This is a genomic window from Paraburkholderia lacunae (assembly GCF_003353175.1).
Lineage (GTDB): Bacteria > Pseudomonadota > Gammaproteobacteria > Burkholderiales > Burkholderiaceae > Paraburkholderia > Paraburkholderia lacunae.
The window spans coordinates 166,820-224,490 of sequence record NZ_QHKS01000009.1; the positions used below are offsets into that span (position 1 = coordinate 166,820).

At 62.2% G+C, this 57,671-nt stretch carries 44 protein-coding genes, 1 tRNA gene and 2 riboswitches (1 of these 47 cut by a window edge); of the genes, 22 read left to right on the forward strand and 23 right to left on the reverse strand.

The features are described 5' to 3' along the window. Positions 1–169: 169 nt before the first annotated feature. The 6 genes from DLM46_RS15880 to DLM46_RS15905 all read left to right on the forward strand — a co-directional run bounded on the left by DLM46_RS15880 (position 170) and on the right by DLM46_RS15905 (position 7,912). Positions 170–2,524, forward strand: coding sequence for a tetratricopeptide repeat protein (locus DLM46_RS15880; RefSeq protein WP_165847985.1), 2,355 nt, complete (start codon positions 170–172; stop codon positions 2,522–2,524). A gap of 323 nt (positions 2,525–2,847) precedes the next feature. Then, complete coding sequence (locus DLM46_RS15885; RefSeq protein ID WP_115101699.1) at positions 2,848–3,990, forward strand: DegT/DnrJ/EryC1/StrS family aminotransferase; 1,143 nt, start codon at positions 2,848–2,850, stop codon at positions 3,988–3,990. Positions 3,991–4,020: 30 nt separating this feature from the next. After that, positions 4,021–4,713, forward strand: coding sequence for a class I SAM-dependent methyltransferase (locus DLM46_RS15890; RefSeq protein WP_165847986.1), 693 nt, complete (start codon positions 4,021–4,023; stop codon positions 4,711–4,713). Between the two features lie 22 nt (positions 4,714–4,735). Further along, positions 4,736–5,932 carry an aminotransferase class I/II-fold pyridoxal phosphate-dependent enzyme gene (locus tag DLM46_RS15895; protein WP_115101701.1) on the forward strand — a complete coding sequence of 399 codons (1,197 nt, stop codon included), beginning with the start codon at positions 4,736–4,738 and terminating at the stop codon, positions 5,930–5,932. After that, a complete protein-coding gene (locus DLM46_RS15900; protein ID WP_115101702.1) occupies positions 5,929–7,164 on the forward strand; it encodes an aminotransferase class I/II-fold pyridoxal phosphate-dependent enzyme in 1,236 nt (411 codons plus the stop codon). The genes DLM46_RS15895 and DLM46_RS15900 overlap by 4 nt, the downstream gene beginning before the upstream one ends. Position 7,165: 1 nt before the next feature. Beyond that, positions 7,166–7,912, forward strand: coding sequence for a WbqC family protein (locus tag DLM46_RS15905; protein WP_208866284.1), 747 nt, complete (start codon positions 7,166–7,168; stop codon positions 7,910–7,912). Positions 7,913–7,914: 2 nt separating this feature from the next. On the opposite strand, the gene DLM46_RS15910 is transcribed toward DLM46_RS15905, so the two are convergent. Next, entirely contained in the window at positions 7,915–8,901 is a 987-nt protein-coding gene (locus DLM46_RS15910) for an aspartate aminotransferase family protein (protein WP_244306231.1), read from the reverse strand. Positions 8,902–9,362: 461 nt separating this feature from the next. Between DLM46_RS15910 and DLM46_RS15915 the strand changes: the two genes are divergently transcribed. Next, the gene (locus DLM46_RS15915) at positions 9,363–10,421 is read left to right on the forward strand and encodes an HAD family hydrolase (RefSeq protein WP_115101703.1); all 1,059 of its coding nucleotides are present in this window, start codon (positions 9,363–9,365) and stop codon (positions 10,419–10,421) included. A 73-nt stretch (positions 10,422–10,494) separates the two neighbouring features. Here DLM46_RS15915 and tssJ read toward each other — a convergent pair whose 3' ends face one another. From tssJ to tssB, 17 genes are all read right to left on the reverse strand, one after another. Then, on the reverse strand, positions 10,495–11,037 hold the full coding sequence (gene tssJ, locus DLM46_RS15920) for a type VI secretion system lipoprotein TssJ (protein WP_115101704.1): 543 nt from the start codon (positions 11,035–11,037) through the stop codon (positions 10,495–10,497). 13 nt (positions 11,038–11,050) lie between these two features. Further along, positions 11,051–12,316 carry a type VI secretion system baseplate subunit TssG gene (gene tssG / locus DLM46_RS15925; protein WP_115101705.1) on the reverse strand — a complete coding sequence of 422 codons (1,266 nt, stop codon included), beginning with the start codon at positions 12,314–12,316 and terminating at the stop codon, positions 11,051–11,053. After that, positions 12,280–14,103, reverse strand: a complete 1,824-nt coding sequence (gene tssF / locus DLM46_RS15930; RefSeq protein WP_115101706.1) for a type VI secretion system baseplate subunit TssF — start codon at positions 14,101–14,103, stop codon at positions 12,280–12,282. Before tssF ends, tssG begins: the two co-directional genes overlap by 37 nt. Positions 14,104–14,115: 12 nt before the next feature. After that, the gene (tssA, locus tag DLM46_RS15935; protein ID WP_115101811.1) at positions 14,116–15,714 is read right to left on the reverse strand and encodes a type VI secretion system protein TssA; all 1,599 of its coding nucleotides are present in this window, start codon (positions 15,712–15,714) and stop codon (positions 14,116–14,118) included. A gap of 2 nt (positions 15,715–15,716) precedes the next feature. Continuing rightward, positions 15,717–19,370: an ImcF-related family protein gene (locus tag DLM46_RS15940; RefSeq protein ID WP_115101707.1), complete on the reverse strand. Its 3,654-nt coding sequence runs from the start codon at positions 19,368–19,370 to the stop codon at positions 15,717–15,719. Further along, the gene (locus DLM46_RS15945) at positions 19,367–20,611 is read right to left on the reverse strand and encodes a hypothetical protein (protein WP_115101708.1); all 1,245 of its coding nucleotides are present in this window, start codon (positions 20,609–20,611) and stop codon (positions 19,367–19,369) included. The genes DLM46_RS15940 and DLM46_RS15945 overlap by 4 nt, the downstream gene beginning before the upstream one ends. Further along, complete coding sequence (locus DLM46_RS15950) at positions 20,612–20,869, reverse strand: PAAR domain-containing protein (protein ID WP_115101709.1); 258 nt, start codon at positions 20,867–20,869, stop codon at positions 20,612–20,614. It lies immediately after the preceding gene. Positions 20,870–20,913: 44 nt separating this feature from the next. After that, the gene (locus DLM46_RS15955) at positions 20,914–21,465 is read right to left on the reverse strand and encodes a hypothetical protein (protein WP_115101710.1); all 552 of its coding nucleotides are present in this window, start codon (positions 21,463–21,465) and stop codon (positions 20,914–20,916) included. Positions 21,466–21,615: 150 nt separating this feature from the next. Continuing rightward, positions 21,616–22,500, reverse strand: a complete 885-nt coding sequence (locus DLM46_RS40325) for a PAAR domain-containing protein (protein WP_244306233.1) — start codon at positions 22,498–22,500, stop codon at positions 21,616–21,618. Next, entirely contained in the window at positions 22,485–23,030 is a 546-nt protein-coding gene (locus DLM46_RS15965; RefSeq protein ID WP_115101711.1) for a hypothetical protein, read from the reverse strand. The genes DLM46_RS40325 and DLM46_RS15965 overlap by 16 nt, the downstream gene beginning before the upstream one ends. A 27-nt stretch (positions 23,031–23,057) precedes the next feature. Continuing rightward, complete coding sequence (locus DLM46_RS15970) at positions 23,058–23,471, reverse strand: hypothetical protein (RefSeq protein WP_133300346.1); 414 nt, start codon at positions 23,469–23,471, stop codon at positions 23,058–23,060. A 74-nt stretch (positions 23,472–23,545) separates the two neighbouring features. Then, positions 23,546–24,190, reverse strand: a complete 645-nt coding sequence (locus DLM46_RS39070) for a hypothetical protein (protein WP_133300347.1) — start codon at positions 24,188–24,190, stop codon at positions 23,546–23,548. Positions 24,191–24,277: 87 nt separating this feature from the next. Beyond that, positions 24,278–24,778: a hypothetical protein gene (locus tag DLM46_RS39075; protein ID WP_133300348.1), complete on the reverse strand. Its 501-nt coding sequence runs from the start codon at positions 24,776–24,778 to the stop codon at positions 24,278–24,280. Beyond that, positions 24,775–27,291, reverse strand: a complete 2,517-nt coding sequence (locus DLM46_RS15980) for a glycoside hydrolase family 19 protein (protein WP_115101714.1) — start codon at positions 27,289–27,291, stop codon at positions 24,775–24,777. The genes DLM46_RS39075 and DLM46_RS15980 overlap by 4 nt, the downstream gene beginning before the upstream one ends. A gap of 8 nt (positions 27,292–27,299) precedes the next feature. Beyond that, positions 27,300–29,642, reverse strand: coding sequence for a type VI secretion system Vgr family protein (locus DLM46_RS15985; RefSeq protein ID WP_244306235.1), 2,343 nt, complete (start codon positions 29,640–29,642; stop codon positions 27,300–27,302). Between the two features lie 109 nt (positions 29,643–29,751). Next, the gene (gene tssC / locus DLM46_RS15990; protein WP_115101715.1) at positions 29,752–31,287 is read right to left on the reverse strand and encodes a type VI secretion system contractile sheath large subunit; all 1,536 of its coding nucleotides are present in this window, start codon (positions 31,285–31,287) and stop codon (positions 29,752–29,754) included. A 73-nt stretch (positions 31,288–31,360) separates the two neighbouring features. Further along, on the reverse strand, positions 31,361–31,873 hold the full coding sequence (tssB, locus tag DLM46_RS15995; protein ID WP_115101716.1) for a type VI secretion system contractile sheath small subunit: 513 nt from the start codon (positions 31,871–31,873) through the stop codon (positions 31,361–31,363). Positions 31,874–32,443: 570 nt separating this feature from the next. On the opposite strand from tssB, the gene tssK reads away from it, so the two are divergent. The 6 genes from tssK to tssE all read left to right on the forward strand — a co-directional run bounded on the left by tssK (position 32,444) and on the right by tssE (position 40,233). Then, entirely contained in the window at positions 32,444–33,793 is a 1,350-nt protein-coding gene (gene tssK / locus DLM46_RS16000) for a type VI secretion system baseplate subunit TssK (RefSeq protein WP_115101717.1), read from the forward strand. Next, positions 33,790–34,509, forward strand: a complete 720-nt coding sequence (locus tag DLM46_RS16005; RefSeq protein WP_115101718.1) for a DotU family type IV/VI secretion system protein — start codon at positions 33,790–33,792, stop codon at positions 34,507–34,509. Before tssK ends, DLM46_RS16005 begins: the two co-directional genes overlap by 4 nt. Then, entirely contained in the window at positions 34,509–36,290 is a 1,782-nt protein-coding gene (locus DLM46_RS16010) for an OmpA family protein (protein WP_244306236.1), read from the forward strand. Before DLM46_RS16005 ends, DLM46_RS16010 begins: the two co-directional genes overlap by 1 nt. A 78-nt stretch (positions 36,291–36,368) precedes the next feature. Continuing rightward, positions 36,369–36,854, forward strand: a complete 486-nt coding sequence (locus tag DLM46_RS16015; protein WP_115101814.1) for an Hcp family type VI secretion system effector — start codon at positions 36,369–36,371, stop codon at positions 36,852–36,854. Between the two features lie 149 nt (positions 36,855–37,003). Then, a complete protein-coding gene (gene tssH, locus DLM46_RS16020; RefSeq protein WP_115101719.1) occupies positions 37,004–39,790 on the forward strand; it encodes a type VI secretion system ATPase TssH in 2,787 nt (928 codons plus the stop codon). An 8-nt stretch (positions 39,791–39,798) separates the two neighbouring features. Next, positions 39,799–40,233, forward strand: coding sequence for a type VI secretion system baseplate subunit TssE (tssE, locus tag DLM46_RS16025; protein ID WP_115101720.1), 435 nt, complete (start codon positions 39,799–39,801; stop codon positions 40,231–40,233). A gap of 170 nt (positions 40,234–40,403) precedes the next feature. On the opposite strand, the gene DLM46_RS16030 is transcribed toward tssE, so the two are convergent. Then, positions 40,404–40,718: a hypothetical protein gene (locus tag DLM46_RS16030; RefSeq protein ID WP_244306238.1), complete on the reverse strand. Its 315-nt coding sequence runs from the start codon at positions 40,716–40,718 to the stop codon at positions 40,404–40,406. 336 nt (positions 40,719–41,054) lie between these two features. Then, positions 41,055–41,130: transfer RNA gene (locus DLM46_RS16035), tRNA-Arg, on the reverse strand. 296 nt (positions 41,131–41,426) lie between these two features. Here DLM46_RS16035 and DLM46_RS16040 point away from each other — a divergent pair. Continuing rightward, entirely contained in the window at positions 41,427–42,329 is a 903-nt protein-coding gene (locus DLM46_RS16040; RefSeq protein WP_115101721.1) for a c-type cytochrome, read from the forward strand. 83 nt (positions 42,330–42,412) lie between these two features. Here DLM46_RS16040 and DLM46_RS16045 read toward each other — a convergent pair whose 3' ends face one another. Together DLM46_RS16045 and DLM46_RS16050 are read right to left on the reverse strand one after the other, a co-directional pair. Further along, positions 42,413–43,018, reverse strand: a complete 606-nt coding sequence (locus tag DLM46_RS16045; RefSeq protein ID WP_115101722.1) for a hypothetical protein — start codon at positions 43,016–43,018, stop codon at positions 42,413–42,415. 120 nt (positions 43,019–43,138) lie between these two features. Continuing rightward, on the reverse strand, positions 43,139–45,229 hold the full coding sequence (locus DLM46_RS16050) for a UvrD-helicase domain-containing protein (RefSeq protein WP_115101723.1): 2,091 nt from the start codon (positions 45,227–45,229) through the stop codon (positions 43,139–43,141). A gap of 346 nt (positions 45,230–45,575) precedes the next feature. Here DLM46_RS16050 and DLM46_RS16055 point away from each other — a divergent pair, with 346 nt between their 5' ends. From DLM46_RS16055 to DLM46_RS16090, 8 genes are all read left to right on the forward strand, one after another. Then, positions 45,576–46,625, forward strand: a complete 1,050-nt coding sequence (locus DLM46_RS16055; protein ID WP_115101724.1) for an oxidoreductase — start codon at positions 45,576–45,578, stop codon at positions 46,623–46,625. A gap of 172 nt (positions 46,626–46,797) precedes the next feature. Then, positions 46,798–47,148, forward strand: coding sequence for a hypothetical protein (locus tag DLM46_RS16060; RefSeq protein ID WP_115101725.1), 351 nt, complete (start codon positions 46,798–46,800; stop codon positions 47,146–47,148). Between the two features lie 151 nt (positions 47,149–47,299). Then, positions 47,300–47,401, forward strand: a riboswitch (glycine riboswitch). Between the two features lie 22 nt (positions 47,402–47,423). Continuing rightward, a riboswitch (glycine riboswitch) is annotated at positions 47,424–47,581 on the forward strand. 80 nt (positions 47,582–47,661) lie between these two features. Further along, positions 47,662–48,780 (forward strand): glycine cleavage system aminomethyltransferase GcvT, encoded by a 1,119-nt coding sequence (gcvT, locus tag DLM46_RS16065; protein WP_115101726.1) that lies wholly within the window; start codon positions 47,662–47,664, stop codon positions 48,778–48,780. Positions 48,781–48,921: 141 nt separating this feature from the next. Continuing rightward, positions 48,922–49,302: a glycine cleavage system protein GcvH gene (gcvH, locus tag DLM46_RS16070; RefSeq protein WP_115101727.1), complete on the forward strand. Its 381-nt coding sequence runs from the start codon at positions 48,922–48,924 to the stop codon at positions 49,300–49,302. 70 nt (positions 49,303–49,372) lie between these two features. Beyond that, the gene (gcvP, locus tag DLM46_RS16075) at positions 49,373–52,303 is read left to right on the forward strand and encodes an aminomethyl-transferring glycine dehydrogenase (protein ID WP_115101728.1); all 2,931 of its coding nucleotides are present in this window, start codon (positions 49,373–49,375) and stop codon (positions 52,301–52,303) included. Positions 52,304–52,425: 122 nt separating this feature from the next. Further along, the gene (locus DLM46_RS16080) at positions 52,426–53,556 is read left to right on the forward strand and encodes an alginate lyase family protein (RefSeq protein WP_115101729.1); all 1,131 of its coding nucleotides are present in this window, start codon (positions 52,426–52,428) and stop codon (positions 53,554–53,556) included. Between the two features lie 27 nt (positions 53,557–53,583). Continuing rightward, positions 53,584–54,972, forward strand: a complete 1,389-nt coding sequence (locus DLM46_RS16085) for an L-serine ammonia-lyase (RefSeq protein ID WP_115101730.1) — start codon at positions 53,584–53,586, stop codon at positions 54,970–54,972. A 214-nt stretch (positions 54,973–55,186) separates the two neighbouring features. Next, positions 55,187–56,908: a thiamine pyrophosphate-binding protein gene (locus tag DLM46_RS16090; protein WP_115101731.1), complete on the forward strand. Its 1,722-nt coding sequence runs from the start codon at positions 55,187–55,189 to the stop codon at positions 56,906–56,908. Positions 56,909–57,038: 130 nt separating this feature from the next. Here the strand turns inward: DLM46_RS16090 and DLM46_RS16095 are convergent, their stop codons facing one another. After that, positions 57,039–57,671, reverse strand: partial view of a branched-chain amino acid ABC transporter substrate-binding protein gene (locus tag DLM46_RS16095; RefSeq protein ID WP_115101732.1) — the 3' portion only. Its footprint extends 516 nt past the window's final position; only the last 633 of its 1,149 coding nucleotides appear in the window; its start codon lies beyond the right edge, outside the window; it ends in the stop codon at positions 57,039–57,041.

Below are 57,671 nucleotides of genomic sequence, written 5' to 3' on the forward strand. Positions count from 1 at the left end.
CTGGCCGGCACGCTCGCCCGCGCTACGCGGAGGCGCGCTGGGTCGCGCCGATTCTGCAAACTGGCATGGCTTTACGGCTCATCTCCCCGCTTCAGGCGCGCGTGGCGCCGCGCATAATTCGGCTCAGATCGCCAATCCTGATTCGACGCCCATGACGCCTCCGCCAGTAATGCCTGTAGACACCGCCTCCCCCGATGAGCTCCAGCTCGAACAGGACCTGCAGACGGTCATGCAGGCCGCGATCGCGGAGCATCACAATGGCGCGCTCGAGAACGCGGAAACGCTCTATCGAGCCATTCTGGAGGCTCGCCCGCACCATGGCGACGCCAACTACAACCTTGGGTTGCTCTCGATGCAACGGGGGCAATTCGAGGCGGCGATACCGCATCTGGAAGCGGCGGTAGGCGTGAATCCGGATCAGGGGCAATACTGGGCAAGCTATATCGACGCGTTGCGGCGAGCAGGACAAACCAGTGCCGCATGGTTGATGCTGGAGATGGCTCAACAGCGCGGCTTGAAGGGGCCGGCGGTGGATACGCTGATCTACCTCATGGCGCAGTCAGCGGCGGAAGCGCCGGCTTCCGCTTCCGTCATGGGAGAGGCGCAGCCGAAGGACGCCCGTCTCGGGCCTCAGGCTGAAGCGGAAGCGGGATCTTCCAAACGATCGGCAAAACAGAAAACCGCCCTCAGAACGGCGCACAGCGCCCCAAGTCCAAAGCAGATAAAAGAGCTGGTAGACCTGTATAACAGCGGACGCGTTGCCGAGGCGATCCCCATCGCCCAATCGCTCACCAAGCGCTTCCCCGACCATCCGATGGGTTGGCGGTCGCTGGGCATCGCCATGCACTCGCAGGGGCGCTATGACGACGCAGTCGCGCCGCTGCGAAGAGCGGTGGAACTTGGCCCCGACGACATCATCGCAGGAGCCATGCTCGCCGATATCCTGAGAATGAAAGGGTTACTTCAGGAAGCCGAAGCAAGATGCAAGCGCGCGCTCGAAACCAATCCGAACTACGCTGAAGCGCATCGCGTGCTCGGCATGACCCTGCTCGCCGGCGCCCGCCTCGCGCAAGCCGAAGCCAGTTGCCGCCGTGCCGTGGAGCTGAGTCCGAACATCGGCGAGATGCACAACACCTTGGGGGTCGTGTATCTCGAGCGGGGACGCACGCTCGATGCGGAGGCCTGTTACCGGCGCGCGCTGGAACTCCAGCCGGACAATGCGTTCGCGCATCACAACATGTTGTTCTGTCTCACCCACAACCCCGAGATCGACGGGCAAACGCTGTTTGCACAGCATTGCCGCTTCGGGCAGCAGTGCGAAGCGCCGCTGCGCCCGCGCTGGCCACGACACAGCAACTCGCGCGATCCGCAACGGCGCTTGCAGGTCGGGTTTGTCTCGGCCGACTTGTTCCATCACGCGGTGGCGACGCTATTCGAACCCGTGCTGGCCCATCTCGCCCGCGATGAAAATCTGTCGCTCCATGTGTACTACAACTTCACGACGGAAGATCTCGTCACGCAACGGTTGCGCGGATATGTGCCGCATTGGAATGCCGTATGGGGGATGAGCGACGACGCGCTGGCGGAAAAAATTCGTGCGGACGGCATCGATATTCTGATCGACCTGTCGGGACACACTGCACGCAACCGCCTCCTGACGTTTGCCCGCAAGCCCGCACCGGTGCAGGCGAGCTGGATCGGTTATCCGGGCACGACGGGATTGAGCGCCGTCGACTACTACATGACGGACCGTTGCATTCTGCCGCCCGAATTCGACAGCCAGTTCGTCGAAAAAATCGTCCGGTTGCCCGCCTCCGCTCCGTTCTTGCCGACCCATGCGGCGCCGCCGGTCAACGCGCTGCCCGCTCTGCATAACGGCTATGTGACCTTCGGCAGTTTTAACCGGCTGAACAAGATCGACCCAGGCGTTATCGGGCTGTGGTCGAAGCTGCTGCGAGCCTTGCCCGATGCACGGATGCTGGTCGGGGCGATGCCCGGCGACGACGAAAGCGCCCAAACGGTGATCGACTGGTTTGCCGCGGAGGGCATAGGCCGGGAGCGACTCGACCTCCGTCCGCGAGCCGGCGTCTCCGTGTATATGCAGCAGCATCATCATGTGGACATCTGTCTCGATACCTTCCCTTATGCCGGGGGGACCACGACCCGCCACGCGTTGTGGATGGGCGTACCGACGCTGACGCTGCCCGGCGACAAAATGCCGAGTCGAGCCGGCGCCTCAGCGCTCACCCACGTTGGAATCGACGGGTTCATCGCACACAGCCAAGCGGATTTCGTCGAGAAAGGTTTGTCCTGGGCTCGCGACCTGCCCGCGCTCGCCGAACTCCGGGCCGGGATGCGCGAGCGCTGCAGGCAATCGCCGATGTTCCGCCCCGAGATCATTGCCGCAGCCGCAGGTCGTGCGCTGCGCCTTATGTGGGAGCAGTGGTGCGCCGGGAAACCTGCGGCGTCCTTTGAAGTTGCCCGGCATGCCGATCAACCCTGCGAAACAGAAGACGCTCGATGACGCATGCGGCGCGTGCGGCGCGGTCACGGTCGCACACGCCTTCTGTGGAATTGACATGCATTCGCCCGCTTGTTTGACAGATCGGAGCCCGGTGTCCAGTGACACACTTGGGACAAGCGGGCGTCACCTTCGCTGCCGCCGGAAGCGAGCCTCCTCGTGGTCCGTGCAGTGCACCTCGAAGGCAGACGCGCACTTCACGACAGAAGCTCTTTTGACTGACGGCGGTCCTTGCGCCCGGCGCGTGCCGGCGCCAGTCGACTACCGAAGCCGGCGCAGCACGTTAATGGCAGTTCATTCGACCTGACCGATTGCAGGCTCTCCCAATGATCGACTCCAAGCCCACCTTCACCCCCGTCACGCAGCCGTTCCTGCCGCCGCTGGACGAATTTCGCCCGTACCTCGAGGAAATCTGGAGACGCAAGTGGGTGACCAACAACGGCATGTTCCATCGCCAGCTCGAAGAGCAGCTCTGTGAATACCTCGGTGTGGAGCATCTGTCGCTATTCGCGAACGGCACCTTGGCGCTGATCACGGCGCTGCAGGCCATGAAGATCACCGGCGAAGTCATTACGACGCCGTTCAGCTTCGTCGCCACCACCCACGCGCTGCACTGGAACGGCATCAAGCCGGTGTTTGCCGACATCGATCGGGTCAGCATGAATCTCGACCCGGAGAAGATCGAAGCGGCGATCACGCCGCAAACCACTGCGATCCTGCCGGTGCACGTCTATGCCAATCCGTGCGACGTCGATCGCATCGAGACGATTGCCGACACCTACGGACTGCGGGTGATCTACGACGCCGCCCACGCGTTCGGCGTGCGCATTCGCGGCCGTTCGATTCTCGAATACGGCGACATGTCGGTGCTGAGTTTTCACGGCACCAAGGTCTTCAATACCTTCGAAGGTGGCGCGATCATCTGCCGCGACGCCAAGACCAAGCGCCGCATCGACAACCTGAAGAACTTCGGTTTCGTCGATGAAACCACCGTCGTCGCGCCCGGCATCAACGGCAAGATGAATGAAGTGCAGGCGGCATTCGGACTGCTGCAGTTGAAGCACATGGATCACGTGAACACCGAGCGGGCCCGCATCGACGAGCGCTACCGCAAGGCGTTCCGCAACGTGCGCGGCCTCGCACTGCACGAGGTGCCGGAGCACTGCACGCGCAACTACGCGTACTTTCCGCTCCTCGTCACGCCGGAGTTCCCGGTAAGCCGCGACGATCTGTATGAGGAACTGCGTGCGCATCAGATCGCCGCGCGCCGCTATTTCTACCCGCTGATCAGCGAGTTTCCGATGTATCGCGGCCTGCCGTCTTCCGGCGAACACAATCTGCCGGTCGCCACCGCGCTGTCACGACAAGTACTGTGTCTGCCGATTTTCCCGGACCTCGAAGAAAGCGCCCAGGAGCAGATCATCGAGATCGTCCTGTCGTGCGCCTGGCGCAACCGCTGCGCCAGTTGATCCGACGCAGGCTCAACGATGAACGATCGCATGGAATATCCTAAATCCGATTACAAAGAGTATCCGAAGACGCTGCCCCCGGACGACCTCTGGGGCCAGGTCCGGCGCACGATATACGGCAAACCCGTGCCGGACGAGCAGATCCAGATGATCGTCGACTCGATGCGCGACGGCCTGTTGCTAAGCGGCGATGACCGGCTGCTGGAACTGGGTTGTGGCAACGGTGCGCTGTCCCGCTATCTGTTCGACGGCTGCGTCGAATTCGTCGGCGTGGATTTTTCCGATTATCTGATCTCGGTGGCGCAGCGCAATTTCGAGGCGCCGGGCCGCCGCTTCGTCGCCGACGACGCGATTCACTTCCTGCGCAGCGAAACTCATCCGGAGCGTTTCAGCAAGGCGCTGTGCTACGCGATGCTGTCCTACCTGAGCGATGCGCAGGCGGGCGCCGTGTTGAGCGAACTCGCCACGCGCTTCACCGGTATCGCAACCCTCTTTCTCGGCAATCTGCCCGACCGGGAGCGCGCGCACCGCTTCTTTCCGGAAGGCAAGGATTTCAGCGCCGAACTTGACGACCCCGCTTCGCAGATCGGCCAATGGCGCTCGCCGGAACAACTCGAAGCGCTGGCTGCGCAAGCCGGTTGGCACACCCGCATCGAACGCATGCCCGACTCTTTCTATCAGGCGCATTACCGCTACAACGCCGTGCTCGAACGCGCACGTTAATCGATTCGGGAGCGAAGAATTCATGTTCAGCAAAACTCAGCCCGCCGATCTCGCCGTATTCGGCGGCGCACCGTTGTTCGACACGATACGGTCGATCTCGAATCTGGTCCAGCCGGATGTCGAACAGTTCCTGTCTTATTCCAGGACATTCTTCGACGCGCGCCAGTACACCGATTACGGTCCGGTCGAACAGCAACTCGAAAAGCGGCTGGCCGAATTTCACCACGTCGAGCATTGCGTGTCGTTCGCGGGCGGCTTCTGGGGTCTGGTGCTTGCGATGAAATGCCTCGCGCTACCGGGTAAGACCGAAGTCGTGATGCCTTCGCTGACGTACCGCCGGCTGGCCGACATCGTCGCCTGGGCCGGTCTCGTGCCGCATTTCTGCGAAGTCGATCCGCTCAAGCTGGCGATCACTGCCGAAACCGCCGCACCGTGCATCAACGAAAACACCGCGCTGATTCTCGGCGTGCATCCGATCGTCAATTGCTGCGACGTGGAAGGACTCGAAGCGCTGTCTGCGCAGACTGGCATTCCGCTGTTGTTCGACGCGGTCGAATCGGTCTATGAAACGTATCGCGGGCGCAAGGTCGGCTCGGCCGGCAAAGCCGAATGTTTCTCGATGCAATCGAGCAAGCTGTTCAATGCATTCGAAGGCGGCTACGTCACCACCCACGACGCCGCGCTTGCCGCTCGCCTGCGTGTCATGCGCGACTTCGGCCTGCGCGAGGACGGCACGCTGGATCCGATCGGTATCGACGCGAAGCAGAACGAGATGCACGCGGCGATGGCGCTCGCCGCGATCGACGACGTCGAAGACCAGGTGCTGCGCAATCGCGACCGTTACCGCGCCTATCAGCGTCTGGTCCCGACCGTGCCCGACATGCGCCTCTTGACGTTCGACGAAACTGAACGCTGCGGCTACAAGAATATCGTCGTCGAATTGCTCGACGGCTGGCCGGTGAAGCGTGCGCATGTGCTGTCGATTCTGCACGCCGAGCATATGCTGTCGCGCCCGTATTATTCGCCGGCGCTGCACCAGAAACGCGTCGACTATCCAACCGTTGCCGGCGATCTGAGCGCCACCGAGGTATTGGCCGAACGCTTCCTGATGCTGCCGTGCGGCCACTTCGTCGACGAATCCGACATCGAGGCGATCATCGCGCTGCTCGGCTTCATCCACGCGCACGCCGCCGAAATCAACCAACGGTTCTCGTCATGATCACGCGCACACTGAACTCCGCCGACCTCGCGATCTTTGGCGCGCCCCCGCTATCAGCGCGCCGCCTGCCGCTCGGCCAGCACAACTTTCCGGACTGGGAGCGCTACGAAGCGCGTTTTCGCGATATCTTCGCGCGCCAGTACTACACCAATCACGGCCCGCTCGCGCAGGCGCTCGAAGCGCGCCTCGCGGAAAAGCTGCAGGTCAGGCACGCGATGTGCGTCACGACCGCGAGTATCGCGCTCGCGTTGTCGGCGCAGGCGTTGGGGCTGAAAGGCAAAGTGCTCGTGCCGGGCTTCAGCTTTGTCGGTACCGCTCAATCGCTCGCCTGGGCCGATGCCGAGGTCGAGTTCTGCGACGTGTCCCGCGAAACCGGGCATCTGACGGTCGAAACCGTCGAGCCGCATCTGCGCGATGGCGTCAGCGGCATTCTGGGTGTCAATCTCTGGGGCGGCGCGGCGGATCTCGATGGGCTGTCGCAATTGGCGGCGCAACGTCAGGTGGCGCTGTATTTCGACTCCGCTCATGCGTTCGGCTGCGAAGTCAGCAGCAAAATCAGCGGCGAAGTAAGCAGCAAAATAAGCAGCGAAGCGGGCCGCGAAGCACGCAACCGGCCAATCGGCGGCTTCGGCCGTCTCGAAGTCATTTCGTTTCATAGCGCCAATATTCTCAGCGCGACCGAAGGCGCCGTCATTTGCACCAACGACGACGATCTGGCCGCGCACGTGCGCAACATCCGCAGCAACTACGGGATGGGCCGCCCGGTTCCCGTGGGCAAGACAGGCAATGGCCGGCTGTCGGAGGCGCAGGCCGCCATTGCGCTCATGAACCTGGACGACTTTCCGGCGCTCGTCGAACGCAACCGGCGCCTGTACGACACCTATTCGAACCTGCTGGACGACGTGCCGGGGCTGCGTCTGTGCGCGCCGCAGGGTGTGAGCGTCAGCAATTATCAGAATGTCGTCTGCGAGATCGATGCGCGCGGCTTCGGCCTCTCGCGCGACGCGCTGCTCGCCGTGCTCGATGCTGAAAACGTCACGGCAGAAGGCGCCCGCGGATTTGGCTCGCAATGCCGCCGTGCCGACTTGCCGAACACCGCGCACTGGTGCGAATCCATTCTGCAATTGCCCATCGGTGCGCAGGTCGACACCGCGCTCATCGAGCGCATCGCAGCGGTGATCCGCGCTGCACAACGGCACGCCTCGCAAATCGCCGGGAAGCTTGGAGTGTGATGTGAAGCTGGGAATCATGCAGCCGTATTTTTTCCCGTACCTCGGCCACTTTGCGCTGATCGCCCACACGGATGCGTGGGTAGTCTTCGACGTCACGCAATACACGCCGAAGACGTGGATGAACCGCAATCGGATTCTGCACCCCAAGGAGGGTTGGAACTACCTGAGCGTGCCGCTCGCCAACTCCTCCATTTCGATCAAGACGTGCGAAGCCCAGGTCTTGAATGGCGCCGACACTCGCCGCAGCGTGCTCGGCAAACTGAGCCACTACAGGAATAAAGCGCCGTATTACCGTGCGGTTGAAGCCCTGGTGCAAGACGCCATGGCCGACAGTGCCGACGCATCGCTCGTGCAGCTGAACGTGCGCGGCTTGCAAGCCGTATGCCGCTACCTGGGCCTCGCTTTCAATTATCGAATCTGCTCCGAACTCGAGCTCGATCTGCCGGAAAAGCTGCCACCGGGCGGTTGGGCGCCCGCCATCTGTTCGCAGCTGGGCGCGAGCAGCTATGTGAATCCGGTCGGCGGACGCGACCTGTTCGACCCCGCGGACTTTGCCGCGCGCAATATCGAACTTGCATTTCTGTCATTCGACAGCTTCAGCTATGACACCGGCCCTTACCGGTTCGAACCGGGCTTGTCGATTCTCGACGTACTGATGTGGAACGCACCGGAGCGGATTGTGCAGGCCTTGCACTCGGGATCGACGCTACAGTCGCCGGCACAACTGCCGTCGGCTTCGGCACTGTAGGGTCAACGGCCGGCGATCGCGTCGCGCAACGCGGACACGACGAAGTCGATTTCCTCGTCGCCGTAGCGCTGATCACAGGGCAGGGCGAGACATTCGGTCGACAGACGATGTTCGAGGTCATCCGAAGTGCCGGTGGCGCCGCGCACATGTGGCCAGTATTTCGGCGCATAGACGCGGCGCGCACTCAGCGGCGTCTGCAAATCGGCCCGGTGGTTCCAGAACGGATAGCACAGCGGCGCATGAGGCGGCGTGGCGGGCAAGGGAAAAGCGTTCTCCCTCGCGAGCCGCTCGTGATACCGCGCATAGTTGCGATTGCGCTGTTCGACTGCATCCGGATAGTCGATGTGCGCCAGAAGATGCTGCGTCAGCGCGGACATTCGTTTGGGCCTTTGTCCGCGCAGCGTCGCTCGCGCCGCACGGATTCCCTCGTAGCCCGCTTCAGGCCCCTGGTCGATCCGAACCAGCAGCGGCGCGCATCGTTCGACCGACCCGTCGTCCTGTTCAGCCGGCGTTGCGACCGGCAGGTCGGTAATCAGGTAGCCGCCATCAGGTATGCCGAAGAACTTGCGCGGCGAGTAAATGGTCGCGAGGCAATCGGATGGCGGCGCGAACAGCGCCTGCGAATTGTCGATCACGATCTGCCGGCGCGGAAAACGCTCGAGCAAGCGGCTCACCTGCACGTCACACACACCAAAGTAATTGACGGCGAGGAGCCAATCGTCGGCGGCGAGCGCGATGTCGTCGTCAACGATTTCCAGATTGTCGTCGAGACGGTAGTGCTCGATCGGAATGCCCGCCATGGAAGGCGGCTCGAGCATCGTTTCGCAGGTGTACCACGGCATCCAGACGCGTCGTGGCCGGCCCGTTTCCAGCAACGCCAGAAACGCAGCGCGGCCCGACTGGAAACGTAACGCGCCCGGATAAAGCTCTCCGCCGCCGCGCGGCAGTTCAAGCTCCAGATATCCGCCAATCGCCTCTCGATTCAACATCCCGCCTTCCACTTCGAAATCGTCACCCGGCAAAGTATGCCTGATCTCAAGACCATCGGCGCGCGCGGGGTACACCAAGCTACCGTAACGGCATGAATCGGCATACTCATCGCCTGAACCGCCCGCCCCCGCCGCCGGAGTAGCGCAGCCCGTGAAACTGCCCGCTCACCCGGGCATTCCCCTGCTTTTACAGAGATAAATTTGCAACGCGATCGAAAGCCGCGACTGATTACAAGCTCGCTGTCTTTTTTATACCAATTCAATTGGCATTTTTTCTGGTCGCGTTCTAAAGAAATTTATATAGATCGATAAAAGCATTAGACGGTCTGCGTGCAATGACCGCGGGTAGACTTCACGCACGTCGTCGAAAAGAAATTAATCAAGGGGCTGCAAATAACCGCTCTACCCGATTAGACTGGCGCTCGTTTTTAGTCCGACCCACTGCTATTGATGAGGCTTTCATGATTCGCTCGATGCACCGGTACTGCGTTGCTTTGACCGTTGTGGTTCTTTCAGCTTGCACGAGTCTGCCGCGCCAGGACGCGGGCGAATCGTCGGCTAGTGCGTCGACGGCCGCCGCGCTCGCTTCATGGAACGACACCGCAACCAGGCGCTCGATCGTCGATTTCGTTACGCTGGTAACGACGCCCGAATCGAAAGACTTCATCGCGCGCACCGACCGGATCGCCGTGTTCGATAACGACGGCACGCTGTGGCCCGAGCAGCCCGCGTCGATACAAATGGTGTTCGCGCTGCAACGCGTCAAGACTGTTGCCGGGCGGCATCCGGAATGGAAGCGGCAGGAGCCGTTCCGCTCGATCCTGAAAGGCAATCTGAAGAGCGTCGCGGCGAGCGGCGACGCGGGCTCGATGAAATTGCTGGGGGCCGCGCACGCCGGCATGACCAGCGATCAATTCGCCGCGCTCGTGCACGAATGGTTCGAGACCGCGAGCGATCCGCGCTTTAACCGTCCGTACACCGACCTTGCGTATCAGCCGATGCTCGAGTTGCTCGGCTATCTGCGCGCCAACGGTTTCAAGACCTATCTGGTCACCGGCGGCGACGTCGAGTTCGCCCGCGACATGGCGAAGCGTGTGTATGGCATTCCGCCCGAGCAGGTGATCGGCAGCACCGTCAAGTACAAGTACAGCCAGACCAACAGCGCGACGTCGCTGACTCGCCTCGCTCAGGTGGACAACCTGGTCGATGGCGCGGCCAAGCCGCTCGCTATCGATCGCGTGATCGGACGGCGTCCGGTGATCGCATTCGGCAACGCGGACGGCGACGTGCCCATGCTCGAATGGACCTCGGCAAGCGACGGTCCGCGCCTGGCCGTGCTGGTACATCACACGGACGGGGAGCGGGAATATGCCTACGATCGCGCGTCGAAAAGCGGCAAACTCGACAAGGGGCTCGACGAGGCCAATGCGAAAGGATGGCTCGTGATCGATATGAAGGACGACTGGCGTACGGTGTTCAAGGCGGATGCTGCGACGACGGCTGCTGCGCCGGTGAACTAGGCGGGTTCACGGAAAGGCCGCTGCCGCACATAGGTCGCGTGTGTTGCCGCGCCTCTCGCACGATCCTGCACCCTTACTGGACAGGTCGTTCCTTCGATGGATCGTTCGACGCGACGAGTTCCCGGTTCACCAGATCGAGCTTCATCGGCGCATCGGCCGAAAGATCCTTCGTCGCAATCACGCGTCGCCACGCACCGTCGGCCCCTGGATCGCGGTAGAACGCGACGACCGCGATGTATTGCGTATCCGGCTGCATCGGCTGCGAAAGGCTTGCGGACGCGCCGGGGTTCACCACCGTAGCGAGGCTGGTTTGTAGGTCCTGCGCAAGTACGATTCTGTCGTTCTTTAACAGATCGTCATAGGACGCAGCGTCAAAGAGCTTGCGGTCCTTGAGCTGGTACACGCGCACCGCGACCGAGGTCGACCGGTTTGTTTCGTCCGGATTGAGGGACGCGCGTGCCGTCAGATCAACGTTCAACGTTTTGACCTGCTTGTAGAACACGGCGTGGTACGCGCTCGCGGTGCCGTCGGACACAGTCTGCCAGGCGCCGCACGCGGAGAGCTGCAGGGCGGATGCAAGGACGGCCAGGTTGGTTCGGGTTAGGCGATTGGACATGGATTCTCCGGAGTCAGGCAACGCGTTGAGCAAGATACGGGTTTGGCGCCGGCGCGGGAAACGCTTCGTAGCTGCCGAGTTCAATCGTGATCAGGCGCTCGTTCTCCGATGGCAACACAGTGGTCCATGCAAGGCGCGGCAGCGGACCACTCGACGCTGAGGTCATGGTTGGGGGTGGCACGTGCCGCGACGACACTTCCATGCGCAGGAACACGTCAGCCTTCGTGCCGACGTACAGGCGCAGGAACGCCATCAGCTCGCGGTGCAGCCGCGCCCCGGGCAGCAGGTCGTGCGCCTGTACGGCGCTCGCCGGCCGCATCGTGAGCCGCACCGCGCGACCGCGGTAGGCGACGCGTGTGCCGAGCGTGTAGCCGGCACCGAGTGTGCCGGAGTTGTCGTTAGCACCGTCGTCGGCCTTGTCCGATCCGGTCGAACCGAGTACATGCGGCTTGCCGGCAGCCTTGAAGGTCGGATGAAATTCGTCGACACGCACCTCGACGCCCGGCACCGCCAGTGCGACCACACCAGCGAGCCCCTCGGACGTACGCGTGCGTTGGATCAGTAATCCGAGCAGCGCGAGCACGCGTGAATCCGGCAGCCCGGCGCGTGCGGGTTTCTCGCCCCAGCCGAAGCCGGCGAGACTGAGCAGCTTGAGCGAATGTTCGTCGGTCGCGCCCGGACGGAAGCCGATCGGGTAGCGGTACTTTTTCCATGCACGGTACAGCAGCGTCACGAACCGGTGATTGAACTGGTCGAGAAACGCTTCGAGCGCCTCGTGTCCTTCCTCCCGGAGCACGATGTCGTCGATCATGTACGACGGCATTGCAGCGTCGACGCCGTACAGCCCCATGAACGTCGTGCGCACGGTCGGCGGCAAGGTTGAGGCAGTTAAGGGCCCGGATGTATCCAGCCCGGTGTCGGCCCCGTCCGCAAATTCGACCGACGCGACCTCACCGGCGGGAAACCCTGTACGCGGCCGCGGCCGGAATCGCACGACCTCATGTTCGAGTGTGTCGCCGGTGCCAAAGCCCGGATGGTCCGGCACGCGCACTTCGAGCAATCGGCATAACTGCATGAAGCTCATCGTCGGCGCGCGCGCAAGCAGCGATCTCACGAGCGATTCCGTATCCGGGTGCTCCCGATCCGGTGTGGGGTCCCCCAATCCCCCAATCCCCCAAGGGGACTTCCTTCGGGGCGGGGGACTTCCTTCGGGGCGGGGGACTTCCTTCGGGGCGTACTGCTTCATAGCGGGGAGCGCCGCGCCTTGCTGCGCGGCCATTCGGTACGGGTTTGCGATGGCAGGCTCACAATCGCGAGTTTCGTAAACAGGTTGATCTCGGCGTATAGCGCGAAGAAGCGGTGCAGCAGCTCGCCGAACAGCATCAGGTCGCCAACGCCTGCGAACGCGTGACTGTCGAGCGTCACCTCGATCAGCACGCCGCGCTCGACCGAACCGCCTGAGACTTCCTCGATCAGTTCTTCCGACACGTGCAGGATGCCCGCGAGACGCCGGCGGTTCAGTTCGTCGCCGGTCCAGTCGTAAAGCGCCAGCGCGCCACGCAGCACCTCCGCGTCCATCATCGACAGGAAGTTCGGCGCGAGATGCGACAGAACCCGCCACTGGAAGCGGTCGCCGGTCGGGGGATACAACGGCAGGGTCGGTGCGGCAAGATTGCGTACGCCTGTCAGGTTCGGCGTGCTCGCGGCCAGCTCATCGATGCTCGCTTCGCGCAGTCCTTTTCGCGGCAGCATGCCGTTCGTGCCGGTCACGCGTAGCGACAGGCTCTCCTCCGGCAGATCCTGCATCGACTCCCATGCGTGGCCGCCCAGAATTACCCACGTCTCGTGCAGGCCCGTCACACCCGGGCGCACCCGGGTGTGGAAGTACCGTTCAGGCGCTTCGTGGCGCATCATGCCGCCGCGATGCCGGAAGGTGGCGAACGGCACGTATTCGTAACGCTCCGCCGTTTCGTGATCGAATGATTCGATCGCGTCGACCGAGTAGGTTTCGACGTGTTCACCCTGATGGCCGGCCGGCACGACCCGGTATTCCGTCTCGTGATGATTCACCTGGATCGTCTCCGCATCGAGCGTGAACAGGTTGATCACCGGCGTGCAGAAGAGCCGCACGTTTTCGCTCGTGAAACGCTGGTCGGACGGATAGCTGTGCTTCAGCAGGATTTCCAGCTCGAAGCTGAATGCATTCTCTGGCAGCTTCGCGACGTCGAGTCCGCACAGGTCGACAAACAGGAATTTCTCGCGGAAGGTGAAGTATTCGAGCAGCAGTTGGAGGCCGGAGAACGCAGCCTCCGCTTTGGGCCACAACCGCTCTTCCGTCGTAAAGCCGGCGGGCTCGAGCGTCACGCCCTGGAGTGGCATTGCCTCGCCGTCGCGCACTTCCGGAATACGCCACGCAACCGAATCGACCTGACGTGTCAACGCGAGATGCATCGCGAACGCCGTCGGCAGATCCGCGTTCAGGTAGAGACGCAGTCGCGACAGTTCGGTTTCCTCACGCTGCGCCGATTGGTCGATCTCGAAGCGCAGTCTGATCGCCGAACGGCCATCGTGACGCACAGCCGGGCCCGCACTGGCGAGACGTACGGGCTGCAGCGTCACCGGCTGCGTGGTGCGATAGACGCACTGCACGGTTTTCGGCGTCGTGCCTTCGCTACCGGATGTCACGGGCGTCGCCGGGGTGGCAATGGGCGCCGAGCGTACCGGTATGCCGGCGGCAACCGTTTCCGTCTTCTGCAGCTTGTCGGCGAGCGGAATGAGTTCCACCACCGACAGCGACGGGATCATGCGCAGGTAGTGTGGCCACAGCAGGCTCACGAGACCTTCCGTCAGTTCCGGCAGTTCGTCGTCGAGCTTCTGCTGCAGGCGGCCGGTCAGGAACGCGAAGCCTTCGTACAGGCGTTCGACGTAGGGATCGCGATCGCCGACTCGGTCGAGGTTGAGCATGCGCGCCCGGTCGGGATGCGTCTTCGCGAATTCCTTGCCGGCTTCGCGCAGATAGCGCATCTCGGCTTCGTAGTACCGCAGGATCGGATCGTCGTGTTCCATGGAGACTCGTTCTTATGACAGGGTCAGCGTGCGGGCGGGGTCGAGCACGGTCAGCTCGCCCTGCAACTGGTCGATGCGGCGAGCGAGCGCGGGCTTGTCGGCGTCCTTGCGGTTACTCATCGCCTTCAGTGCCCGGATCAACTGGTGCTTGACTTCGAAGGCGAGCGCCGGCTCCCAGCGGATCAGCGGTACCGTTTGCGCCGTGGCGTCCAGTTCGGTGAGCAGAGGCACTGCGGCGTCCGTGCGTCCCGCATGATCGGCGAGCCGGGCCATCACGAGGCGCTGCAGATATCGCTGTCGTTCGGTTCGGATGCCGGGCAATGCCTCCAGCCAAGCGAAGGCGGCTTCGAGGCTCTGGCTTGCGGCCATGTCCCGTGCCTGCGCCTCGATTTCCGGCCAGTCGCTGGCGGCGCCGTCTTCACTGTCGGCCGAGACCGGAGGCGGCGCGACCGTCTCGCCCGCTTCGAGATCGCGGACCACTGCGTGCCTTGCGATCCACTCCAGCGTCGTGTCGTCCGCGAACGGCGTGCCGTCATTGAACGCAAGCCGCTCGACGCCAGGCAGGCGCTCGAGGAACAGGGCAAGGTCGGCTCTCAGCAGCTCGCGCCATCCGCTGTAGGGCGCGCCAACGTGGTCGAGCGCGACGTGCTGGAAGTACTGGAGATCGAACCACAGGTGATTGACGCCTTCCATGAACGCGCCTTCAACGCGTTCAAGCAGTTCGTGCCATTGCTTCTGTAGCACGAGCCGCTTCATCTGCTGGCGCAGTTCGGTGCGCGGCGGCACAAGACGCGTGCGCGACTGTGCATCCGCCGGCGGCACCTCGTGCAACGTATCCCACCTGACGCTGCGCACGAGCCGCACCGATGGCAGGTAGCCGTTTTCCTGATCGCGCAGCCAGGTCGCCATCGTGCGCGCCTGGTCCAGGAGGTCGCGCGTGGAAGACACCGAGCATGTCGGTATCGCCGGCTTGCCTGCATCCGTTGCGGACATTGTCGGCATGCCGGACGCTTCGCTGCGCGGCGGGTCGTCGTTGCGCTCGAAGCGGGAAACCAGCGGCTGCAGGTTCGGGCGTGCCGCCTCCGTCCACTCGCCGGTGCGCGTAACGAGCAGATCGAGCGCCGCGATGGCACGTTCGAGGTCGGCTGGCGCGAACCCGTTGTGAGGTCCGCCGCGGCTTTCGAGCAGGTCGATCATGCGCGAGGTGGCGAGCATCTCGAGCGCACCCTTCTTCGCTTCGGCCCGCGCTGGCAGCAGCGCTTCACCGAAGCGGTCCACGAGCGCAGCGACGAGTTCCAGCCCGTCCGCAAGGCCGGCAGGCCCGTCCTGACGCAGGCGCGCAAAGGCGTAGTAACCGGCCACGCGCAGATCCTTGCCGGTTTCCCTGATCAGCTGCTCACACGAACGCACGACTAATGCATCGTCGATTCCGGAGAGTTTTGTGACCTCGTCTTTCAGTGCGAAGAACGCATCCTCGTAGCCGGGATCACGGCCCACGCCGTCTGCACCCGGCAGCGGAGCAAGCCACGCGCTCCACGCGTCAATGCGCGCGCGCACGAGTTGGTCCGGGTCGCGTGAAGGAAACAGCGCATTCAGGAGATTGGGCAGCATGCTCATTCGACCTCCGGCAGTACGCCGTGCGGCAGCGGCATCGCCGCGTGTTTCGCGGCGGCGATCGCCGCCGGCGGCAACGGTGGCGGACCGGCCGACGCCCCGAAGGAAGTCCCCTTGGGGGGCGCCCCGAAGGAAGTCCCCTTGGAGGAGGCCTGCTTCTGTGCCGCCTTCGCCGGACCCGTCACGAAAATCCGCGTCGGCAATGTGAAGTGACGCAGCGCGAGCACGTCGAGCGGCCCCGCCCCGGCTTCGCTGCGCAGCTGCACACTCAGCGGAATGCCCAGGCTCTGGTCTGGCTTCCACGCGAGCAGATACCGCGCGCTGTCCTGCGGGGTGACTGTGGCTCGCTCGAGGAGGCGGATCAGACCGAAACGACCCTGTCGGTCAAGTGCGGAGCGCAAACCACCCTGCTCGGTCTGCCATTCGACGTGAGTGATGTTTTCCATCGCATCACCCGGCCAGACAAATGGCGTCCACTCCTCTTTCTGGTTGAAGTAGTGCAGCTCCCGGCCCGACAGCACGAACTTCATGTCGGTAACGCCGGGCGTCGGCACCGCGCGCAGTTCGTACCGTACATGGGCGTCGCCGGATGGAAAGAGCACGGTAGAGACGCGCATGAGCTTGTTCAGTGCGGCGAGGAACGCCGGGTCGACGGTCAGAGCGCGGTGATTCGCACCTTGCGCCGGCACCCAGCGGTCGCCCTGCCGCTCGACGATGCCGGCGAGTTGCGACGTCACGAACTGCGTGATCACGCCGCTGTCTGGGCGCATGAAACGCGCCATCTCCGGCAGCGACGCGTCGTTGTCGGAATCGGCAAACGGATAGCGGCCGCCAAAGGACTTGTCCCAGTCGGCGACGATCGCCGTGCGCCACGTGTCGTTCAGGCTCGACGAAGCCGGCTGCAGTACCACCTGCCAAGTCTGGTCGAGCGGCTGCTCGAGGAGTTGCCCGAAGCCGGCCCACTGCTCGCCAAGGCTCGCGGCCACGCGGCTCGCGTAGTCGCGGCTGTCCGCAATATCGGAAGTCTTGCCCTGCAGCACGGCCTGTGCCGCGGCACGCGACATCGCGTCCGGATCGCTGCCCATCATGATCTGCTGCAGTTTCAGCCGCATCGCGGTCACGCGTTCGAGAAAGCGCGCAAGACTCAGGTCGCCCGTTGCGGCGATTTGTGCGGCCGCGTTGCCGTTGCCGGCGCCGCCCGCGGCGAGATCACTGCCGGTCAGGCGCAACAGCGGGCCGAATGCGGTTGCGAGTGGCGCGGTGTTCTGCGGCTGGGCAATCTTCGACGGATCCCTCACCCCGAAGGAAGTCCCCTTGGGGGATTCTTCAGCACCGACGAGCTGCTGCGCCTTGCTGATCAGTGCGTCCGACAGCGACTGTGCCGTTGCGCCGGCGCCCGCCTGATACACGACAACGTTCATCAGCGCGACAAGCGGCGAGCGCTGCGGGTCGGCCAGCAGCGTGAGCTGGTCGACCGTGCCCGAGAGCGTCGGTGTCGGCTGCCAGTGGATGCTATTCAGGAACAGCTGCCATGCGCGAGCGTAGTCGTCGAAATAGCGTTGCCGCAGTTCGGCTTTTAGCGATGCCGTCGGCGTCGCGCTGGTGCGGGTACCCAAGGAGGCTTCCTTCGGGGTGTCGGAGAGCACCCAGTCGCCGGCAACGTTGCGCTGCTCGCTCGCTTCGTCGATCGCTTTCGAGATACGTTCGTCCCAGGCCGCGCGCGTGAAAACGCCGGGCACGGTGGCGGTGGTGCTGAACAGACCTCGGCTGCTGATGTCGCCGAGCAGCGTCGCGAGCGACACAGGCGGATACTTCGGCTTCGCTTCATCCAGCATCTGCTGATAGATCGTATCGATCGAGTTCTGGATGCCTCTGACGCCGATTACCGTCTGACGCGTCGCGCTAACGAGCAACGCGTCGGGGACGATCGCGAGCGACGTGCTTCCGGCCGTCACGCGTTGGCCAAGATGATTTGCGTAGAAGGCGATAAGGTGCTGGCGCAGGTCCTGCCACGCGCCCTCGCTCAGGGGGGAATTGAGCGGGCGTGCAGGGGCCGCTGTTGCGATCAGCTGGGGCGTGAGGAACGCTGCGTTGGCGTGTTCGGGCCTCGCGAGCATCAGGTACGTCTTGAGCGTGTCATAGGCGGACTTGACCTGCGCGTCGCCGCCGCTCGCAATCTCCGCGTCCGACAGCGAGGCGAGTTGTTGCAGGCGCTGTTCCAGCTTTTCGCGGATGGGAGCGATGACAATGCGGCCGACACCGCTTTCGTAGCCCGGCCATAGCGCGGCGAAGAGTTTTGCGTCGCGGTTCAGGCCGAAGCGCGTGGTCCACGGTGCGCCATCGCGTTGACGAACCTCGAGCGTATCGAGCTGTTTCTGCAGGCTGTCGAGCGTCAGTGCGGCCTGAGTGCGGTCTTGTGTGGCCGAGAGCTTGGCGACTGTGTCCGCCGCTGCCTGGATCGTCGCGCGGTTCGTGAAGCCCGAGAAAAAGGTGCCCGCGATCCAGAACGCGACGCATGCCGTGACGGCCAACGCAGCCGCAGTCGGGAGCGAGAACCCGACACGCCTGCCGTGGATGCGGCGGCTGTGGTCGGCAATGGTTTGCCAGACCGTACGCTGCCCGATGGTGTTACCTTCGCCGCCCTCCGTCTCGGCTTCCGACTCGCCCGCAGCGCGCTCTTTGAATAGCGGCGTGAATAGCACGCCATGAATCGCGCTGCGCCAGATACGCGACCGGCCGATCTGGGTCACGAGGTCCGACAGTGCGCTGCCGTATTGCGCGATGTGGTGCGACAGTTCGGCGGGATAGCGGTCTGTCAGATCTTTCGTGAGGCGCACGACACCGGCATCGGCCAGTTCGTCGGAGACTCCGCGCAGTGAGGCGATAAACTCATCCGGACCGAGCCGTGCGTTCGACCAGGTGCAGCCGATCGCTTCGTCCGGGCCGGGCGTTTCGCTTCCGACCTCGGTCACGTTGAGCAGATACGCGGGCGCGGCCCAACGCAGCGCACGGGTGTGGCGAACCAGACGCTGGGCGGTGCGTTCCGCATCAAACGGCCGATTGCCCGAAGTATGGGTTCGCACCACTGCCACGACGGCATCGACCGGTCGCCGGCGGCGCAGGCGACGGATCTGATCGAGCCAGGAGGTATCCAGCTGATCGCCGGTCTGCTTCGCGTAAAGCAGGACGGTGTTGCCCGAGATCGTGTAGCCGCTTCGTACGAGGCCGGGTGCGAGGCGCTTGACGATCGACTCATCCCCAGCGACCACCACCCACCGATCCCGGTACCGCCAGCGCCGCCCATGACGCTCGCGAAGCGCATTGCGCAGTGCATCAGGTCGCCCCAGATCCCCTTCTTGCGACGGCGTGGCTCGTCCAGCGCCACCGTGAGCTTGCCGTTTCCAGTCGTACTGCGCGAGCCACCTCGCTGCACGCATCGAAGCGATCCGCAACACGACAGCTTCGAAGTACTTCACGAGAATGATTGATATAAGTAAGCCCGCTAACAGACTCAACTCGATGATGATCCTTGTATCGCGCGACCATCCCCGTCCGGGTCCCTCGACCCAAACGGCGATGCCCAACGCAAGGAAAACGATGGCAATTGCGATACCGATGAAGATCGGTACAGGCTGTGGCTTGTATTCAGTCATATTTGCTTTCTGCACACGAGGGCAATCATGTCGGTGCCTTCCTGGGTGAGGACGAGTTGCGGATCGCCGATGAGCGACGCGTGTTCCGCGGCCAGGGTCGTTGCGAGCCAGGCGCCCGCGCCGTCACATGTTCCGACCGTTGCGCCAAGGTCAACCCATCGCGTTTTCTCACCGAACTGAGGCGACGATTTGACCGAACGCACGAGTTCTTCGGCGAGGCCGTGGCTCCACACCGTCTTGATGTAAGTTGAATCAGCCTGCCCCCAGCGCGCGGCAAGTTCGAGTGGCTTGCTCACCGTGTCTGACTCTCCGATAGCCGGGCGATGCAAGCGGAGCGACGTCCCGATTGCAGGCATGTTCCGGACGATGGCAGGGTGGCCCAGCAACAGCGCAACGCCTGTCTCGGAGACGCCGTCCTGCAACCGTTCGCTGACCGCTTTACGCAACTGGATCGCGATTAGCAAATGCGCCTCGCCGGCCTTCAGGCCGTCATGCCACGCGTCCGTCTGAAAGAGCGATAGGTGCTCTCCACTCGCCTTGACGGTCACTCGCAGAGCCGGCGCCCTGGCTGCAATCAGTTCTTGCAAGCGGGCGCGGACGTTCGCCAGGTCCATTTCCGACCGTATGCACAGATCGACCTGAAGGGTGGTGCGACCGGGCAACGCGGCCAGTTCGGTACCAATCCCGTCAACCAACCTGTTCAGGAGCCAGTCGGACACCACCCGATGACGTGCGTGCTCGGTCAGTTCATTTCCCGCGTAGAACGGCTTTCCAGGGATTTCCAGCCACCGGGCCTTGACATCGAGCCCCGGGACCGCCCGGCTGGATCGAACGGCCATCTTCACACTGCCGTTGACCAGTCCCCCGATGCCGTTCTCCTGATCGTCACAGGAAAAACACCAGGCATGCCCGAGCACCGCGAGGGGCACGCTGGCCAGCTTGTGGCATTTCAGTTCCTCATCGTCGCTGACCCGATTGTTCGCAATCGCTCCGCTGCGTCGTGCGTATGAATAGCCGAGACGACAACACAGCAGGAACACCCACGCGAGCACCGGATAGACGATCACGCGGACCCAGAACCGGACGGTGTTCGTCGGCCTTCCTGCGGGCCACAGAAAAATCGCCAGCGCGGCGCCCAGGCACATAACCACACCGAGCAGGACGGCCCAGAGAAGCTTTGACGGTCGCGGAGGCTCCGGCACCGCGACCCGTGGCGGCACCCGTGCAAAGTCGATTGGCATCTATCGGACCGTCGCTCCGTCCGACGTGGCAATGAGGAAGCTGCCGCATTGGGTCCGATCGCCATCCCGTGAAACTGGCACGCCGGCGTCTGTCATGCTCGTGCCTCCCTCAACAATTTCGTTGTCGCCGTGGATCGGGCACGACACGATGTCGCCAATCCGTGCCGCCCGGCGACCCTTGATCTTGATGCGATCCGAACCGCTGAGGATCTTTCCGCCGTGGCTCGTGCTATCGCCTTCGTATGCTAGTTTTTTCATGCGTGCCCCCAATCCTGTGAGTAAGATATTGGTCGTCAATGTAATTAACTGCGGCCATGGAAATGATATAAAGCCCTTTTCACATCGGCGGCTGTCCTATAGGGGAACGTGGATTGTTGCCCATTGTCGTAGCCGTCCATTCCCGTCATCTCATTATTTTCAGTAATTTTCTTGTTTTCTTTCAAAGAACCGTCATTGCTTTTCCTGTAAGCATAGACTTGGTAAAGCGTCCCGTATGTACCCTCACCTCTGTTATTTATAGACCACGAGACAATCGTAAAAAGATTGATTTCCCCATCCAGTTTATAAAAAAATAGAGATTCAACTGTCGGGGCAGATCCTTCTATTGAGTACCTGGCAAACTCTGATTTATTGCATAACTCGCTATCAGCCTGGTTATACATGACCAAGACGATAGGATAGTCACCATTTCTCCTCTCGATGGCAACAACAGAATTTTTTGATATCTGCGATGCCTTAAATATGTTGTGACCGATCTGAGCAGCTGGGCATTTGACCTGCGCATCAGAAGCCAGAGAAATAGTATGTACCGAAAAAATGGCGAAAAAAGTAAGTAGTAATTTTCTGGCGAACATGCTATGCCCCTGCAATTGGAATAAGGGAGGCAACGTTGTTAATCGCGTTTTTTCTCGGAATATCCATTATCACCACCGTTAACTTTTCTCGTAACGGCGCGAACATTACCGGTGTCCGCGATCGCGGCGTCAGCTTAATCGGATTCAAATTCAATGATTGTCCAAACCATCGATTTTCTCCAAGGCGCCCCATGGCACCTCATTTTTGGCCTTTTCAGAGAATGGTATGTAGTCGGTTCCTTTGCAAATTTTATCGAATATAATTTTCCCATTTTTCGCGACGTACACCTCACCGGGGATAAAAGCATTTGAAACCACGTAATGGTAGTTGCCATTCTTAAATTTCAAATGAGCACCTAGTCCCTGTGCTGTTCTTGACACATCAATAATCGACATGGTGTTTCGCGGCGACACAAGAGTCGATGGATATTTAAAGTCCAACTTTGATTGAGTCCCGTATCGGTACTGGACGTAACCATCGTCTGGAGAGACATTTTTTGCTGCACAGACAGACGCGATTTTGTGCACACCGTCTAGCTCACAGCTAAAGTGCACGTCCTCGCCGGCCGTGCAGAGCGTTTTCTCTTGCGCTGAGTCAGAAGCATTGGCCACTAACTGCATAACGTCCTTCGCTAGCGCGTTCGTCGCCACACATGCGAGCCCAACAATCAACGCCGCGTGAATGTCGCCGATCCGTGCCGCCCGGCGTCCCTTAATCCTGATGCCGTCCGAACCGCCGAGGATCTTTCCGCCGTGGCTCGTGCTATCGCCTTCATACGCAGGTCGCGATTGGCCCCACGTGGACGGATCCGCCTGCACTGAAGGATGGGCGTGAAAAAAAACTTTCAGCCCGCGTCCTGCGTCCTTCACAACGTTGTTAGGACGATTAACGTGCTGGTCAAGAGCGGTCGCTCGGCCGAGGTCCGATTGGAAATACTCGCCGATCGAATGCGTGTAACGGTCTGGAATGAGCCAGGCGAGCTCGCATCGGTTATAAGCCTGACGTCGCCTCAATGAAATCACTTGTAGCCCCATTCAAGGAGCTGGCGTTTTACAGCTGATGCATTCTTATATTTGTACGTTACGGACTGTCCTTCGCGCGTACCATCGAACCCGACGCCGAAGCGTTTGGTCAGTCCGGTATCCTGCCGCAACCTCGGCAACACCCCGCGTTTCTCGATCCGTTCGTCGTAGGCAAACACCTGATAAATGCTTCCCCCGGTTCCTATGGATGGACGGTCAGCAGCCAAGGCCACTATGATAAAAAGTTTCTTCGGCTTTTTTCCATTCACGAATACGCTCTTGATTTCCGGAGTAACCCCGCCCTCCGCATCAAACAAATCAACGAAAACACTGCGTGTTGCTGTAACACCTGTTATATATGCCCCTACTCCATCTCCATCCTGGCTCTGCTCCGAACGGAACTCTATGCTCGCCCCACCACCCAAAAATGGAATGCGGTAGCTCTGCCGTTCGGCTGCAGTAGATATACCGGACCAGAAAAAGGTGAGGCTCAAACTCAGAATGAATACTCGCACAACGGTTGCTAAAGCATGCGTTCTCATTGGCTCGCTTTTCCCATAGCCTAGCAATTAGTGACGATCCATCACCGCGTCTCTGGGTGCATAAAACTCTCCATCAACGGGATCTTGCGTGACGTGCCAGATCAAGCGGCCTTTGCTAATTTTTAACACCGCCTTCCCCTTTTTGGCCCCAAAGAAAGAGGTGAACTCGACAGCTGCCGACCGACCGGCTCTATCGAGTTCACCATGGAGATTTGGATTTTTCTCGTCATCGCAATCAGTTTTGTTTCCACTCTGCGCAACGGCGCAGTATTGGCCGACAATCTGATTTCCATTCAGTTTCAAATCTATCGAAAACGTTCTCGATTCAGGCGCGTCTGCCCAATCCCACTCTCCGGAGAGCGACGTCTTCGTTGGCGACGCGTTGCAAATTGTAGTCACTGCAATGAAAGCAAGCGCAATCGTGGTTTTAAGCGTCCTCATGATCTCTATCCTTTGTAGTCCAAACATCGATCCACACGTGCCAACCGCTAGTTCTTTCATGACTTTATAAATGCTCACTGCCGCAGTTGCCACTGTCGCAGTGTGTCTAACACACGCATCAAGCGCTTGCGATCCAACGCTGAGACCGAATTCACCACATGTTCCAAATCGCTACGTGTTGCTGGGCCGCGGCTGGTGGCGATAGTCAGCTTCCCGCCCCCCACCTCCAAGTACGTTGGGTCGTAACAGTACGGGTCCTCGTTCGAATCCGTCGGCCTTTTATCGAGCAGCAGGAAGTCGCTCGTCTTAAGCTTGGTCACGTCGATTGGCTCGCAAAGACCGCGCGAACTGAATTTGTCTGGAACTTTCAAATTCGGATTTCTCTCAATAGCACTCTTTATTATGAATCGACCGTAGTTCAATCGACCGAAGAACTTCGCACTCAGATCAATAACCCACACAACGTTGTCTTCAGCTGTGCCTCCACTCCTACATTGAATCAGATATTTTTCACTCCCTCGAATCCATAAAGCCGAAAGATCAGAGGACTCACACAGGCGATGCTGCGCGGCCCCTTGAATGTGAATCGAAACTACGCATTCTTGCGTACTATCACAACCACCAACCAGGCCCTCATTTTTTGCTCCGTTTTCTGCGAAACCAACTGATGACCAACTTGCGATTAAAGCAACTAGTAACCACTTATAGGCCGAAAACATAGGTTGACGCATCCTTTGAAATGACATGAAAAACGCGTTCTACGCGAATCCGACAATCAAGGCTGCGTGGGCACGCCTCAGCGTCGGCTAGTTATCGATACCGTCAATGGGTGGCACAGTTTTGACTCCTCTAAATACTCGAGGGCTGATCGGCTGATAAGTTCCAGGATCGCAGATTCGGTTTGAAACCACCTTTCCATTGCGCTTTATATAAATCCCACTTGGATCGCCTTGATACAGCACATAGTGATAGCCTCTAGAGCTAAATTTAAAGTGCGTAAAACTTAAGTTCCCGCCCGATATATGACTAATCGAGAACAGTTTGCGGGGTGGATATGGTTTTTCTGGATATTCGAGTTCGATGCGACCAACTCGGCCAAAGCGATATTGAACGTATCCATTATCTGGCGAGATGTTTCCTGACGCGCAGACTGACAGCACCTTCCCGTCAGTAGGGCAACTGAAATACACCTCCTCATGAGACTGGCAAAGGGTAGCTTCGGCAGACGCTACTTTTGTACCAAATAGAATCAGTCCCGCGACAAAAGCTGCCCTCGCGAGTACCGTTAGACGGATGTTGTCTGTCAATTGAAATCTCCTCTGCTGTAGATCGTATTGAAGTTGCTAACGCGTGCTGCATAACTATCAGCATTTAGGTTAACAATCGCAGTAATGGCATTCACCTGCTGAGCAGACGCTCCTTTATCTGCCTTTGCAGGAAGATTGTGGGCGACCCAGAAATACGCAGCAGATCTCACCGCGTATTTCGGTTGGACCAGGAGGTCTGGGTTTTCTTCAAAATCTAGGACCTCCCCGGGCCATTCGTTTTGAAGAGTCGCATGCCACCTTGAGAAGGTTCGATAGTTCGCCCGCCCGGTAAGCTGCTTTAGGCCACGCCCTCGATATCGCCAACCATCCCCGCTCGCGTAGTCACCGTTACCCAATTCAGTACGTCCGCCATACGCGCCGTTGGCGATGGCTTCGAAGTCGGCCTGACTCATATGAGTGCCATCTGCCTTAATTCCCTTTATCTGATGGTAGCCGTGCCCGTTTGCTTGATCGGGATGATGATGGAAATAGGAAAACGACGATATCAATGAACTTGCCTTCCAGACGAAGCCCTCTTCGCGACTAAGAGAGGGTCCCGTTTCCTGCATCACCTGGGCAAAAAAATGGGTTCTTCGAAGTGGCGTGTCAAGTTTGTAGGCCTCAAGATGGGCATTGAGTTCGTCGGCAACCTCTTGCAGCACGTCACGGTCTGCGTGCGGAAAAAGCCGCTGCATCATGGCCAACGTAAACTGAAATTTGCCTTTACAGAAATTCCCCACCAACCCGATCGGATGAATATGAAAGACGTCCGACCCAGGCAGATCAGTCACGTGCGGCTTGACGTCATCCCACCAGACGAGCTTTTCGATCCGCCTCTGCTCCGCCTCGTGCTGAACCTGCGGGCCGGTCTGCTTTTCGATCTCCGCGATGAGTTGCTTCCACTTGTCTGGATTGGCCCACTCGCTCTCGTGCCTGATGATCAACCTCGACATGCGCAAGGCAGTCCACGGGTCCTCCGCGGCGGCGCAGAGATCGCCCGCAGCCCTGCTGCCATCTCCGGTCGGATATAGCGCCCGATAGATTGATGCCATCAGCGGACTGAGTTTGCCGAGCGCTGCCGGTTCCGGCACGTCCGCGCCGCTTGCATGGTCGACAAACGCCTTCGTGGTTGCAAACATCGTATGCGTCGGGTCGTGCGCGTCCCACAGGATCTGGAAGCCCACCCACTTCTGCGCGAACTCGCGCGTCACTCGCCCGCCCGCAAAGCTTTCTTCCCGCACCCAGCCATCGATGGCTTTACCCTGCACGTCGGCACTGTCCACATGCCACCAGTGCCGCTTGTACCCGTCTGGACCCGGCTCTCTTTCCACGTGCGGTTCGTGATGCTTCGCCAACTCCGCAAGCGCAGTGACCAGGATCACGCCCGTTTGCTTCGCGTCCTGTCCCTGCCGCTCTGCCCGTCCATACAGTGTGGTATTTCTGTCGACGCGCAGGATCGTCGGGGCGCTCGGCAGCCCCAATTGCTGCCATCGGTCAGGATGCGCCCCGTTATTGCTGATCCATGTTCGACCCTGCTCCATAAACGATTTGATGCTGTCGTCACAGAACACCTCAATGTGGACCATGCGGCTGGCGGTCTGCTGACTCAACGAGTCATAGCGCCCAAGATGACCGATCAGTTCGCCAGCCTTGATCGGAACGGGTGTGGACGGCACCACCACGCGATCGAGCGACGAGTCCGGCATGATTTCCTCGACAACGGGGCCGCCGTTTTCCTTGCCCAGAAAGATCCACCCGTTGATCGCCGCATCCGGATTGACATACGCGCCCGCCGTCGGCGCAAACAGTTGCGCTCCGTGCGTATCCTTGAGCTGGCCCCAGTCCCCTTCACGCTTGCTCAGGCTGACCTGCGCCCCCTGCGGCAGGATGCCCAGGATCGTGCCGTGTGGCCTGGTCGCCCGTATCCTTAACCCCTGCTGTTCGGCGGGTGCCACCTGGCCGTTCGGGCCGGCGTGAGGCTTGTCCCAGGCAAACCCGGTGACCTTGAACTGTGTCGACCAGTACGCAGGCTTCGGCTGTGACGTATCACTTTCATAGCCTGCGAGATCCTGCAGGTGCATGTACAGGCTGAAAAACGTCAGCGTGGTACCTCGCGGAAACTCCATCGAGTGGCGTACCAGCGCAAACCCCGTGCTGTACGGTGCGCTGATCGCCGGCTTGCCGTTCTCGGCAGGAATTTCGCTGACCGGGTAGGCGCGGTTGACGCGCCAGGCCACTACTTCGCCCTCGGCAATGCATCGCACGCCATTTTTCAGGTCCAGCGATCGGCCCGCTCCGGCCTCAGTAACATGAATTCCGCCGTGCCACATCCCCTTGCCGCTGACCGAATAGCAGCCCGACGGTTCCTGTCTCAATACTTTGTGGAAATCGTGCTCATCGGTAAAGTCAGCGGATGAGCCCGCATTGCCTTGCCCCTTCCTGCGAAACGGAAACGCGAAGCCAGGCTGCTTCAACGGAGCGCCGGGCGGATTCGGCGGTGTCGTATTTGCCATGATTGCGTCTATTCAGAAAACCCGAAGTTCATATCTCCCTTCACCTCCTTGAGGGGAGCGTCGGACCAGTTGGGGAACGTGAAATTGCCACCCGCCGGGTCGGCGGTATTCAGGTTGCCCTTGACCTCGATTTGCCCGCTTGGACTCGCGATCTCGATCTTCCCGTTGGCGATCTTCACGTATGCACCAGCGCCGTCACCCAGCGTGATGCCCTTCGAACCGGTAATGATCACTTCGCCCGTGGACGAGCTGACTGCAACGTTCTTGAGCGCCATCAGTTCCATCGCATCGCCCTGCGCCTGGACCTGCACCTTGCCCTTTGCCGCGAATATCCGAATGCCAAGCTGCGCGGCAAAGAGCGAAATCGCTTCGCCCGCAGCGGCAGTGATGCGTTTGAAAACACCAATATCCAGGCCGTCTCCTGCCGTCACGAACATCTGTTTGCGCGCGGCCAGTTGCATGTGCTGGCCACTCGCAATGCCTACGCCTTCAGGCGCACTGGCGACGATCACCGGCTTCTGGAGTTTCGAGAGCTTCTGCTCGATGAGTGTGCGTTGTTGGTCTACTTCGGCCAGCCAGGCCTTTGCTGCATTGGCCGAATTGTTGAGCGAGCGCAGGATCTCTTCGGCCTGTTCGAAGGTGCTTTCCGCGTCCTGCATCGCAAGTTGCTGACCGGAAGCGCCGGGCTGCGCCTCGGCGCTGAGCAGGATGCCCTTGGCCGCCCGCGCAGACAGATGTCCATCGGTGCGTAGCTCCGCACCTTGTCCTCGTTCCTTGCGCTCGCCATCGACCATGTGCCCAAGGTTCAACTCGCTGGTCTGATAGGGCGTCGTCAGGCGACTATGCTCGATACCTTTCTTGTCCTCGATCCGCCACTCCGTGCCGCCCGCGGTACGGATGATGTTCCGGGTGTGATTGAGGTTGTTGACCAGGTCCGGATGCAGGCTATCGTGCATCGCGCCAATAATGACAGGCCGGTTGGGATCGCCCAGGGTATGGATGATCGCGACTTCCGTGCCATCGATGAACGGGAAATGATGGCCGTAGTTGTCGCCGCTGTACGGCTTCGCGAGCCGCACCGCCCGGCTTGTACCGCCGGGGCTCCATTCGTCCAGGTCGAACGGCAGCTTGATCACGTACCAGCCTTCGCCTGTCAGGTAGGCGTATTTGTAGTCCCCAGGCGACGTGACGCGCGCCGGCAGGATGCCGTCGATCACTGGCCGTTTGGCCGGGTCGACCGACGTACGCCAGACACGATCGGACGGAATCGCCGTGAAGGTGTTCCAGTAAGCCTCGCTGCGGCCGCCGCCGGATTCCACCGACGTCAGGAACAGTCCGTGCGGCGCGTCCGCAGGGTTCCGGTCGAGACGCAGCACCTCGCCCGCCTCGATCGCGAAGGCATTGCCCTTGCCCACATAGGTAATCTGCTTCGACAGATGGGCCTCATGACGCAACCGCGCAATGCGCTGCCCTTCCTCGGGCGTCTCGTAGTGCTCGCCCCAGCGATAATCGACAGCGTTCGTCGTCTTATCGTCGCGCGCCGCGTTTTCTTCGACGAGCAGCGACACGCCGGCCTGACGATGGTTATAGTCGTTCAGGCGGACTGCCCCGGGCACTCGCCGAGTGTGGCGCTCAAGCGACTTGATAGCTTCGGCGCCGACGCTCTCCAGCCCCGCGTCACGTCGGAACGGCACCGTGCGCTGGTTACGCGCATACGCATCCAGATCGTCGCCAAAGACGATGATCTCGCGGTCCTTCTTCTGCTCGTAGCGAAACCAGATGCCTTCCTCCGCAGCAACGCGCTGGACGAACGCGAACGTGGTCTCGTGATACTGGGTGATGTATTCGTGACGCTTGTACTTCGCCCGCAGGTTGAACATGAAATCAACGCCTTCGCGAAACCCGTAGTGCTTCAGCGTGTCCGTGATGATTTCCCGCACTGACTGTTTCTGGAACAACCGGCTCGTGACCGCGCGTGCGAGATCAGCGGTGCGCGGCTCGATCATGAGCTTGTAGCGAGTCTCGTCTGCGGACGTTCCGAACTCGTCGAACTGCGTGACAATGCCGTGTATCGTGCGTGCTGGCGGTTTGTCGCTGAACTTCTCCGCGTTCTCGCCGAACATCTTGCGCAGATAGTCCATGTTCGGGTCGATGGGGTCGATGATGAACTTCGCGGGCCGCCCGAGCACCTTGTCCATCGGAATACCCGCGACGGGGCTCGTGAATTCGATCTCGTACCGGTACAGCTCGCTGAGTCTGTCAAACCCGCGAAACTTCACCACCGAGAACGGCGCCGGATGCGGCGCGAGCTTCACCTCATAAGCCTGGGACGGTAGAACCATCGAACCCATCAATCACTCCGTTGAACGTTGACGTCGCAGATGACGAAGCCAGGGCGCGGCGTCGACCTTCTCCGCACACGCCCCGGCGCGCTACATGAGCTACCCGGAATTCACTTCATCAGCTCTTGGCCTTCGGCATCTGCGACACCAGCGACAGGCCGATGTCCATGCCCTCGACCTGGAAGTGCGGGATGATGAACAGCTTGATGCGGAAGAACCCCGGGTTGTCCTCGATGTCCTCGACCGTCACCTTCGCCTCGCGCAGCGGGTGCGACGCCTGCAGCTCGTCGCCCGGGTCTTTCATCTCTGTCACGAGACCCTTGATCCAGCTGTTCAGCTCCAGTTCGAGCAGACGCCGGTCCTTGGTCGTGCCGATGTTCTCGCGCTGGATCAGCTTCAGGTAGTGCGCAATGCGAGAGAGCAGGAAAATGTACGGCAGACGCCCATTGATCCGGCTGTTCGCCGTTGCTTCCCTGGTCTCATAGATTGCAGGCTTCTGCGCCGAGTTCGCCGAAAAGAAGCAGGCGAAGTCGTGGTTCTTGTAGAACGACAGCGGGATGAAGCCGAGGTTGGCGAACTCGAATTCGCGCGTCTCGGGGATCAGCACTTCTGTCGGAATCTTGGGCTGCGCACCGGTGCCAAGGTCGTACAGGTGAACCGGAAGGTCTTCAACCTTGCCACCTGCTTGCGGGCCGCGGATCTGCACGCACCAGCCGTTGCTGGTGAAGCTGCGCACCATGTTGGCCCCAAACGCAAACGACGCGTTGACCCACAGGTAGCGGTCGTGGTCCGGACCCTTGACGGCCTCTTCGTAGCTGAATGCGCGGACCGGCGTCGTATCCTTGCCGTACGGCAGGCGGCCCAGCACGCGAGGCATCGTCAGACCAACATAGCGGGCGTCGTCGGTCTCGCGAAAACTCTTCCACTTGATGTACTCCGCGCGATCGAAGTAGTTGCCGATGTCCTGGATCGCGGCGACCTCTTCCATCGATTGCTTGCCGAAGAAAGCCGGGCCGACCGAGCCGATGAACGGCATATGCGCGGCAGCAGCCACCTTCGAGATGTTGCGCAGCAGACCCACATCCTGCGGCGAGTTGGCGAACTCGTAGTCGCTGATCATCGCGCTGATCGGTTGGCCGCCCGGCGTGTCGTATTCCTCGATGTAGGTGAGGCGATACAGTCCGCTCTGGATGATCTCGGGCGTGTCCTCGAAGTCGCGCATAAGCGCCTCCTTCGATACGTCGAGCACTTCGATGCGCGCGTTCTTGCGGAAGTCCGTACGGCTCACGAGCATCTTGAGACCCCGCCAGCGTCCCTCCAGCGCCTGGAATTCCGACGTGTGCATCACCGCGTCGAGCTGCCGGCTGATCTGCCGGTCGATCTGACCGATATGGAAATCGAGCAGCGACTTGTCCAGCCGGTCGACCGGCTTGCTGGCCTTGGCGACGAGGTCGAGGAACGCGCTCATGCCCCGCGCAATCCGTTCGTCGGCTGATGACTCGGAAAGCAGGTCGTTGTCGCGGAACGCTTCGAGCGGACGTGCTTCGCTAACGGGATTGAGGTTGATCTTGCTGCACAGCGACGCGTAGACGCTATCGCTTTCCAGCACGGTGGTCTGCACCGTGCTGCCCTGACGGCTTTCACTGGGGTTCATTTGCTGTCCTGTCTGCGGTACTAACGCTACCTGGTTTCGGGATGCGGCAAAGGCTCTCTTCGCCTTCACGCGCTCAGGCATGGCCTTCAGGCTGGGTGGCCGCCGTCGCGATCTGTGCGAGTTCACCTCGCAGCTGATCGGAAAGGCCCCTGTCCTTGAGAATCTTCTCGAACTCGCGGCGAAAGGTGCCGTTGTCGAGCAGGTTCGACTTGAGGTCACGCAGCAGGTTGCGCACCGCGAGCAGCGCCTGCAGTTCGGGGATCTGGCGTGCCACCTGTTCCGGTTCGAAGTCCTTCATCGAACTGAACGAAAGGTTCACAGGCAGATGCGAACCATCGCCGGCGAGCGTGTTCTGCGCCGTAAGCTTCAGCTCCGGTTGATAGTCGGCGAGGACGGCATCGAAGTTGTTCTTGTCGATATTGACCTTCTTGCGCTCGGCCAGCGGCGCCTGCTCCTTGCCCGCACTGAAGTCGCCCGCGACAAGGAGCTTGAGCGGCAATTCGACCTTCTTCTGGGCACCGCCCGTATGCAGATCCAATGTGATTGAGACGCGACTTTTCGGAATCTCGCGCTGGAAGCTGTCCATTCGTTTTCCTAATAAAGTGAAATCACCCGGGGCATCGCCGAAGGCGGTCCCATACGATGCGGCGTCCTCTTTCTCGCTGTCAGGCAAACGGATGCGGCCCAATCTTCCGACGACGTTGCCAGATACTCCACAGCGCGGCCCTCCTTTGTGCGATCTTTGATCGCCGCCCCGCATTAAACACGGTAGTCCTACATTAAGTCAAAGGGTCTGCAACCTATGAATGTCAGAGAAGGTGAACAATTGTTAACTTTGAAAATCTCTGAACCTCTTCTCATGGACGTTGCATGGAAGATCATGCTTCGCTTTTCGCAAAGACGGGCCTGAATGCCGCACCAGCATTAGACTTGCCAATGAGAATAATCCTATTTTTACGACTCAATTTTTGAGATTGCGCATTGGATGTCGATGATTTGTGACAGCTTTTTCATGACGCTTCTCTCATCGATGAGACAACTCGCCGCACACACGATACTTTGTATACCGAATTAATTAGACAACAGTATACGAAGACCGCAACACCCGTATAGAATCCGCGATCGACAACCATAAGCAACGGCACACGACACACCTATGCGGATCGACAAACCACTCTGGCACGAGGGCGAGAATCTCAGGCAACATCACCTGCAGCAGCAGGAGCGGTGGATCGGTTTCGCGTACCGTCAGTTCGCCTCGGCCGCGATCGCGGAAGGATGGGGCTCACTCGGCGTCAGGCTCGACGAAGAAGCGCTGCTCACAGGTCGTCTGAAGGTTTCGCATCTTCAGCTGCGCTTTCCCGATGGCACGCCGATCGATACCACGGTGGCCGATTCACTACCTCCCGCGCGTGATCTCGCGCAGAGCGTGCCCGGTGATGTTCAGAGTGTCGTGGTGCTGGCCGCGTTGCCGCTCCTGAATGCGACGGGCAGCAATTGCCGCTTCGATGAAACGTCGCTCGCGCGCCCGCGCCGCTCCTATCGCGAATTTGTGAAGGTCACGGATCTGAACGGCACCTCAGAAGTTGAGATCGCCGCTGAACGCCACGCGGTGCGGCTGCTGTTCGACTTCGAGCCCCATGCGGATGACACCGTCTGTGCGATTGCGCGGCTCACGCGCGGCGCAAGCGGCCAGTTCGAGGTGGACCCGCGCTATGTGCCGCCGTGTCTGACGCTAGCGGGCCACCCCCTGCACATCGAACGGGTGAAGCGTCTCGCCGACATCCTGCAGGCGAAAAGCGCGGCGCTGGGTGCGCGCAAGAGCGAGCGCATCGACGACGTCGCGGAATATGGCGTGGCGGACGTGTCGCTCTTCTGGCTGCTGCACTCCATTCACACGTACTGGCCGCAACTGCGATTCTTCGCCACGCATCCGAACCAGCCGCCGGAGCGCCTCTATTCGACGCTCGCGCAGTTGGTCAGCGTGCTGATGACCTTCTCAACCGGCGCACAGCTCGCGGACATCCCTGCCTACGACCATGCACGCGCGGACGAGATTTTCAGGAAGCTTGAGACCCTGATCCGTGATCTGCTCGATGCGATCATTCCGTCGCGTGTCGTGGCGATCGGCCTCACACGCAAGAGTCCGACAACGTGGACGGGCCAGTTCCTCGACGAGCGGCTACGCTCTGGCGCCGACTATTACCTGTCTGTCAATGCCGCGCTCACACCTTTCGAACTGGTCGAGCAGTTGCCACGACTGTGCAAGATTGGCGCGCCCGACGACGTCGAACACATTGTCAATTCCGCGCTCGCCGGCATTCCGCTCAAGGCGGTGCAACGGGTACCCGCGACCATTCCGGTGCGCCTGGACAATCATTACTTTGCGCTCGATGCGAACGATCCGGCACACGCGAGAATGCTCGCGGCGCGAGCCTGCCAGATCTACCTGCCGACGACGGTGCCGGAGGCCTCGCTCGAACTCTATGCGGTGCTGCGATCATGACATCTTTCGTGGACCACCAGCCGGCCGGCAATCGCCTCCTCGGCGCCGGCATTCGCGACCTGCTGCGCGACACCGCGCTCCTCGTGACGACCCTCTCACAGGGTGGCAAGACGGAATCCGTGACGGTGTTGCGCCAGTGTTGCCAGCAGTTGATGTCCGGATTTTCTGCTGCGCTCGAACAGCGCGGCGTGGCCGCGGACGTGAAGGAAGATGCGCTCTATGCGCAGTGCGGGCTGCTCGACGAGGCAGTGTTGCGGGCACTGCCGATGGACGACAGGCCCCAGTGGGACACGCAGCCCTTGCAGGTCGAGCGCTTCGGCAAACACGACGCCGGTGAGCGTGTGTTTGAACGTCTCACGGAGCGCATGCGCGAGTCTGTGCCCAACGCGGATCTGCTCGAAGGCTATGCCGCGATCCTCGGGCTGGGCTTCATGGGTCGCTATGTACGCGAAGGCGAGGCGCAGCGTGTGGCGCTGATGGCTTCCCTCGACGCCCAACTGGAAGAGCTGCGCCCCGCTGCGACGCGTACATTTATCGTCGATGGCAGCGGCAGACGTCCGGCGAACTGGTTCTACCGGCTCTCGCCGTGGGCGATCGCGGGACTCGGTTGTGTGGCCGCCGCGCTCGTCTACCTGGTCTGGCGCCAGGCGCTCGACCTGCAGCTCGCGCATCTGATGCCATCGCCGCTGCCATCTCAGTTGCCACACAAGCCGTGATGTTTGACCTGCGCCTCGGCTGCTACCCTTTCCGCACGATGACGGTCTTCGCGGCCACGCTCGCAATCGCGGTGCTCTTTCTTGTCCTGCCGGTCGGCCGTGGCCTCGCGTGGACTACGGCGGTCGCCGTCGCCATTTTCGCGATCCTCCTGGTCGCCCTGCGCAGCCACCAGCTCGCGCGTACCCGTGAGCAAAGCGCGCATGTGCTGACAGCGCTCGGAACGACCGCCGCCGACCTTCCGGTGAGCCTGCGCACGCGGATGCCGCTCGTGATGGTAGTGGGCGACGCGCTGGCGCAACTTTTCAATCGCGACGCGAATCATGATGGCGAGGAGCAGTTCGCCCACGTTGGCGATGGTGCGATCTGGTTGCGGGTTGACCGGGCGCAGGATCTGCCACGGCTCGCGGTGGCCGTGAAACAGTGGCGTGACGGACGCGCGCCTGATGGCATCGTGCTGGCGATCACGCCCGCGTTGCATGCCAGCGAAGAGGCGTTGACGCAGATGTTGAGCGTCGTGCGTCAGGCCGTGGGCGATGCGTCACGCATGCTCGGCGCCCGGCTACCGGGCTATGTCGCCGTTTATCAGCGGCTGACCGCCGCCCAGGCAACGCAGAGCGCCCCGAAATGGTACGGCGTGTCGTCGGCCACGCGGCTCACGGGAGCCCAACGGTTCGACGTGCCGATACGGGCTGCCGAAGCGGAAGTCCAGCAGGCACACGGAGATCCCGGTCTTGCCGCGCCCGCTGCCGCCCGCGCCGCAGGCCTCGCCTCGGTTGTTGGCTGGACGCAGCGTGTGGCGATTGGAGCCCTCAACGACCCGCGGCACCCGGCGGCGCCATGGGCGCTTTTCGGGGCAGGCTGGATCGATTGCGGCCCGGCCAGTGGTCCGGGGACACCGTGGGCGCGCGACGTCGAGATCCAAACCGCGATCGTTCCACCGGCGATGGCCGCTTCCCCTGCCCCATGGCCGTTGCCTCAGCCGTTGATCGAAGCGATGCCCCGCCGACTGTGGGTTTCGCCCCGTATGGCGGCACTTGCACACATCATCGCCCTGCTCGCCTGCGCGGGCGCGCTGGCAATGTGGGGGTCGGCCAGGAACAACCAGGTGCTGCTCGCGCACATCGGCGCCGATCTCGGCAGGTTTGCCACGATTCCGGCTGATCACGACAGCGCGCGACGCGATGCGTTGCAGGCACTCGTGGCCGACCGCGACCAGATTGAGCGCTTCTCGCGTACCGGCGTGCCGATGCGTCTGTCATTCGGGATGTATCGCGCTGAGGCACTGATGCCCGCGCTCAACGATGCGATCGCCTCGTATCAGGCACCACCTCCTCCGCCGACGGTCGTGACGCTCGACAGCATGTCCCTTTTCGATAGCGGCCGCGCCCAGCTCAAGCCGGGATCCACCCGCGCTATGGTTAGTGCGCTCGAGATGATCAAGGCACACCCCGACAAGCGGGTACTCGTGGCGGGCTACACGGACATCGTGGGCAATCCAGACAGCAATCTGAAGCTGTCGGTCGCACGCGCGGGGGCAGTACGGGATTGGCTCGTCGAGGCCTCGGGCATTGCCACCACGCAGTTTGCGATTCAGGGCTACGGCGACACGCGACCGATCGCGGACAACGATACAGCTGCCGGCCGCGCAAGGAACCGGCGCGTCGAAATCACGCTCGTGCCGGACGCCCCGAAGGAAGTCCCCGTGCGCCCCGAAGGAAGCGCCCTTGGGGCGTGGGACACGCTCGATAACCAGGAAACACGCAACGCTTTACGCCCCTGAAGCACGATGCTTCAGGATCTCAAGGCTCGGGGGCACGCTCCGGGCGATTGTCGCAGTACCTGTGAAGGAGTGAAGAAGATGGCAATTCCCGCATACATGTGGATCAAGGACGACGGTGGCGCCGACGTCAAAGGTTCGGTCACGGTGCAGGGTCGCGAGGGCAGCGTCGAACTCGTCGCGTTCGACCATAGCGTGAACATCCCGACCGATGCGAACTCGGGCAAGCTGACCGGAACGCGCATGCACAAGCCGATTACGCTAACAAAGGAAACCGATGCGTCCACGCCGTACCTCTACAAGGCGGTGACGAGCGGCCAGACGCTCAAGTCCGTCGAGATAAGGTGGTACAAGATCGACGATGCGGGCAAGGAGAAGGAGTACTTCAACACGAAGCTGGACAACGTCAAGATCGTCGGCGTGACGCCGAAGATGCTCGATATCAAGAACCCGGCATACGAGAAGCACAACCACCTCGAAGACATCGAACTGCGCTACGAGAAAATCACCTGGTCGTACAAGGACGGCAACATCATCCACGCCGACAGCTGGAACGAGCGCTCGTAAAACCGCGTGCCCGGAAGCCGGCACTGGCCCATCGGATCCCGGCGTCCGATGTGTGCCGGCCTTCTTTTCGCCAGTCGACTCTCTGCTGGCTGGCGCTTTTTGTTAGTGGCAGACCATAGCGCTGCCGCGCCGCATGACCGGGTAGCCACATGACGATACGCGACACCACTCACCTGCTTCGCAAGCTCAATCCGCACTGCGCAAATGCGCTCGAAGCGGCCGCAAATCTCTGTCACGCACGCCTCGCGGGCGAGATCACCGTTGAGCACTGGCTGCTGAAGTTCATCGAGGCCGGTGACGGCGACATTCCGGCGCTCCTACGCCGCTACGAAATCGATATCGATGCCGTGTGGAATGCGCTGCTCGAGGCGATTGACCGCGTGCCTCGCGAGCTGCGCGGCAAGCCGTCCCTGTCCCGTTCGCTCGCTAGCGTGCTGGAAAGCGCCTGGCTGTACGCGTCGTCAGGTGATTCTGCGCAACCGATCCGCTCGGCAAACCTGCTGCAGGCGATTGCGGATGCACCGCACCTGCTGCGAGCGACGAACGCCTGGCCGCTGTTGTCCGTCAGTGCGACCCAGATCCAGCGGTTGCTGTCCGAACTGGATCGACACTCGATCGAAGGAGCGCTGCAACGCGGCGCGGCACCGACGGCAAACGACATAACCCCGCGGAACGAAGCGTCGCCCTCGCCCAACGGCGAGGTGCAATCGACCGATGCTGAGAACCGGCGCCCTGCAGCGCCGCACCCGGTTACGCGCTCCACGAACGGCGACCCGCTCGCCCGGTTTGCCATCGACCTGACGGAAAAGGCGCGGCGTGGCGGGATCGACCCCGTGCTCGGCCGCAATCGTGAAATCCAGCAAATGGTCGACGTGCTCGCCCGGCGGCGCAAGAACAACCCGATCCTCGTGGGCGAACCCGGCGTGGGCAAGACCGCGCTCGTCGAAGGGCTCGCGCTGCGAGTCGCCGAAGGCAGCGTGCCGAATGTGATCCGCGACGTGCGCATCCTCACGCTCGACCTCGGTCTGTTGCAGGCAGGAGCTGGAGTGAAGGGCGAATTCGAGCAGCGCCTGAAGAACGTGATTGACGAGGTACAGGCATCGCCCGTACCGATCCTGCTTTTCATCGACGAGGCGCACACGCTGATCGGCACAGGCAACGCCGCCGGCGGCGCCGATGCGGCGAACCTGCTCAAGCCCGCGCTCGCGCGTGGCGAGTTGCGCACCATTGCCGCGACGACCTGGTCCGAATACAAGGAATATTTTGAGCGTGACGCCGCACTCGAGCGGCGCTTCCAGCTTATCAAGGTCGACGAGCCGGACGATGCCGCCGCGTGCCTGATGCTGCGCGGTCTGGCGAGCCGCTATGCGAAATACCACAACGCGCATATCCGTGACGAGGCGATCGTTGCGGCCGTGAGGCTGTCGCGGCGCTACATTCCGGCGCGACAGCTGCCGGACAAGGCCGTGGATCTGATCGATACGGCCGCTGCACGCGTGCGTATTGGGCTTGAATCACCTCCCTCCGAGTTGCAGCGCGCACGCGCATCGGTGGCCGCGCTGGAAACGGAGCTTGCCGCGCTCGATGCCGACGTAGAGGCGGGTGTCGAGGGTCTGCAGGCGCGTCTCGACGCCTTGGCGGGCGCGCTGCTCGACGCAAAGACCGAGCACGACAGTCTCCAGACAAGGTATGAGCGCGAACTCGAACTGGTCAACGCGCTGCATGCGCAGCGCGAAGCCCACCGGGACACGGGTGACGCCGGCAATGCGCTCGCGGCTGCGCAGCGCGCGCTGATGGACGCGCAGGGCAAGGCGCCGCTCATTTTTGCCGACGTCAACGCACAGGCCATTGCGCGCGTGGTGGCCGAGTGGACCGGTGTGCCGGTCGGCAATCTGGTCGACGACGAACTCCGGAGTCTGCTGGCGATCGAGCAGGACCTCGGCGCGCGTGTCGTCGCGCAGGATGATGCGCTCAGTGCGCTCGCCGAAAGCCTGCGCACGGCAAAGGCGGGCCTCAGGAACGAGCACGCACCGCTCGGCGTCTTCCTGCTGGCTGGCCCGTCCGGCGTTGGCAAGACGGAGACGGCGCTCGCACTGGCGGACCTGCTGTTCGGCGGCGAGGCAGCACTAACCACGATCAACATGTCGGAATACCAGGAATCGCACACGGTATCCCTGCTTAAAGGGGCGCCTCCGGGCTACGTCGGATACGGCCGCGGCGGAGTGCTGACCGAGGCGGTACGTCAGCGGCCATACAGCGTCGTGTTGCTCGATGAAGTCGAGAAAGCGCATCGGGACGTGCTCGACATTTTCTATCAGGTCTTCGATCGCGGCACCATGCGTGACAGCGAGGGACGCGAGATCGATTTCCGCAACTGTGTGATCCTGATGACGTCCAATCTCGGGAGCGTGCAGATCGACGAGGCCACCGCAGAGAATCCGGCGATCTCGCAAGGCGAACTGCTCGAGGCGATTCATCCGGCGCTCGTTGCACACTTCCAGCCGGCGCTGCTTGCCCGGTTCCAGACGCTCGTCTACCGGCCGCTCAACGCTGATGCGCTCGCGTCGATCGTGCGGCTGAAGGTCGCGAAAATCGCCGAACGGCTGCGTCGTCAATATGACATCACCCTTACCTGCGACGACGCATTGACCGGCTCACTCGCGCAGCTATGCCTCGCCCGCGAGTCCGGCGCACGCAACGTCGACGCATTTCTGAATCAGCGCATCCTTCCAGCCGTCTCGCGCGAACTGCTTGCACGGATGGCGTCCGGTGAAATGCCGGTCGGGATCCGGCTCTCGACGTCCCCCAAGGGGACTTCCTTCGCGGCGCCCCGCAAGGGGACTTCCTTCGGGGCGTCGGCCGGTGGCAATCTGACGATCGATTTCGTCGACCATGCCGAGGCAGAAACCGTCGCAACCGACTGCACCGCCAACTGAGGAAAGGTATGCCGACAGGTCCTTCGCTCTATGACATGCTGCTAGGACACATTGGTGGTGTGTCGCTCGATGCCTACGACGACAAGACACTCGAAATCCTCAGCGTCCAGGAAAACATCAGGCGCATTCTCAACACGCGCGCGGGTTCGCTCAAGCACCTGCCCGACTACGGATTGCTCGATCTCACGAACATCTACCAGGCGCTGCCGGCATCCGCCCAACTGCTCAAGCAGCAGATGGAAACCGCACTGCTCGCCTACGAGCCACGGATCCGGGCGATCGACATCGATCTGGACGAAGTGCCGGATCCGGGCCTGAAGGTCAGCTACGTGATGATCTGCCACCTGAAGAAGGCGGGACTCGTGCGGTTCGGGACATATTTCGAGCCGCCGGACCGCATGCGGGTCGAGCGGCGGGTGTCGGCGAAGGACACCCATTCGTGATGCGCGGGAGATTTTCAGCCGGATTAGCTAGCGGCTCGCGCAAGGCTCATCGGTATCCGAGCTTGCGCGTGTCTACGGGATGACTCGGCAAACGGTCCGTCTGAAAGCGAAGGGTTCCACGAGTCCACGCCTGATTTCAACGCCGTCTGCGCCCGCTGCTGGACGCAGGATTATTCGGCCTTCGCCGAATTTGCCGGATCGGTTTGAGCCGTCGGTGCGGAAGCCTCTTTAGGCGGCGCCTCTTCCTTGATCTCATAGGACGAGTCGCGCACCCAACGGCTCAGGTCCTTGCTAATCACAATGGTCGTGCGATCAAGGATCGAACAGGTCCCCTTGAACGCGCCCCACACGCCGCCGACCGACCAGCGGTTAATCCTGGTGTGACGGGTGACCTTGCCGTCTTCAATCAGATCCGCCGACACCGCCGTAGCCTTGGGTCCACTCCACGCGCCGCCGCCGACGCCCAGTACGTGGGTGATCTGCAATCTGAGAATCCTTGCACCCCCTGCGTCGGTTTGCGATGCGATGGTACCCCGCGCGCAGGCTGGTAATCGAGCGCATGCGTGGAAAAGTCAAATCCTTGGGAAGGCGCCAAAACGCGGAGCGAGCCCAGCGAAAAGCACACGCTGCGACAGGGGTGATGATTGCGCGAGGTCGAGAGCCGGAGCGCCTCATGCTGCCAAGTCATCCGAGTTGCGGACAAATGGAGGGGAAAGTCTAAGACGGGACTTTTTGCAGCTGTTCGTGCTACCCACTGATGTCGTTTACGACATCAGTGGCGAAACGCCACACAGAGAAACCGCTGAAAGCCTTGTGGCTATTGGCGCGCCCGGCTGGGATCGAACCAGCAACCCCTGCCTTCGGAGGGCAGTACTCTATCCATTGAGCTACGGGCGCTTCAACACGAAAGCGCGGCAACCCGAACGGGAGCCGCGCCAAAGCGAGACCGGAAGGATACCCGGTTTCGGTCAAACCGTCCACCGGGCGGCCCGTATGGCGATATTTGGCGCGTCAAAACCGCCACCCGAGCGCCGCAAGGCGCGCCCCACGATGCGGGTAAACGCCTGCTGAACACCTCGCCGCGCCGCTCGCCGCCGCAGAAACGTTGCGTCTATAATCGTCCCTGGCTAATTCAAGAACAAGAAGTTGCCGTCACGCTGTACCGCTCACATACCCACGGAGACGAGACAAGCATGAGCGAAGCACCACACGGAGCCCCGATCAAAACCCCCAAGCAGCTCGTCGCCGCGATCATTGCGGGGTTTGCTGTCCCGATCTTTATCATCGTTCTGCTGGCGGCCTACGTCGATGTTTCGACTCGTACCGGCGCCGGCACAGACAGTCTCTCCGAAGCCGCGGTCAGCGCCCGCATCAAGCCGTTGGCGCAGGTCGACATTCGTGACGCCAATGCGCCGCGCGTCTACAAATCGGGCGAAGAAGTCTACAAGGCCGTTTGCTCCGCGTGTCACGCGTCGGGCACGGCAGGCGCGCCGAAATTCACCAATACCGCCGACTGGGCGCCGCGCATCGCGCAAGGCTTCGACACGCTCCTGCATACGGCGCTGACCGGCAAGGGCGCGATGCCCGCGCGCGGCGGCACCAGCCCTGACGACTACAGCGACTTCGAAGTCGCCCGCGCGGTGGCTTACATGGCCAACAACTCCGGCGCGAGCTTCCCTGAACCGGCTCAGAGCGCAGCTGCGGCTTCGGGCGCGGCCGCAGCGTCGGGCGCCGCCGCCGCGACGGCGGGTGCGTCGGATACCGGCGCCGCCCAAGCCGCTGCCGCCCTGGCAGCGATGGCAAGCGTGCCGCAAGCAGCCGCGCCGGCAGCCGGCACCACGCAAAGCGCGGATGCATCGCAAGCCGGCAAGGCGCTGTATCAGCAGGTTTGCCAGGCGTGTCACGCGGCAGGCGTGCTGAACGCACCGAAATTCGGCGACAAGGATGCCTGGGCGGCACGTCTGAAAGAGCCGATGGACACCGTCTACAACTACGCGCTGCACGGCAAGGGCGCGATGCCGGCGAAAGGCGGCTCCACTGCATCCGATGCGGACGTCAAAGCCGCTGTCGATTACATGGTCAGCGCGGCGAAGTAACCCGCTTCTCCGCCGTTTCCGGCAAAACGAAAAATCCCTGCACCGCGGCTACACGGGCAGGGATTTTTTACGCGTGATTCGTTTTACGCGCCGTTGCCGGTATGCGCGTCGTCAGGTACAACAACAACCATCGCCGGCCGGCTGAACGCCTCGACGAAGGTCAGCGCCGGCGTACTTCGCGCGAGCGACGTGAGATGCTCGTGCAAGTCAGCCGGCGCGAGCCACGGATAGCTCAAGCCCTTTTGCAACGTCGCGAGCAAGGCACCGTCCGCATCGGGCACGACGTCCATGCGGGCGATGTGGATGTGAAAACCCGTGACGCTAGCGGCTTCGTCGAACGTCCACCGGTACACGCCGTGGCCGACGCGCAAGGCGCCGGTCGCGGGTTCGCGCATCACCACCAGCCACGGCAAAGCGTCGATCGTGCGGTCATTGATGGTCAGCGAGTCGCACACGTAATAAGTGCGGCACTGCGCATACTGAGCGCCAAAGTCGCTCACGAGCGTTTTCGCGATCGCATCGGTTCCGACAGTGCGCGCCGGAAACGCGATATTCGACGTCGCCAACGAAATGGTCAGCACCGCGTCCAGCGCAAAGGCCTCGGTGATGCGTTCGGCGCGCGTGTTGTCCTTCGCGTCGATGTAGGTTTCGAGCGCGCGGCGATAGTGCGCGAGGGGCGGCGTGGTCATGCAACGGTCTCCGGGTAACGTCCAGTTATCGAGCCGTGCCACTGTAGCGCCGGCGCCCTTCAAATCCGCCGATGCACCTGCCGCGCGCGGGGTCTTGCCAACGCGCGATCGCGTCCGCGTTCAGGGTTTCTGCAAGAGCGCCTTCAAACTCGCGAGCCGGTCTTTCGGCGACATCGGCGCTTCCTCGGGAGTCGGCGGCGGCGCATCGTCGAGCAGCATTTCGGGGATGAAGCGCGACGGCTCGCACACCACCGTTTCGCGCGCCCGCTTGCGCTTCTTGCACCAGTTCAGATGCAGGCTGCGCTGCGCCCGCGTGATCGCGACGTACATCAGGCGGCGCTCTTCCTCGATGCGCGCGTCGTCGATCGGTTCGTCGTCGGCGCCGCCGCGGTGCGGCATGATGCCTTCCTCGACGCCCACCAGAAACACGTGCGGATACTCCAGCCCCTTCGATGCGTGCACCGTCGAGAGTCGCACCGCGTCCGGATCTTCTTCCTTGCCTTCGAGCATCGACATCAGCGCGACCGTCTGGATCAGGCCGAGCAGATTCTTGCCGGTGTCGGCGAGGCCGTCGGCGTTGTCGTAGCCGGTTGCTTCTCCGCCGTTGGCAAGGTCGGGCTCAGCCTTGGTGCCCCTGCGCTTGAGCCATTCGATGAACTCGAGCACGTTCTGCCACTTGGCCTGCGCCTGACGTTCGTCGAATGCGTCGTACAGATAGGCTTCGTAGTGGATCGCGTCCATCAGTTCGTCGAGCAAGGTGCCCGCGGCATCCTTCTCGGCGCGATCGGTGAGACGCTGCATGAAATCGCAGAAAACGCGCATCGGCTCGATCTGACGCGGCGACAGCCGCGCCTCGATGCCGCCCATGTACACCGCCTCGAACAGCGACACCTTGGCCTGGCCGGCGAACGAGCCGAGCGCCTCGAGCGTCGTATTGCCGACGCCGCGGCGCGGCGTGGTGATCGCGCGGATGAAGGCAGGGTCGTCGTTCGCGTTGGCAATCAGGCGCAGATAGGCGCAAATATCCTTGATCTCGGCTTTGTCGAAGAACGACTGCCCACCGGACAGCACATACGGAATCCGTTCGCGCCGCAGCACCTGCTCGAAGATGCGCGCCTGAAAATTGCCGCGATACAGGATCGCGTAGTCGCGGAAATTCGCGCGCCGCTCGAACTTGTGCGCGGACAGGCGGAACACCACGGATTCCGCTTCGTGCTCTTCGTCGTTGCACGGCGTGACGGTGATCGAGTCGCCCATGCCGTGTTCGGACCACAGCTTCTTCTCGAACAACTTCGGGTTGTTCGCTATCACATTGTTGGCGGCGGTCAGAATGCGCACCGTCGAACGGTAGTTCTGCTCCAGCTTCACAAGATGCAGCTTCGGGAAATCCTTGCCGAGCTGCGCGAGGTTCTCGAGCGTCGCGCCGCGCCAGCCGTAGATCGCCTGGTCGTCGTCGCCCACCGCCGTGAACGCCGCGCGCGGACCGGCCAGCAGCTTCAGCAACTCGTACTGGCAGGCATTGGTGTCCTGATACTCGTCGATCAGCAGATAGCGCAGCTTGTTCTGCCAGCGGTCGCGCACCTGCTCGTTCTTCGCGAAGAGTTCGGCGGGCAGGCGGATCAGGTCGTCGAAATCGACCGCCTGATACGCGTGCAGCGTCGCCACGTAGTTGCGATAGACGATCGCGGCCTGGTGTTCGTCCTCGTTCGCGGCGATCGCGATGGCCTCTTCGGGCATGATCAGGCCGTTTTTCCACAGTGAGATGATCGACTGGATCTTGCGAATGAAACCCTTGTCCGTCGAACCGACCTGTTCCTGAATCATGCCGAAGCAGTCGTCCGAATCCATGATCGAGAACTGCGGCTTCAGGCCGACGTGTTCGGCCTCCTGACGCAGGATCTGCACGCCGAGCGAGTGGAAGGTGCAGACCGTCAACTGGTTGACGGGCACTTTGCGGCCTTCCTTGCCGGGCGTGGTGAGCGTCTTGCCTTCGAGCAGCTTGCCGACGCGCTCGCGCATTTCCGCCGCGGCCTTGTTCGTGAACGTGACGGCGGCGATGTGGCGCGGCTCGAAGCCTTTGGCTTCGATCAGGTGCGCGATTTTCTGCGTGATCACGCGCGTCTTGCCGCTGCCTGCACCGGCGAGCACGAGACACGGACCGTCGAGATAACGGACCGCTTCATTTTGAGCGGGGTTCAGGCCTGCTGACATCGTCTGTGGATGGGTAATGCGGTTGAGGGCGCTTGGGTGCGGGTCGCTGGACCGAAGGCCCGGGGGCATGCTGCACGGGGCGGGCGGCTGGAACGGGCGCCTCTCGTGGTGCGAAGGGCGTTCCGGCGCGCCGCGATCCGCGCGAGAGGAGCGATGTTAACACGGAAGACCCACGGAAGACCCACGGAAGCCCGCCGTGGCTGCCTTAACAACCGCGACGACAGATCTCCCCGACAGACGCCCGCGACGACGCAGACAGTCCGTCTTCAGGACATGCCACAATTACGTCGTTGCGCGCCGTCGCCGCGGTGGCAAAGCGGCGCGCCGTTTTTGCAGGAAGACACGCATGTCCGCATCGTTGAAGATTGGATTGATGGGTTACGGTTTTGCCGGCGCGACCTTCCACGCGCCGGTGATCGAGCACTGCGGGCGGGCGAGCGTCGCCGCGATCGCGACCAGCCAACCCGAGCACGCGCTGGCCGACTATCCGCACGCGAAGGTAGTCGCTGATCTCGACGCGCTACTTGCGCTCGATGAAATCGACTGCGTCGTGATCGCCACGCCCAATGACACGCACTTCGACCTCGCTCGCCGCACGCTCGAAGCGGGCAAGCACGTGGTGGTCGACAAGCCGGTCACGCTCACCGCCGCCGACGCCCACACGCTCGCCAACATCGCGCTCGCCCGTAGCCGGCTATTCGTGCCTTTTCACAACCGTCGCTGGGACGGCGATTTTCTGACCGTTCGCGATCTGCTCGCCAGCGGCGAGTTGGGCCGCGTCACGCAATATGAATCGCATTTCGACCGCTTCCGGCCGGAGATTCGGCAACGCTGGCGCGAGGAAGCTTCCCGAGGCGGCGGTTTGCTGTTCGATCTCGGGCCGCATCTGATCGACCAGGCGCTGGCGTTGTTCGGCGCGCCAGCGACGGTGTCGGCAACGGTCCGCACGCATCGCGATCAGGCCGGCGCGCCGGATTATGTGCATATCCAGCTGGGCTATGGCGCGTTCGAGGTCGTGTTGCATGCAAGCGCGCTGACGGCGCTGGTCGCGCCCAGGTTTGCGATTCACGGCACGCGCGGCAGCTACGTGAAATACGGGCTCGATACGCAGGAAGATCAGTTGAAGGCCGGCTTGCGGCCGGGGAATGAGGGGTTTGGCGCCGGCAATACGGCGGGCGTATTGCGTGTGCTTGAAGGCTCGCAAGAGGTTGAACGCGAGGTCCCCACTCGCAACGGGAACTATGTCGGGTTTTATATTGCTCTCGCTGATGCCATTCAGAACGGCGTGAAGTTTCCTGTTAGCGCGCAGGATGCTGTCGATGTCATGACGGTTGTCGAGCTTGCTGCCCGGAGTTCGGATGAAGGGGTTCGGTTGCCGTTTGAGCGTATTCGGTAAGAAAGAAAAAACCCGCGGCGCGGGGGCAGGCGGACAAATGCCCCCGCCCAACAAATCAGAACTGACAATCCAGAAAGGAATATCCCGTTACAAAAAAACCACCCGGGCGGTCAGCGCCCGGCAAGGCGAAACCGTTCCTATCCCAAGCAACAAAACAAACTCGGGAGAATCCATGCATCGTTCCATCCGCGCACTAGCCGCATGCGCATTGCTCACCTCGCTGGCCGCCTGCGTGGTGGCGCCACAACCCGCGCCCGCGCCGCGCCCGAATCCGCAGCAGATCGCGGACCAACGTCTCCATCAGGTCGACGGCCGCATCGATAACCTTGGCCGCCGCATCGACGCCCGCGTGAACGAGGGCTACTACCCGCCCCCGCAAGGTGCCGCGCTGCATCATCGGCTGGACGTGATCCGTCAGGAAGCCCACGACATGGCAGCACAGCACGGCGGCGGCATCTCCGGCGACGAACAACGCGTGCTGAATCAGGAACTGGACAACGCAGCCCACGCCATCGGCGAATAATCGCGCAACAGGTCAGGCATCTGAACAACGGCAGCCATAGCGCGGGCATCACGTCCCGCGCTTTTTTTTGCGGTGCGCGAGCCCGCCGCGCCAGTCGACATGCCGCTCGCAGGCCTTTATTTGACAAGCCCCCGGCCCTCGCGTACATTCGCCGCACGCGTCGGGAGAGCGCGCTGGCCGCATTGTTCAGCAGGCCGCGCCGCCGAAGGGGCACACCCGCAAACTCTCAGGCAAAAGGACCGGCCGCGTCGAAGAACCCGCCTCACGGCCAAGGTTTTTCGCACTCTGGAGAGCGGCAGTAGCCGTCTGCGTCGTGCATATGACTCAGACTTAGGCAGGCTGCCCACCGAAGGGGCGCGCGTTTCACCGTAGCGATTCGAATCACGTCGCCCGGCAGCGCAATCTCTCAGGTATCGAGGACAGAGGGGTCATGCAACGCATCGCTCGCAGGCATCAGGCCGCGAGGCGTCGCGCCGCATGGCCTTTTTTGTTTCGCGAGATGCCCGAGGCCCCATGACCGAACTCAAACACACCCCGCTCAACGCCACCCATCGCGCGCTCAACGCCCGCATGGTCGATTTCGGCGGCTGGGACATGCCCGTCAACTACGGCTCGCAGATCGACGAACACCGCGCCGTGCGCACCGACGCCGGCATGTTCGACGTCTCGCACATGTGCGTCGTCGATTTCACCGGCGAGCGCGTGCGCGCCTTCTTCGAATACGCCCTGGCGAACAACGTCGCCAAGCTGCAAACGCTGGGCCGCGCGCTCTACTCCTGCCTGCTGAATCCGAACGGCGGCGTGATCGACGATCTGATCGTCTATTACTTCGGCGAAGATCACTTCCGCGTGGTCGTCAACGCCGGCACCGCCGATAAAGACATCGCCTGGTTCGTCCAGCTCAACGCCGATGGCGGCTTCGGCCTGACCATCACGCCGCGCCGCGATGACGCGATCGTCGCCGTGCAAGGCCCGAATGCGCGCGAAAAAGTCTGGCAAACCGTGCCGGCGGTGCGCGCCGCCACCGAAGCTCTAAAGCCCTTCAACGCCGCTCGCGTCGAAGGCACGCCGTTCGGCGAATTGACCGTCGCGCGCACCGGCTACACCGGCGAAGACGGCTTCGAAATCATCGTCCCGGCGGATCACGTCGTCGCGCTGTGGAACGCGCTGCAAGCACAAGGCGTGCGCCCGGCGGGTCTCGGCGCGCGCGACACGCTGCGCCTCGAAGCCGGCATGAACCTGTACGGGCAGGATATGGACGACAACGTCTCGCCGCTCGACGCCGGTCTCGCATGGACCGTCGATCTGACGTCGCCGCGCGACTTCGTCGGCCGGGACAAGCTCGAAGCAGAAGGCTCGAAGGCTGCGTTCGTCGGGCTGATTCTGCTGAAGGACAACGGCAAGGCGGCAGGCGTGCTGCGCGCGCACCAAAAAGTCGTCACGCCGCACGGCGACGGCGAAATCACGAGCGGCACCTTTTCGCCGACCATGCAGGAATCGATCGCCTTCGCACGCGTGCCGAAAGGCGTGCAGCCGGGCGACACCGTTCACGTTCAGATTCGTGACAAAGCCCTTCCCGCAAGCGTGGTAAAACTGCCGTTCGTGCGCAACGGCAAAGTGCTGGCGGTTTAAGCGGCCGCGCGTGCGTCTCCCGCAAGAAAACCCCGGGCCCGCCCCAAGTTTTCTTGCCCCCCCGGGGGCCTGGCGCGAAGCGACAGGTTTGGGAGCCCCTTTATGAAGTCCCTACCGAATTACACCGCATAGGAGCATCCGATGAGCATCCCGGCCGATCTGAAATACACCGAATCGCACGAATGGGTCCGCACCGAAACGGACGGCACGCTGACGGTCGGCATTACCGACCACGCGCAGGAAGCGCTCGGCGACATCGTCTTCTTCGAAGTCCAGGAATTGGGCAAGACCGTGACGGCAGGCGACACCGTCGCCGTGATCGAATCGGTGAAAGCCGCATCCGATATCTACGCGCCGGTCTCCGGCGAAATCATCGAAGCGAACACGGCCGTGACCGACACGCCTGATTCCGTCAACAGCGCGCCGTACGAAAGCTGGCTCTTCAAGATCAAGCCGGCCGACGGCGCCACGCAAGATCGCTTGATCGACGCCGACGCGTACTCGAAGTCGATCGGCGCCTGATTCACCTACTCGTCTAAACCGTCAGGTGCGGCCTGCGTCAGCATGGCGCGCCGCACCGCCAGGAACACCCATGAAGCTCGAACACCCGGATCGTCTGATGAACCGCACTCCTCTCTCGCTCGCCGCGCTCGAAGTGCATGACGCCTTCGCCGAACGGCACATCGGCCCGGATTCGGCCGACCAGCATGCGATGCTCGAAGCCTTGGGCTTCGCGTCGCGCGCCGCGCTGATCGACGCCGTCATCCCGAAGACGATCCGCCGCGGCGAAGCGCTGCCGCTCGGCCCCTTCTCCCAGCCGAAGAGCGAGGCCGAAGCGCTCGCCGCGTTACGTGAACTGGCGGACAAGAACCAGGTGTTCCGCTCGTACATCGGGCAGGGCTATTACAACGCGCACACGCCGACGGTGATCCTGCGCAACGTGCTGGAAAATCCGGCGTGGTACACCGCGTACACGCCGTACCAGCCGGAAATCTCACAGGGCCGTCTGGAAGCGCTGCTGAACTTCCAGCAGATGATCGTCGACCTGACGGGTCTGGCGATCTCGAACGCATCGCTGCTCGACGAAGCCACCGCCGCCGCCGAAGCGATGACGCTGCTGCAACGCGTCGGCAAGCCGAGGTCGAACGTGTTCTTCGTGGCCGACGACGTGCTGCCGCAAACCATCGAAGTGGTGAAGACCCGCGCGACGCCGGTCGGCATCGAAGTGAAAGTGGGCCCGGCCGCGGACGCCGCGAACGCCAACGCGTTCGGCGTGCTGCTGCAATACCCGGGCGTGAACGGCGACGTGCGCGACTACCGCGCACTGACCGAAGCGATCCACGCCGCAGGCGGCCATGTGGTGGTCGCCGCCGATCTGCTCGCGCTCACCGTGCTCACGCCGCCGGGCGAATGGGGCGCGGACGTGGCCGTCGGCAATACGCAGCGTTTCGGCGTGCCGGTCGGTTTCGGCGGCCCGCATGCGGCGTACCTCGCCGTGCGCGACGAATTCAAGCGTCAGATGCCGGGGCGCCTGGTCGGCGTCACAGTCGACGCGCAAGGCAATCCGGCGCTGCGTCTCGCGCTGCAAACGCGCGAACAGCATATCCGCCGCGAGAAAGCGACCTCGAACGTCTGCACCGCGCAGGCGCTGCTCGCGATCATGGCGAGCATGTACGCGGTCTATCACGGCCCGCAAGGTCTCAAGACGATCGCGCTGCGTGTGAACCGTATTGCGGCGCTGCTCGCAGCCGGCGCGAACAAGCTCGGCTATACGCTCGTCAATGAGACCTTCTTCGACACGCTCACGTTCGAAACCGGCGCGCGCACCCAGGCGCTGCATGACGCGGCGACGGCGAGGCGCATCAATCTGCGCCGCGTGAGCGACACGCGCGTGGGCATCTCGATCGACGAAACCACCAAGCGCAGCGATCTCGCCGACCTGCTCGCCGCGTTCGCGCAAGCAGCCTTTGTCGACGAAGTCCCGCAAATCGATGCCCTTGAAGCGGAACTCCCCGCACAGGGCACGGTGCCGGCAGCGCTCGAGCGCACCAGCGCCTATCTCACGCACCACGTGTTCAACCGTCACCATTCGGAAACGGAAATGCTGCGCTATCTGCGCAGCCTGTCGGACAAGGACCTCGCGCTCGACCGCTCGATGATCCCGCTCGGCTCGTGCACGATGAAGCTGAACGCGACCTCGGAAATGCTGCCGGTCACGTGGCCCGAATTCGGTCAGATTCACCCGTTTGCTCCGGCCGAGCAAACGGTCGGCTACCGCGAAATGATCGATCAGCTCGAACAGATGCTGGTCGCGGCCACCGGCTACGCGGCCGTGTCGCTGCAACCGAACGCCGGCTCGCAAGGCGAATATGCGGGCCTTCTGATCATTCACGCGTACCACGCGTCGCGCGGCGAAGGGCACCGCAACGTCTGCCTGATTCCCGCTTCGGCGCACGGCACGAACCCCGCTTCGGCACACATGGCCGGCATGCAGGTGGTCGTGATCGCGTGCGACGCGCAAGGCAACGTCGATATCGAAGACCTGCAGAAGAAAGCCGCGCAACACGCCGGGAAACTCGCGGCGATCATGATCACGTATCCGTCGACGCACGGCGTGTTCGAGCAGAACGTCCGCGAAATCTGCGAGATCGTGCATGCACACGGCGGCCAGGTCTATGTGGACGGCGCGAACATGAACGCAATGGTCGGCCTGTGTGCGCCGGGCCAGTTCGGCGGCGACGTGTCGCATCTGAACCTGCACAAGACGTTCTGCATTCCGCACGGCGGCGGCGGACCGGGCGTCGGTCCGGTTGCGGTCGGCGCGCATCTCGCGCAATTCCTGCCGAACCAGATTTCGTCGGGCTACGAACGCACGCCGAACGGCATTGGCGCGGTATCGGGCGCACCGTACGGCTCCGCTTCGATCCTGCCGATCTCGTGGATGTACATCGCGATGATGGGCGCGAAGAACCTCGCCGCCGCCACCGAAACCGCGATCCTCAACGCGAACTATGTTGCGAACAAGCTCGCGCCGCATTATCCGGTGCTGTATTCGGGCCCGGGCGGACTGGTCGCGCACGAGTGCATTCTCGATCTGCGCCCGCTCAAGGAGACGAGCGGCATTACCGTCGACGACGTCGCCAAGCGCCTCGCCGACTACGGCTTCCACGCGCCGACCATGAGCTTCCCGGTGCCGGGCACGCTGATGGTCGAGCCGACCGAATCGGAATCGAAGGAAGAACTCGACCGTTTCATCGAAGCGATGATCGCGATCCGCGAGGAAATCCGCGCGGTCGAAGAAGGCCGCTCGGACCGCGAAGACAATCCGCTCAAGCATGCGCCGCATACGGCAGCGGTAGTCATCGCGAATGACTGGAAGCATGCGTATGCGCGCGAAACTGCGGCCTATCCGCTGCCCACGCTGATCGCGAAGAAGTACTGGCCGCCCGTCGGCCGTGCTGACAACGTGTACGGCGACCGCAATCTGTTCTGTTCCTGCGTGCCGGTCGCCGACTACGAGTAATCGCGGCCATTACCGCTACCGCGCATTGCCCGCAGGTTGTAAGCGGGCACTGCGAGGTTCTGTCGTTCGTGCCCGCAAACGGCTAACATCACACACCGAATCAGCCCAACGAGGAGTTTCGCATGGCGCGAAAGGTGCGATTGATGCAAAGCCGGACCGAAATAAGGCGAGCCCAGACGCGGCAGCAGGCGTGCGCGCTATTGTTGGCTAGCGCGGCCGTGCTGCTGCCGCTGCGGCAAGCGCGAGCCGCGATGAATTTTTGTGCGGCGCCCGCGCTGCAAACCAGCGAGCGGACCAGCGCGGATCCCGGCGTCAAAGCCCTGGTGAGCAACGTGCAGGCGCATCTGAACGACCCGCCGCGCGCCCTCGCGAAACTGCATACCGAAGGCACGCTGCCGCATGCGGGCATCTACGATCAGAGTGTCGAGGCGGAAAAAGATCTCGCTCTGCTGCGCGACGCCGCGCTGGCATGGCGCGCGACCAGCGACGATCGTTATCTGAAGCTGGTCGACCGTTTGCTGTTCGCATGGGTCACGACTTACCAGCCGAGCTTCAATCCCATCGACGAAACCCATTTTGAGGGCCTGATCCTCGCCTACGACATGACCGCGAGCGCGTTGCCGGTGAAAACCCGCAACGCGTCAATGGCATTTCTGACGAAGCTCGCCAGCGGCTACATCGCGCAGATCGACGCGCAGCCGCGCCCGCTCAAGGGCACGTACCGCAACAACTGGCAAAGTCATCGAATCAAGCTGGTCGCGATGGCCGCGTTCACGCTCGATAACCGCAAGATGATCAACGCGGCGCAGCGCCTGTTCGACGAGCATATCGGCGACAACATCGCGCCGGACGGCTCGACCGTGGATTTCGGCGAGCGCGACGCACTGCACTACGTCACCTATGACCTGCAGCCGCTCGTGACGGCCGCGCTCGCCGCGCGCCGCCACAACCGCAACTGGTTGCCGGAGCAGGGCACGAACGGCGCATCGCTGGCAGGCGCGCTCAACTGGCTTGCGCCGTATGCGGATGGCAGCAAGACGCATGAAGAATTCGTGCATTCGAACGTCGCGTTCGATGCCCAACGTCGCGAGGCCGGCTTGCCCGGCTATTCGGGTCAGTGGGACCCGAAAAGCGCGACGGAACTGTTTCACCTGGCGGCGCGTCTCGATGGACGCTATACGCCGATCGCGTTGCAGCTCGCACCGGCGCCGCCCGCGTGGCTCGCCGTGTGCTTACCGCTGCCGGCGCGCTAAACTTACTTTTATCAGCAGGGAGCAGTCATGGCAGTCAGCGTATTCGACCTCTTCAAAATCGGCATTGGTCCGTCCAGTTCGCATACGGTCGGGCCGATGCGTGCGGCGCTGATGTTCGCGCAAGGGCTCGAACGCGACGGGCTGCTGGGCGCGACGGCATCGGTGAAGGTGGATCTGTATGGTTCGCTCGGCGCAACCGGCAAGGGCCACGGCACGGATCGCGGCGTGATGCTCGGGCTGATGGGCGATGCGCCTGACACCGTCGACCCCGACACGATCGTGCAGCGTCTCGAAGCGGTGCGGGTATCACGCAAGCTGGCTTTGCTCGGCACGCACGTCGTGCCGTTCGTGCAAAAAGATCACATTTCGTTTTATCGGCAGGCGCTGTCCGAGCACCCGAACGGCCTGACGCTGCGCGCGTTCGACGCGCAAGGGCAGACGTTGCGCGAGTCCACCTATCTGTCGGTGGGCGGCGGCTTTGTGGTGACGGCGGGCGCACCGAACACGAAGGTGCTGAGCGCCGTCGATCAATTGCCGCACTCGTTCCGCAGCGGCAACGAGTTGCTCGCACTGTGCCAATCGACCGGCAAGAGCATCGCGCAGCTGATGTGGGAAAACGAGCGCGTCTGGCACACCGAAGAAGAGACGCGTGCAGGCTTGCTGAAGATCTGGGACGTGATGCAGTCGTGCGTGGCGCGCGGCTGCGGCATCAACAATCCCGCTGCCGACGGCAATTTGCCCGGCCCGTTCCAGGTGAAGCGCCGCGCGCCGCAGCTGTATCGCGCGCTGTCGGGCAATCCGGAACTGGCGCTGCGCGATCCGCTGTCGATGGTCGACTGGATCAACCTGTACGCCATCGCCGTCAACGAAGAAAACGCCGCGGGCGGGCGCGTGGTCACCGCGCCGACCAACGGCGCGGCCGGCATCATTCCGGCGGTGCTGCATTACTACACGCGCTTCATGCCGGGCTCGAACGAGCAAGGCGTGATCGACTTCCTCATGACGGCGGCGGCGATCGGCATTCTGTACAAGCTGAACGCGTCGATTTCGGGCGCGGAAGTCGGGTGCCAGGGCGAAGTGGGCGTCGCCTGTTCGATGGCCGCGGGCGCGCTCGCCGCGGTGATGGGCGGCACGCCGCGGCAGGTCGAGAATGCGGCTGAAATCGGTATGGAACACAACCTCGGGCTGACGTGCGATCCGGTCGGCGGGATGGTGCAGATTCCGTGCATCGAACGCAATGCGATGGCGTCGGTGAAGGCGGTCAATGCGGCGCGGATGGCGTTGCGCGGCGACGGCAGCCACTACGTGTCGCTCGACTCGGTCATCAAGACGATGCGCGAGACCGGCGCGGATATGAAGACGAAGTACAAGGAAACCTCGCGCGGCGGGTTGGCGGTGAATATCGTCGAGTGTTGAGAGCGCTTGCACGTGATCGCAAGTGGCATTCGACGCGGGCCTCGGCCCGCGTTTTTGTTTTTGCGTCTCATGTGATGCGTACGTATGACAGTTGCGCCGCGCCGTGACATCGGACGCGCGCTCGGCGTAAGCTGTGCCAGCGCGTATCGGCTGGCTTCAGGCCGATGCCGCATCATCCGACCGCACTCACGCAATGTCAGGAGACTTCATCGCAATGTCGCTGCCGAATACGCCCGTTTCCGGTTCTCCCACCGCCCAAACCACCGGCGCGCGTCTCGTCGTCGACGCCTTGCTGACGCACGGTGTCGAACGTGTCTTTTGTGTGCCCGGTGAGAGCTTCCTCGCCGTTCTGGATTCGCTGCACGACGAAACCGGGCGTATCCAGACCATCGTCTGCCGGCACGAAGCAGCGGCAGCCAACATGGCTGAAGCCGTCGGAAAACTGACCGGCCGTCCGGGCGTTGCGCTCGTCACGCGCGGACCGGGCGCGACGCATGCGTCGATCGGCGTGCACACTGCATTCCAGGATTCGACACCGATGATTCTGCTGATCGGCCAATGCGCGCGCGAACATCTCGACCGCGAAGCCTTTCAGGAAATCGACTACCGGCGCATGTTCGGTCAGATGACGAAGTGGGTCGCGCAAATCGACGACCCCAAGCGCATTCCCGAATATCTGAGTCATGCGTTTCACACCGCGACGTCGGGACGTCCGGGGCCAGTCGTACTGTCGTTGCCGGAAGACGTGTTGAGCGACGCATGCGCTGTGGTTGCCGGCGCACCAGCCTACAAGCGCGTCGCGGCATCGCCGTCCGCGGCGCAGATCGAACAGTTGCGGCAACTGTTGGAAGGCGCGCAAAGGCCGATGGTGATCGCCGGCGGCAGCGGCTGGACGCCGGCAGCGTGCGCGGACCTGCAACGCTTCGTCGAGAACTGGCAACTGCCGATCGGCCTCGCGTTCCGCTTCCAGGACACGCTCGACAACGAACATCCGAACTACGCCGGCGACGTCGGCCTCGGCATCAATCCGGCGCTCGCGCAACGCATCCGCGATGCGGACCTGTTGCTCACACTGGGCCCTCGATTGGGCGAAGCAACCACGAACGGCTACACGCTGCTCGATATCCCGAAGACCACACAAACGCTGGTTCACGTGCATCAAGGCGCGGAGGAACTCGGGCGCGTGTACGCGGCGGATCTGCCGATCGTCTCCGGCATGCCGGAGCTGACCGCGCTGCTTGCCGGGCTAAAGCCGTCTTCCGGCACGCCCGCATGGTCCGGCACGGCGCAAGAGGCCCATAGCGCGTATCTCGACTGGCGCAAACCGCGTCAGATTCCAGGCAACGTGCAAATGGGCGAAGTCATCCAGCAATTGCGCGCGCATCTGCCCGAAGATGCGATCGTCACCAACGGTGCCGGCAATTACGCGATATGGCTGCATCGGCACTTCTCGTATCGGCATTTCCGCTCGCAACTCGCGCCGACCAGCGGCGCGATGGGCTACGGCGTGCCGGCGGCGATTGCAGCGAAGTCGCTGTATCCGCAGCGCGCGGTGGTCGCGTTGGCTGGCGACGGCTGCTTCATGATGTCCGCGCAGGAACTGGCGACAGCGATGCAATACGACCTGCATGTGATTTTTATCGTCGTGAACAACAGCCAATTCGGCACGATCCGGATGCATCAGGAACGGCACTATCCGAATCGCGTGCACGGCACCGGTCTCACGAATCCGGATTTCGCGGCGTTCGCGCGCTCGTTCGGCGCGCACGGCGAGACAGTGGAGCGCACTGAAGACTTTCTGCCGGCATTGCAGCGTGCGATTGAGGCGAAGCGTGCGGCCGTGATCGAGATTCGCATGCCGCAAGAGGCGAGCACGCCAGGCGCGACGCTGGAGCAGATTCGGGAGCAGGGGCGCAAGCTGCGGGGAGAGTCGTGAAGCGATAGCGCAAATTGCATACAGCAACGCATCAAGGAAAAAGCCCTGCGGCTCCACCACCCGCAGGGCTTTTGCGTGTCGAGTGCCGCGCCAAACCCGGCCGCGGCGCTCAAAGCTCAGGCTAAAACGCTTACTTGCCGCCCACACTTTGCAGCGTCGTCCACTTGCCGTCGACAACCTTGTACAGCGTGATGCCGCCGTTCTTCAGGTCGCCCTTCGCGTCATACGCGAGGTCCGCCGACGTCACTGACGGCATCGAAGTCTTCGCGAGCATCGGCAGGTACTTGGCCGGATCGGTCGAGTTCGCCTTCTTCATCGCGGTGAACAGCGCCATCGCGCCGTCGTACGCGTACGGCGAGTACGTTTGCACGTCCTCGTTGAAACGCGCCTTGTACTTCGCGACGTAGTCCTTGCCGCCCGGCATTTCTTCCAGCGGCAGGCCCGCGAGCGACGCCACCGTGCCGTTCGCGGCATCGCCGGCGATCTTCAGGAAGGTCGGCGTGTGGACCATTTCGCCACCCATCAGCGGCGCCTTGATACCGAGCGTCTTCATCTGCTTGACCATCGGTGCCGCTTGCGAATCTGCGCCGCCGTAGTACACCAGGTCCGGGTTCACGGACTTCAGCTTGGTCAGGATCGACTTGAAGTCGACGGCCTTGTCGTTCGTGTATTCGCGATCGACAATCGTGCCGCCCGCTGCCTTCGCCGCCTTCTCGAACTGATCAGCCAGACCCTGGCCGTAAGCCGTGCGGTCGTCGACGAT

Bases quoted from the DNA above. Each gene is read 5' to 3' on its own strand.
- DLM46_RS16045 (WP_115101722.1), bottom strand. From the start codon at position 43,018: ATGACCACGCCGCCCCTCGCGCACTATCGCCGCGCGCTCGAAACCTAC.
- DLM46_RS15885 (WP_115101699.1), top strand. From the start codon at position 2,848: ATGATCGACTCCAAGCCCACCTTCACCCCCGTCACGCAGCCGTTCCTG.
- DLM46_RS15945 (WP_115101708.1), bottom strand. From the start codon at position 20,611: ATGCCAATCGACTTTGCACGGGTGCCGCCACGGGTCGCGGTGCCGGAG.
- DLM46_RS15985 (WP_244306235.1), bottom strand. From the start codon at position 29,642: ATGGGTTCGATGGTTCTACCGTCCCAGGCTTATGAGGTGAAGCTCGCG.
- DLM46_RS15980 (WP_115101714.1), bottom strand. From the start codon at position 27,291: ATGGCAAATACGACACCGCCGAATCCGCCCGGCGCTCCGTTGAAGCAG.
- DLM46_RS16060 (WP_115101725.1), top strand. From the start codon at position 46,798: ATGCATCGTTCCATCCGCGCACTAGCCGCATGCGCATTGCTCACCTCG.
- DLM46_RS16085 (WP_115101730.1), top strand. From the start codon at position 53,584: ATGGCAGTCAGCGTATTCGACCTCTTCAAAATCGGCATTGGTCCGTCC.
- DLM46_RS15940 (WP_115101707.1), bottom strand. From the start codon at position 19,370: ATGACTGAATACAAGCCACAGCCTGTACCGATCTTCATCGGTATCGCA.
- DLM46_RS16040 (WP_115101721.1), top strand. From the start codon at position 41,427: ATGAGCGAAGCACCACACGGAGCCCCGATCAAAACCCCCAAGCAGCTC.
- DLM46_RS15900 (WP_115101702.1), top strand. From the start codon at position 5,929: ATGATCACGCGCACACTGAACTCCGCCGACCTCGCGATCTTTGGCGCG.
- tssA (WP_115101811.1), bottom strand. From the start codon at position 15,714: ATGCTGCCCAATCTCCTGAATGCGCTGTTTCCTTCACGCGACCCGGAC.
- DLM46_RS15965 (WP_115101711.1), bottom strand. From the start codon at position 23,030: ATGAGAACGCATGCTTTAGCAACCGTTGTGCGAGTATTCATTCTGAGT.
- tssF (WP_115101706.1), bottom strand. From the start codon at position 14,103: ATGGAACACGACGATCCGATCCTGCGGTACTACGAAGCCGAGATGCGC.
- tssE (WP_115101720.1), top strand. From the start codon at position 39,799: ATGCCGACAGGTCCTTCGCTCTATGACATGCTGCTAGGACACATTGGT.
- tssC (WP_115101715.1), bottom strand. From the start codon at position 31,287: ATGAACCCCAGTGAAAGCCGTCAGGGCAGCACGGTGCAGACCACCGTG.
- DLM46_RS16010 (WP_244306236.1), top strand. From the start codon at position 34,509: ATGTTTGACCTGCGCCTCGGCTGCTACCCTTTCCGCACGATGACGGTC.
- DLM46_RS15970 (WP_133300346.1), bottom strand. From the start codon at position 23,471: ATGAGGACGCTTAAAACCACGATTGCGCTTGCTTTCATTGCAGTGACT.
- DLM46_RS15880 (WP_165847985.1), top strand. From the start codon at position 170: ATGCCTGTAGACACCGCCTCCCCCGATGAGCTCCAGCTCGAACAGGAC.
- tssG (WP_115101705.1), bottom strand. From the start codon at position 12,316: ATGGCCGCGCAGCAAGGCGCGGCGCTCCCCGCTATGAAGCAGTACGCC.
- DLM46_RS16005 (WP_115101718.1), top strand. From the start codon at position 33,790: ATGACATCTTTCGTGGACCACCAGCCGGCCGGCAATCGCCTCCTCGGC.
- tssH (WP_115101719.1), top strand. From the start codon at position 37,004: ATGACGATACGCGACACCACTCACCTGCTTCGCAAGCTCAATCCGCAC.
- gcvT (WP_115101726.1), top strand. From the start codon at position 47,662: ATGACCGAACTCAAACACACCCCGCTCAACGCCACCCATCGCGCGCTC.
- DLM46_RS16015 (WP_115101814.1), top strand. From the start codon at position 36,369: ATGGCAATTCCCGCATACATGTGGATCAAGGACGACGGTGGCGCCGAC.
- DLM46_RS16055 (WP_115101724.1), top strand. From the start codon at position 45,576: ATGTCCGCATCGTTGAAGATTGGATTGATGGGTTACGGTTTTGCCGGC.
- DLM46_RS16050 (WP_115101723.1), bottom strand. From the start codon at position 45,229: ATGTCAGCAGGCCTGAACCCCGCTCAAAATGAAGCGGTCCGTTATCTC.
- DLM46_RS15910 (WP_244306231.1), bottom strand. From the start codon at position 8,901: ATGTTGAATCGAGAGGCGATTGGCGGATATCTGGAGCTTGAACTGCCG.
- DLM46_RS16090 (WP_115101731.1), top strand. From the start codon at position 55,187: ATGTCGCTGCCGAATACGCCCGTTTCCGGTTCTCCCACCGCCCAAACC.
- DLM46_RS15895 (WP_115101701.1), top strand. From the start codon at position 4,736: ATGTTCAGCAAAACTCAGCCCGCCGATCTCGCCGTATTCGGCGGCGCA.
- DLM46_RS15950 (WP_115101709.1), bottom strand. From the start codon at position 20,869: ATGAAAAAACTAGCATACGAAGGCGATAGCACGAGCCACGGCGGAAAG.
- DLM46_RS15915 (WP_115101703.1), top strand. From the start codon at position 9,363: ATGATTCGCTCGATGCACCGGTACTGCGTTGCTTTGACCGTTGTGGTT.
- DLM46_RS16080 (WP_115101729.1), top strand. From the start codon at position 52,426: ATGGCGCGAAAGGTGCGATTGATGCAAAGCCGGACCGAAATAAGGCGA.
- tssB (WP_115101716.1), bottom strand. From the start codon at position 31,873: ATGGACAGCTTCCAGCGCGAGATTCCGAAAAGTCGCGTCTCAATCACA.
- DLM46_RS15955 (WP_115101710.1), bottom strand. From the start codon at position 21,465: ATGTTCGCCAGAAAATTACTACTTACTTTTTTCGCCATTTTTTCGGTA.
- DLM46_RS15890 (WP_165847986.1), top strand. From the start codon at position 4,021: ATGGAATATCCTAAATCCGATTACAAAGAGTATCCGAAGACGCTGCCC.
- DLM46_RS40325 (WP_244306233.1), bottom strand. From the start codon at position 22,500: ATGGGGCTACAAGTGATTTCATTGAGGCGACGTCAGGCTTATAACCGA.
- gcvP (WP_115101728.1), top strand. From the start codon at position 49,373: ATGAAGCTCGAACACCCGGATCGTCTGATGAACCGCACTCCTCTCTCG.
- DLM46_RS39070 (WP_133300347.1), bottom strand. From the start codon at position 24,190: ATGTTTTCGGCCTATAAGTGGTTACTAGTTGCTTTAATCGCAAGTTGG.
- tssK (WP_115101717.1), top strand. From the start codon at position 32,444: ATGCGGATCGACAAACCACTCTGGCACGAGGGCGAGAATCTCAGGCAA.
- tssJ (WP_115101704.1), bottom strand. From the start codon at position 11,037: ATGTCCAATCGCCTAACCCGAACCAACCTGGCCGTCCTTGCATCCGCC.
- gcvH (WP_115101727.1), top strand. From the start codon at position 48,922: ATGAGCATCCCGGCCGATCTGAAATACACCGAATCGCACGAATGGGTC.